This window comes from Fulvimarina thalattae (genome assembly GCF_040239565.1).
Lineage (GTDB): Bacteria > Pseudomonadota > Alphaproteobacteria > Rhizobiales > Rhizobiaceae > Fulvimarina.
On record NZ_JBEHWS010000014.1, the window covers coordinates 1 to 57,088 of the forward strand.

The 57,088-nt window shown below is 61.3% G+C and carries 51 protein-coding genes, 2 tRNA genes and 3 pseudogenes (1 of these 56 cut by a window edge); 22 read left to right on the forward strand and 34 right to left on the reverse strand.

Annotated elements, in window-relative coordinates; translation table 11 throughout:
• The 3 genes and pseudogenes from ABRA89_RS15855 to ABRA89_RS15865 all read left to right on the forward strand — a co-directional run.
• Positions 1-186: pseudogene (locus ABRA89_RS15855) on the forward strand (IS5/IS1182 family transposase); the annotation flags it as partial.
• 843 nt (positions 187-1,029) lie between these two features.
• A complete protein-coding gene (locus ABRA89_RS15860) occupies positions 1,030-1,434 on the forward strand; it encodes an endonuclease domain-containing protein (protein WP_349942471.1) in 405 nt (134 codons plus the stop codon).
• A gap of 1,162 nt (positions 1,435-2,596) precedes the next feature.
• Positions 2,597-2,673: transfer RNA gene (locus tag ABRA89_RS15865), tRNA-Pro, on the forward strand.
• A 31-nt stretch (positions 2,674-2,704) separates the two neighbouring features.
• Here the strand turns inward: ABRA89_RS15865 and ABRA89_RS15870 are convergent.
• On the reverse strand, positions 2,705-3,121 hold the full coding sequence (locus ABRA89_RS15870; RefSeq protein WP_349942472.1) for a GlcG/HbpS family heme-binding protein: 417 nt from the start codon (positions 3,119-3,121) through the stop codon (positions 2,705-2,707).
• A gap of 208 nt (positions 3,122-3,329) precedes the next feature.
• Positions 3,330-3,905 carry a hypothetical protein gene (locus tag ABRA89_RS15875; protein WP_349942473.1) on the reverse strand — a complete coding sequence of 192 codons (576 nt, stop codon included), beginning with the start codon at positions 3,903-3,905 and terminating at the stop codon, positions 3,330-3,332.
• Positions 3,906-4,145: 240 nt separating this feature from the next.
• On the opposite strand from ABRA89_RS15875, the gene ABRA89_RS15880 reads away from it, so the two are divergent.
• Genes ABRA89_RS15880 through ABRA89_RS15890 form a run of 3 tightly spaced genes read left to right on the forward strand, consistent with a single transcriptional unit; the run spans position 4,146 to position 8,031 of the window.
• Positions 4,146-5,090 (forward strand): ABC transporter permease, encoded by a 945-nt coding sequence (locus ABRA89_RS15880; RefSeq protein WP_349942474.1) that lies wholly within the window; start codon positions 4,146-4,148, stop codon positions 5,088-5,090.
• Positions 5,087-7,069, forward strand: coding sequence for a dipeptide/oligopeptide/nickel ABC transporter permease/ATP-binding protein (locus tag ABRA89_RS15885; protein ID WP_349942475.1), 1,983 nt, complete (start codon positions 5,087-5,089; stop codon positions 7,067-7,069). The genes ABRA89_RS15880 and ABRA89_RS15885 overlap by 4 nt, the downstream gene beginning before the upstream one ends.
• Positions 7,066-8,031, forward strand: a complete 966-nt coding sequence (locus tag ABRA89_RS15890) for an ABC transporter ATP-binding protein (RefSeq protein ID WP_349942476.1) — start codon at positions 7,066-7,068, stop codon at positions 8,029-8,031. Before ABRA89_RS15885 ends, ABRA89_RS15890 begins: the two co-directional genes overlap by 4 nt.
• Positions 8,032-8,184: 153 nt before the next feature.
• Here ABRA89_RS15890 and ABRA89_RS15895 read toward each other — a convergent pair whose 3' ends face one another.
• Together ABRA89_RS15895 and recJ are read right to left on the reverse strand one after the other, a co-directional pair.
• Positions 8,185-9,606 carry a methyl-accepting chemotaxis protein gene (locus ABRA89_RS15895; RefSeq protein ID WP_349942477.1) on the reverse strand — a complete coding sequence of 474 codons (1,422 nt, stop codon included), beginning with the start codon at positions 9,604-9,606 and terminating at the stop codon, positions 8,185-8,187.
• A gap of 225 nt (positions 9,607-9,831) precedes the next feature.
• Positions 9,832-11,616, reverse strand: a complete 1,785-nt coding sequence (gene recJ / locus ABRA89_RS15900) for a single-stranded-DNA-specific exonuclease RecJ (RefSeq protein WP_349942478.1) — start codon at positions 11,614-11,616, stop codon at positions 9,832-9,834.
• Positions 11,617-11,790: 174 nt separating this feature from the next.
• Between recJ and ABRA89_RS15905 the strand changes: the two genes are divergently transcribed.
• From ABRA89_RS15905 to ABRA89_RS15935, 7 genes are all read left to right on the forward strand, one after another.
• Entirely contained in the window at positions 11,791-12,207 is a 417-nt protein-coding gene (locus ABRA89_RS15905; protein WP_349942479.1) for a hypothetical protein, read from the forward strand.
• A 123-nt stretch (positions 12,208-12,330) separates the two neighbouring features.
• Complete coding sequence (gene purL / locus ABRA89_RS15910; protein ID WP_349942480.1) at positions 12,331-14,553, forward strand: phosphoribosylformylglycinamidine synthase subunit PurL; 2,223 nt, start codon at positions 12,331-12,333, stop codon at positions 14,551-14,553.
• Positions 14,554-14,638: 85 nt separating this feature from the next.
• Positions 14,639-14,872: a BolA family transcriptional regulator gene (locus tag ABRA89_RS15915; RefSeq protein WP_349942481.1), complete on the forward strand. Its 234-nt coding sequence runs from the start codon at positions 14,639-14,641 to the stop codon at positions 14,870-14,872.
• A 23-nt stretch (positions 14,873-14,895) separates the two neighbouring features.
• Positions 14,896-15,816 (forward strand): hypothetical protein, encoded by a 921-nt coding sequence (locus ABRA89_RS15920; protein WP_349942482.1) that lies wholly within the window; start codon positions 14,896-14,898, stop codon positions 15,814-15,816.
• Positions 15,817-15,901: 85 nt separating this feature from the next.
• Positions 15,902-16,249 (forward strand): Grx4 family monothiol glutaredoxin, encoded by a 348-nt coding sequence (gene grxD, locus ABRA89_RS15925; RefSeq protein ID WP_349942483.1) that lies wholly within the window; start codon positions 15,902-15,904, stop codon positions 16,247-16,249.
• 177 nt (positions 16,250-16,426) lie between these two features.
• Positions 16,427-17,689, forward strand: coding sequence for a multidrug effflux MFS transporter (locus ABRA89_RS15930; protein ID WP_349942484.1), 1,263 nt, complete (start codon positions 16,427-16,429; stop codon positions 17,687-17,689).
• 252 nt (positions 17,690-17,941) lie between these two features.
• Complete coding sequence (locus ABRA89_RS15935; protein ID WP_349942485.1) at positions 17,942-18,634, forward strand: L,D-transpeptidase; 693 nt, start codon at positions 17,942-17,944, stop codon at positions 18,632-18,634.
• An 81-nt stretch (positions 18,635-18,715) separates the two neighbouring features.
• On the opposite strand, the gene msrB is transcribed toward ABRA89_RS15935, so the two are convergent.
• A complete protein-coding gene (gene msrB / locus ABRA89_RS15940) occupies positions 18,716-19,132 on the reverse strand; it encodes a peptide-methionine (R)-S-oxide reductase MsrB (protein WP_349942486.1) in 417 nt (138 codons plus the stop codon).
• A gap of 218 nt (positions 19,133-19,350) precedes the next feature.
• On the opposite strand from msrB, the gene ABRA89_RS15945 reads away from it, so the two are divergent.
• Complete coding sequence (locus tag ABRA89_RS15945) at positions 19,351-19,593, forward strand: hypothetical protein (RefSeq protein WP_349942487.1); 243 nt, start codon at positions 19,351-19,353, stop codon at positions 19,591-19,593.
• Between the two features lie 80 nt (positions 19,594-19,673).
• Here the strand turns inward: ABRA89_RS15945 and pncA are convergent, their stop codons facing one another.
• Positions 19,674-20,306: a bifunctional nicotinamidase/pyrazinamidase gene (pncA, locus tag ABRA89_RS15950; protein ID WP_349942488.1), complete on the reverse strand. Its 633-nt coding sequence runs from the start codon at positions 20,304-20,306 to the stop codon at positions 19,674-19,676.
• 167 nt (positions 20,307-20,473) lie between these two features.
• Here pncA and ABRA89_RS15955 point away from each other — a divergent pair, with 167 nt between their 5' ends.
• Together ABRA89_RS15955 and ABRA89_RS15960 are read left to right on the forward strand one after the other, a co-directional pair.
• Complete coding sequence (locus ABRA89_RS15955; protein ID WP_349942489.1) at positions 20,474-21,049, forward strand: hypothetical protein; 576 nt, start codon at positions 20,474-20,476, stop codon at positions 21,047-21,049.
• A 301-nt stretch (positions 21,050-21,350) separates the two neighbouring features.
• On the forward strand, positions 21,351-21,872 hold the full coding sequence (locus ABRA89_RS15960) for a hypothetical protein (RefSeq protein WP_349942490.1): 522 nt from the start codon (positions 21,351-21,353) through the stop codon (positions 21,870-21,872).
• Positions 21,873-22,044: 172 nt separating this feature from the next.
• On the opposite strand, the gene ABRA89_RS15965 is transcribed toward ABRA89_RS15960, so the two are convergent.
• From ABRA89_RS15965 to ABRA89_RS15985, 5 genes are all read right to left on the reverse strand, one after another.
• On the reverse strand, positions 22,045-22,659 hold the full coding sequence (locus ABRA89_RS15965) for a hypothetical protein (RefSeq protein WP_349942491.1): 615 nt from the start codon (positions 22,657-22,659) through the stop codon (positions 22,045-22,047).
• A gap of 276 nt (positions 22,660-22,935) precedes the next feature.
• Positions 22,936-24,786, reverse strand: coding sequence for a succinate dehydrogenase flavoprotein subunit (gene sdhA / locus ABRA89_RS15970; RefSeq protein ID WP_349942492.1), 1,851 nt, complete (start codon positions 24,784-24,786; stop codon positions 22,936-22,938).
• A 3-nt stretch (positions 24,787-24,789) separates the two neighbouring features.
• On the reverse strand, positions 24,790-25,170 hold the full coding sequence (sdhD, locus tag ABRA89_RS15975; RefSeq protein WP_349942493.1) for a succinate dehydrogenase, hydrophobic membrane anchor protein: 381 nt from the start codon (positions 25,168-25,170) through the stop codon (positions 24,790-24,792).
• A 17-nt stretch (positions 25,171-25,187) separates the two neighbouring features.
• Positions 25,188-25,577, reverse strand: a complete 390-nt coding sequence (gene sdhC, locus ABRA89_RS15980; RefSeq protein ID WP_349942494.1) for a succinate dehydrogenase, cytochrome b556 subunit — start codon at positions 25,575-25,577, stop codon at positions 25,188-25,190.
• 240 nt (positions 25,578-25,817) lie between these two features.
• The gene (locus tag ABRA89_RS15985; RefSeq protein ID WP_349942495.1) at positions 25,818-26,312 is read right to left on the reverse strand and encodes a GNAT family N-acetyltransferase; all 495 of its coding nucleotides are present in this window, start codon (positions 26,310-26,312) and stop codon (positions 25,818-25,820) included.
• Positions 26,313-26,482: 170 nt separating this feature from the next.
• Between ABRA89_RS15985 and ABRA89_RS15990 the strand changes: the two genes are divergently transcribed.
• Positions 26,483-26,890 carry a DUF421 domain-containing protein gene (locus ABRA89_RS15990; RefSeq protein WP_349942496.1) on the forward strand — a complete coding sequence of 136 codons (408 nt, stop codon included), beginning with the start codon at positions 26,483-26,485 and terminating at the stop codon, positions 26,888-26,890.
• 218 nt (positions 26,891-27,108) lie between these two features.
• Here the strand turns inward: ABRA89_RS15990 and rplS are convergent, their stop codons facing one another.
• Together rplS and ABRA89_RS16000 are read right to left on the reverse strand one after the other, a co-directional pair.
• Positions 27,109-27,570, reverse strand: a complete 462-nt coding sequence (gene rplS, locus ABRA89_RS15995; RefSeq protein ID WP_349942497.1) for a 50S ribosomal protein L19 — start codon at positions 27,568-27,570, stop codon at positions 27,109-27,111.
• 240 nt (positions 27,571-27,810) lie between these two features.
• On the reverse strand, positions 27,811-29,307 hold the full coding sequence (locus ABRA89_RS16000; RefSeq protein ID WP_349942498.1) for a L,D-transpeptidase family protein: 1,497 nt from the start codon (positions 29,305-29,307) through the stop codon (positions 27,811-27,813).
• Between the two features lie 253 nt (positions 29,308-29,560).
• Here ABRA89_RS16000 and ABRA89_RS16005 point away from each other — a divergent pair, with 253 nt between their 5' ends.
• Positions 29,561-29,821 carry a DUF3297 family protein gene (locus tag ABRA89_RS16005; protein ID WP_349942499.1) on the forward strand — a complete coding sequence of 87 codons (261 nt, stop codon included), beginning with the start codon at positions 29,561-29,563 and terminating at the stop codon, positions 29,819-29,821.
• Positions 29,822-29,998: 177 nt separating this feature from the next.
• Here ABRA89_RS16005 and ABRA89_RS16010 read toward each other — a convergent pair whose 3' ends face one another.
• The 7 genes from ABRA89_RS16010 to ABRA89_RS16040 form a co-directional block, all read right to left on the reverse strand.
• Positions 29,999-30,274 carry an HU family DNA-binding protein gene (locus ABRA89_RS16010; protein ID WP_349942500.1) on the reverse strand — a complete coding sequence of 92 codons (276 nt, stop codon included), beginning with the start codon at positions 30,272-30,274 and terminating at the stop codon, positions 29,999-30,001.
• Positions 30,275-30,444: 170 nt separating this feature from the next.
• Positions 30,445-32,868, reverse strand: a complete 2,424-nt coding sequence (gene lon / locus ABRA89_RS16015) for an endopeptidase La (RefSeq protein ID WP_349942501.1) — start codon at positions 32,866-32,868, stop codon at positions 30,445-30,447.
• 459 nt (positions 32,869-33,327) lie between these two features.
• Positions 33,328-34,596: an ATP-dependent Clp protease ATP-binding subunit ClpX gene (clpX, locus tag ABRA89_RS16020; RefSeq protein ID WP_349942502.1), complete on the reverse strand. Its 1,269-nt coding sequence runs from the start codon at positions 34,594-34,596 to the stop codon at positions 33,328-33,330.
• 212 nt (positions 34,597-34,808) lie between these two features.
• Positions 34,809-35,444, reverse strand: a complete 636-nt coding sequence (locus ABRA89_RS16025) for an ATP-dependent Clp protease proteolytic subunit (protein ID WP_349942503.1) — start codon at positions 35,442-35,444, stop codon at positions 34,809-34,811.
• Between the two features lie 153 nt (positions 35,445-35,597).
• A complete protein-coding gene (locus ABRA89_RS16030) occupies positions 35,598-37,979 on the reverse strand; it encodes a mechanosensitive ion channel domain-containing protein (protein ID WP_349942504.1) in 2,382 nt (793 codons plus the stop codon).
• A gap of 198 nt (positions 37,980-38,177) precedes the next feature.
• Positions 38,178-39,542, reverse strand: a complete 1,365-nt coding sequence (gene tig / locus ABRA89_RS16035) for a trigger factor (RefSeq protein ID WP_349942505.1) — start codon at positions 39,540-39,542, stop codon at positions 38,178-38,180.
• Positions 39,543-39,613: 71 nt separating this feature from the next.
• Positions 39,614-39,698, reverse strand: a tRNA-Leu gene (locus ABRA89_RS16040).
• A gap of 473 nt (positions 39,699-40,171) precedes the next feature.
• Between ABRA89_RS16040 and ABRA89_RS16045 the strand changes: the two genes are divergently transcribed.
• The 3 genes from ABRA89_RS16045 to trmFO all read left to right on the forward strand — a co-directional run bounded on the left by ABRA89_RS16045 (position 40,172) and on the right by trmFO (position 43,384).
• Positions 40,172-40,315, forward strand: a complete 144-nt coding sequence (locus ABRA89_RS16045; protein ID WP_007066149.1) for a DUF1127 domain-containing protein — start codon at positions 40,172-40,174, stop codon at positions 40,313-40,315.
• 393 nt (positions 40,316-40,708) lie between these two features.
• Positions 40,709-41,911 carry a YbfB/YjiJ family MFS transporter gene (locus ABRA89_RS16050; RefSeq protein WP_349942506.1) on the forward strand — a complete coding sequence of 401 codons (1,203 nt, stop codon included), beginning with the start codon at positions 40,709-40,711 and terminating at the stop codon, positions 41,909-41,911.
• 51 nt (positions 41,912-41,962) lie between these two features.
• Complete coding sequence (gene trmFO, locus ABRA89_RS16055) at positions 41,963-43,384, forward strand: methylenetetrahydrofolate--tRNA-(uracil(54)-C(5))-methyltransferase (FADH(2)-oxidizing) TrmFO (protein ID WP_349942507.1); 1,422 nt, start codon at positions 41,963-41,965, stop codon at positions 43,382-43,384.
• A 93-nt stretch (positions 43,385-43,477) separates the two neighbouring features.
• On the opposite strand, the gene ABRA89_RS16060 is transcribed toward trmFO, so the two are convergent.
• The 5 genes from ABRA89_RS16060 to yajC form a co-directional block, all read right to left on the reverse strand.
• Entirely contained in the window at positions 43,478-45,079 is a 1,602-nt protein-coding gene (locus tag ABRA89_RS16060) for a DUF4153 domain-containing protein (RefSeq protein ID WP_349942508.1), read from the reverse strand.
• A 315-nt stretch (positions 45,080-45,394) separates the two neighbouring features.
• Complete coding sequence (locus tag ABRA89_RS16065) at positions 45,395-46,222, reverse strand: phytoene/squalene synthase family protein (protein ID WP_349942509.1); 828 nt, start codon at positions 46,220-46,222, stop codon at positions 45,395-45,397.
• Between the two features lie 37 nt (positions 46,223-46,259).
• Complete coding sequence (locus ABRA89_RS16070) at positions 46,260-46,649, reverse strand: Mth938-like domain-containing protein (protein ID WP_349942510.1); 390 nt, start codon at positions 46,647-46,649, stop codon at positions 46,260-46,262.
• 3 nt (positions 46,650-46,652) lie between these two features.
• Positions 46,653-49,223, reverse strand: a complete 2,571-nt coding sequence (secDF, locus tag ABRA89_RS16075; RefSeq protein WP_349942511.1) for a protein translocase subunit SecDF — start codon at positions 49,221-49,223, stop codon at positions 46,653-46,655.
• A 128-nt stretch (positions 49,224-49,351) separates the two neighbouring features.
• Positions 49,352-49,693: a preprotein translocase subunit YajC gene (yajC, locus tag ABRA89_RS16080; RefSeq protein ID WP_349942512.1), complete on the reverse strand. Its 342-nt coding sequence runs from the start codon at positions 49,691-49,693 to the stop codon at positions 49,352-49,354.
• Positions 49,694-49,832: 139 nt separating this feature from the next.
• Between yajC and ABRA89_RS16085 the strand changes: the two genes are divergently transcribed.
• Entirely contained in the window at positions 49,833-50,705 is an 873-nt protein-coding gene (locus tag ABRA89_RS16085; protein ID WP_349942513.1) for an ATP-binding protein, read from the forward strand.
• Between the two features lie 9 nt (positions 50,706-50,714).
• Here ABRA89_RS16085 and ABRA89_RS16090 read toward each other — a convergent pair whose 3' ends face one another.
• The 9 genes and pseudogenes from ABRA89_RS16090 to ABRA89_RS16130 form a co-directional block, all read right to left on the reverse strand.
• On the reverse strand, positions 50,715-52,028 hold the full coding sequence (locus ABRA89_RS16090; protein WP_349942514.1) for a peptidoglycan DD-metalloendopeptidase family protein: 1,314 nt from the start codon (positions 52,026-52,028) through the stop codon (positions 50,715-50,717).
• Positions 52,029-52,106: 78 nt separating this feature from the next.
• Entirely contained in the window at positions 52,107-52,751 is a 645-nt protein-coding gene (locus ABRA89_RS16095; RefSeq protein WP_349942515.1) for a protein-L-isoaspartate O-methyltransferase family protein, read from the reverse strand.
• Positions 52,748-53,509 carry a 5'/3'-nucleotidase SurE gene (surE, locus tag ABRA89_RS16100; protein WP_349942516.1) on the reverse strand — a complete coding sequence of 254 codons (762 nt, stop codon included), beginning with the start codon at positions 53,507-53,509 and terminating at the stop codon, positions 52,748-52,750. The genes ABRA89_RS16095 and surE overlap by 4 nt, the downstream gene beginning before the upstream one ends.
• Positions 53,506-54,117, reverse strand: a pseudogene (serS, locus tag ABRA89_RS16105) (serine--tRNA ligase); the annotation flags it as partial. The gene surE and the pseudogene serS, both read right to left, overlap by 4 nt.
• 150 nt (positions 54,118-54,267) lie before the next feature.
• Positions 54,268-54,927, reverse strand: a pseudogene (locus ABRA89_RS16110) (serine--tRNA ligase); the annotation flags it as partial.
• Positions 54,928-55,020: 93 nt separating this feature from the next.
• Entirely contained in the window at positions 55,021-55,824 is an 804-nt protein-coding gene (gene tatC, locus ABRA89_RS16115; RefSeq protein ID WP_349942517.1) for a twin-arginine translocase subunit TatC, read from the reverse strand.
• Positions 55,821-56,291 (reverse strand): Sec-independent protein translocase protein TatB, encoded by a 471-nt coding sequence (tatB, locus tag ABRA89_RS16120; protein ID WP_349942518.1) that lies wholly within the window; start codon positions 56,289-56,291, stop codon positions 55,821-55,823. The genes tatC and tatB overlap by 4 nt, the downstream gene beginning before the upstream one ends.
• Before the next feature lie 70 nt (positions 56,292-56,361).
• Positions 56,362-56,595 (reverse strand): twin-arginine translocase TatA/TatE family subunit, encoded by a 234-nt coding sequence (locus ABRA89_RS16125; RefSeq protein WP_349942519.1) that lies wholly within the window; start codon positions 56,593-56,595, stop codon positions 56,362-56,364.
• 60 nt (positions 56,596-56,655) lie between these two features.
• Positions 56,656-57,088, reverse strand: partial view of an ABC transporter ATP-binding protein gene (locus tag ABRA89_RS16130; protein ID WP_349942520.1) — the final stretch only. The gene runs 686 nt beyond the window's last position; 433 of the gene's 1,119 nt are visible here — the last part of the coding sequence; its start codon lies off the right edge, out of view — the gene reads right to left on this strand; its stop codon occupies positions 56,656-56,658.

A 57,088-nucleotide genomic window follows, 5' to 3' on the forward strand; every position in this document is an offset into this window, starting at 1 on the left:
GCCAATGGCCGGCGCTCGGCGATCCGCTCGAAGGTCGAGCACGTCTTCGCCCGCCAGAAGGGGCCGATGGGCGCGTTCATCCGAACCATCGGCATCGTGCGCGCCGAGGCGAAGATCGGCATGGTCAATCTTGCCTACAATCTCACGCGCTTCGTCTGGCATCAGGGGCGAGGTGCGCCCGCATGACAGCGAGAACGCCGGCCAGGCGGCTGAAAAGCGGTCCGTAAACGCGAGAACCATGGAAATGCGGCGCCTCAGACCACTCGCAATCCCGAAACGACATTCAAGCTGCCTTCGTCCGTCGGAAATCGCGGTTCTTCGAGGTGTCCAATTTGAAAGACGGATTTGACTTCTGTGAGCACATTATAACTATCAAAAGACGTGTAGGGTGCGCGGTCTCTCCTCCCCACGGAACCCGGCCGAGCCTCCACAAACCCCTCTCTTGCGATTTCTAACGTTTAGCGCCGTTGGCGCTAAGCCGAAGAAATCGCTTTCTCTCCCTCAAGGGGAGAGAGGGCGCGGGGCACCGTCTCGGCATCAACGTAAGTTCCCAGAGAAGAGCTGTGCAGGGCCAAAGGGGCGACATTCTATGCCCTGATCAGGTTTTCAAAAGTGGGTCTCACAGGCAGTGACAAATCGACGAATGGGATCCAATCGCTGAACCCATGATCTCAAACCGCCAGAGAGAGGATCGCGAAGAAACCGCCGCGCACCCCTCTCCCCCCTTGAGGGGGAGAAAGCCATTCCAAGGAGTTGGGCCGTGCGCAGCGCGGACCAAACCTTGAGAATGGCAAGAGGGGGGTATGCGGTCTCTCCTCCTCACCGAATCCAGCCGAACCTGCGCGAACCCCTCTCTTGCGATTTCTAACGTTTAGCGCCTGCGGCGCTAAGCCGAAGAAATCGCTTTCTCTCCCTCAAGGGGAGAGAGGGCGCGCGGGGCACCGTCTCGGCACCAGAACGCATCTTAGCGCTTCACGAGCCCCACACCATCATCTAAGATTGCAAGATCGACACTCAAAAGATTATGCCATGCCGTCCCATCGCGACGTCAAGCCGGAGCATCGCGGGTATGCGCGGCGGATGCGGAGAATGCCGACCGATGCGGAGCGAATTCTCTGGCATCGCGTCAGGGCCGACCGCCTGCCCGGCCTCAGATTTCGCCGGCAGGTCCCGATGCTCGGCTTCATCGCCGATCTCGTCTGCCACGAGGCCCGGCTGATCGTTGAACTCGACGACTGGCAGCACATCGGCCTTGCGGCAAACGCCGCCCGCGACCGCCACCGCGACACGGCATTCGCCAAAGCCGGCTATCTCACGCTGCGCATCGACAATGACGACGTAATCGAGGATGTCGACGCGGTAGCGACACGCATCGCCGCCATCGCCAGAGAGAGGATTGCGAAGAATGCGTCTGGCACCCCTCTCCCCCCTTGAGGGGGAGAACGTCTTTTCGAAGTTTAGGCCGTGCGCAGCACGGTCTAAACTTCAGAAAAGACAAGAGGGGGGTATGCGGTCTCTCCTCCCCACCGAATCCGGCCGAAACTCCGCGAACCCCTCTCTTGCGATTTCTAACGTTTAGCGCCTGCGGCGCTAAGCCGAAGATCGGCCCTCCGCTTACGCTCCGGGCGTTCGTCACTCGGAAAGCGTTGCTTTCCGTCCGCAAGGGGACCGCTCCTCACTCTCTTCCTCAAGGGGAGAGAGGGTGCGTGCCGTTAGCAACTCCGCAATGCGGCACCGCCTCGGCAAAGCGCTCAAGAGGGACAACCACCCTCTCCTCCTTCGTCATCCCGGCCTCCGAGCCGGGATCCATTCCAGAGGCCACTCCTCCCTGACGTGGGTGGCGATGGCACGATCATCTATGCCGAAAGCGAAGAGGAATGGATCCCGGGTCAAGCCCGGGATGACGACCGTCTCTAAGCCTTACGCCACAGCAAAGCCGTCCCCGCCCAACAAAAATCTTATCCCCGCCCCACAAACCACACGCATACTCACACTCGCCAATCGCTTCCGAGGGGCACGGGTGATCGCCGGGATCGCTCTCGAAGCGGTTGGTGCGGTGTCTGCGGCGCGGCTCCTTCCGGAGGGGCGTGCGACTCGGACGTCTCGCGGCCCCGTTGGCTCCTCGTCCACTACGGGACGGGCGTGGATCGGCCCACTTGAACCCCTGTCGGGGTGAAACGCCAACAGCCGCCGAACATCGGGACCCGTCACCGCGCGGGAGCCGCCCGTCCGCCTTCGCGCCGAACCATCGGCGCGGACCGCCGGCGGGTCGGGTCGGGCGGGCGCGAGGATCGATGGACAGCGCAGCGATGACGACAAACCCCGCGCGGAGCGCCGGAGGCGAGCCGTATATCAGGAAACACCTGGAGGGCCCGCCTCCGGCGCTTCGCCGCCCTTCACGAAAAGGGTCGGACAATCATGAGGCTTCACTCAAACCCCGGTTGCGAAAGCGGCGCGGCAATGCGCCCGTGCGTCTGCTGCCCCGCTCTTGCCGGCACATACATCACGCATGAAACCGGCCCGACAGACCGGAATGAACCCAACGCGCCAATCCGTGCTTGCGTCGCGGCCCGTGCCGGATTATCTGTCGCCACGGCGGAGCGTAGCGCAGTCTGGTAGCGCACTTGGATGGGGTCCAAGGGGTCGGAGGTTCGAATCCTCTCGCTCCGACCATTTTCCCAAAAATCGAAATTTATCGACCGCGTCAGATCGCGTCGGCACCGACAGCGGCGAGCCCCGCCCGGCCGACTTCGAGATCCTGATCGCCCGTTCCCGAGCCGACGCCGATGCCGCCGACGACCTCGCCGTCGAACGCGATCGGCAACCCGCCCGGAAGACCGGTCACGCTCAGCTGCGTCGCAAGCTCGAGATGCGGGCGCATATGATCCGGCACATTGCCCGAGGGCGCACGGTTGGAGGCGGCGGTCCGCGCCTTGGTGAGCGCACTCTTGCGGCTGAGGAACTTCGCGCCGGTCATCCGCACCTCGGCGATCGTCTCGCCCGACGCATCGACCACAACGATGCATTGCGGCTGGCCGATCTCGCTCGCCTTGTCGATCGCCGCCCTCAGCATGGCCAGCGCGCCCTCATGGGTCAGAACCTTGGTATCCTTGGTGTTCATCGGCTCGTTTCCTCCAACCGGTGTTCGTGGGTCTACAGGACAAACCTGTCGCTTCCGCCGCCAAGTCAATATTCCGCGCGTCCGAAAGACGAGATTTCGGACGCCGCCTTCGCGGAGGGCCAGCGCCATGCAGGGAATCAAGAAAGAACGCTTCGCACTGGTCAGCTTTGTGCCCCTGATCTCGCAATAGGCTAAACTGACCGGACCATCACTGGGCGGTCTGGTTCTCGGTGGGTATCTCGGTCGTCAGCCCACGCTCGACCCGGCTCTCCAGATCGATTGTCTTGCCGACATAGGGCACAATCCGCCCCTCGATCGTGCAGTCGTTGCCGATGAGCTCGCCGTTCTCGCCGAAGGCACCCGCGCAATAGGATTGGCCCGGCAAACGCAGCTTATCGGCCGTCAGGCCGAGAAATTCCAAGATCACGCCGTTGGAGGAGGGCTGGCAGCCGATCTTGATGGTCGCTTCGAACGAGCCCTCGTTAGCAATAAAGTTCTCGACCGTATGGGCGTTCTGGTCCCAGCGCAGATTCGGGTCGATCGGCAGATAGCTCGGGATCGCGACGCCGAAGAGGCTGGTGATGTCGTTGAGATTCAGGGTCAGCGGCGTGCAGATGTCGGAGGCGTTGAGCCGCTCTGTGAGGATTTCCGGCGTCAAAAGCGGCGCCTGGGTGGGAGCCGCGTCCGCCGGCGTCTCGCTCGTCGTCTGCGCCAACGCCTGCCCGCTGAAGGCCAAGCTGCAAGCAAGAACCGCCGGGATTGTCAGCTTCGGTTTCAAGGTCATCAAATCCTTCGTCGATAAAGGTTTCGGCCGATCAGGCTCGATGTGCTGGCTATTGAGATAGGCATTGGCGGGCATATCGGAACCGGCAAGATTCAAGAGAACGCATCGCAAGCGCCTTGGTCGCATCAAGCTGTCACCTTTCCGCGCACCGCTCGAAGCCGTGACTTGCATGCATACTGGGCCAAGTGTGATTGGCATGGCCATCGAGACCACGAACAACGAAGGCAATGAGATCGACCGTTGACTTCCATCATCGCCAAGCGGCTTCTCGCTGCTATCCCCGTGCTGTTCGGCCTGTCCATCATCGTCTTCCTGATGATCGCGCTCATCCCCGGTGATCCGGCGACCGCGATCCTCGGCTCATATGCGACGCCGGAGAATGTACGAGAGCTGAACGCGGATCTCGGCCTCGATAAGTCCCTGCCACAGCAGTATCTCGCTTGGCTCTCGGGCGTGCTGCAGGGTGATTTCGGCCGCTCCTACGCGCTCAACCGACCGGTGATCGACGAGGTTCTGGAGCGCTTTCAGGCGACGCTGATCCTCGCCGGCGCTTCACTCGTCCTCGCCTCGCTCTTCGGTCTTCTCGCCGGCATCATCTCGGCGGTTCGCCAGTTCGGTTTCGCCGACAAGGCGATCACTGTCGCAGTCCTGATCGGCATCTCAGTCCCGTCGTTTTGGCTCGGGCTCATCCTCATCCTGTTCTTCGCGGTGAAGATCAGGCTGTTTCCGGCAAGCGGCATGGAGGCGGTCTATGGCGGCGGCGGGCCGCTGGACGTGCTCTACCACCTCGTCCTACCCGCCGTGACGCTGGCGGTCGTCGCGACCGGCGTCATCGCGCGGCTGACGCGGACGGCCATGCTGGAAGTGCTGCGGCAGGATTATATCCGCACGGCTCGCGCCAAGGGGCTGTCGGAGAGGCGGGTGATCTATGTCCACGCCTTCAAGGCCGCGCTGGTTTCGGTGATCCCGGTGATCGGCATCCAGGCAGGCTTCGTGCTGGGCGGCGCGGTCTATATCGAGACCGTATTTCAGTGGCCGGGTATCGGCGCGATGCTGGTGAACGCTATTTCCCAACGCGATATTTTACTGGTGCAGGGCGGCGTGCTGGTGGTCGCGGCTTCCTACGTTCTCTTCAACCTCCTCGCGGACGTCCTCCAGGTCGCGCTTGATCCGAGGCTGAAATGAGCGCCGTCACAGCCAACGGAAGCGAAGCGAAGACGGGCGCCGGGCGGCCCTCCTCGATCGCGCTTCTTTTCAACAACAGGCTCGCGACCGTCGGGCTCGCGGTTCTGGTTCTGGTGGTCCTCACCGCCCTCCTCGCGCCGCTCCTACCTCTCGCCGATCCGAACGCCACCGATCCGGCAAACCGCCTCGTCGGACCGTTGACCGACGGCCATATCCTCGGCACGGATGCGCTCGGCCGCGACCTCCTCTCGCGTCTCATCTGGGGAACGCGGGTCTCCCTTGCGGTCGGCCTCTCGGCCTCCCTGATTGCGGCGCTTGCCGGCTCCACGATCGGGCTCGTCGCGGGCTATGCTGGCGGACGGACGGATCAGGCGCTCATGCGCTTTATCGATCTGATGATGGCGTTTCCGTATATCCTGCTGGCGCTGGCGATCGTGGCCATTCTCGGCCCGGGGCTCATCAACGCGCTCTATGCGATCGCGATCGTCAACGTGCCTTTCTTTGCGCGGAATATTCGGGGCCTGACCGTCGGCCTCGCCCGCCGCGAATTCGTCGATGCGGCCAGGCTTTCCGGCAAGTCAAACCTTTCGATCATTGCGACGGAAGTCCTGCCAAACGTGTTGCCGACCATCGTCATCACGCTTTCTACGACGATCGGCTGGATGATCCTCGAGACGGCCGGGCTTTCCTTTCTCGGACTTGGCGCGCAGCCGCCGCAGGCTGATCTCGGCTCGATGCTCGGCGAGGGCCGCAAGGTGCTCTTCACCTCGCCCTTCGTCTCGCTGGTGCCGGGTCTGATGATTTTCCTCATCGTCCTGTCGATCAATCTCCTCGGCGACGGCATCCGCGACGTCCTCGACCCGCGCCTGAGATCGGGCGCGCTGGCAAGACCCTCGGCCCGCACGGAATTGGCCACCGGCACCCCTCACTCCCCACCGGGAAGAGATGTCGCCGCAGGCGAAAGAGAGGGGTCTCCAAAGACTGGAAATCAGGTCCTTGATGTCGCCGATCTCAGGACCGAATTCCAAATCGGCAGCAGCGTCCACAAGGCAGTGGGCGGCGTCGATCTCACAATCTCGCCCGGCGAATGCCTGGGGCTTCTCGGCGAATCGGGCTCGGGAAAATCCGTCACCGCCATGAGCCTCACCGGGCTCGTCCCCTCGCCGCCCGGACGTATCGCCGGCGGCCGGATCGCTTTTCGAAACGAACACCTTCTCGAAGTCTCCGACAAGCGCCTGCGCGACCTTCGCGGCGGCGACATCGCCTATGTCTTCCAAGACCCGCTGGCCACGCTCCATCCGCTCTTTACCGCTGGCGAACAGCTGATCGAGGCGATCAGAGCCCATCAGGACATCGGCCAGACGAAGGCACGCGAAAAGGCGCTGACGCTCATGCGGCAGGTGCGCATTCCGAATGCCGCAGCGCGGATGGAGGCCTATCCGCACGAACTCTCCGGCGGGCTGCGCCAGCGCGTCTCGATCGCAATTGCGCTCGCCAACGATCCGAAGCTGATCATCGCCGACGAACCGACGACCGCGCTCGACGTCACGGTTCAGGCGCAGGTGCTCAAATTGCTCGACGAGCTGCGCCGGGAAAGCGGCACGGCAGTCCTCTTCATTACCCATGACTTCGGTGTCGTCTCGGAGATCGCGGATCGGGTCGCGGTTATGTATGCGGGCCGGATCGTCGAGACCGGGCCGACCGAGGACGTAATGGCTAACCCGGCGCATCCCTATACGCGCATGCTGGTCGACTGCGTGCCGGTGATGGGCGAACCAGACCGTCGCCTTGCGGCGATCCGAGGACGCCCGCCCGCGGTCGACAAGCTGCCTGAGGGCTGCGCCTTCGCGCCGCGCTGTCCGCGCGCCGAGCCGGACTGCCGGACCGGGAACATCCCGATGGAGGCTAAGCGCGGCCGGATCGAAGCTCGCTGCATCCATCCGCTAGCGCCCGGCGAGACGCTGGAGGCGAGCGCGTGAGCCCGCTTCTGGAAGTCACGAACCTCACGCGCCGCTTCGGCGGCGGGCGCTCGATTTTCGGGCAGAAGAAGCCGGAACTCACCGCAGTGCGTGGCGTCGATTTTGCAATCGAGCGGGGCGATACGCTCGGTATCGTCGGCGAATCCGGCTGCGGAAAGTCGACGCTTGCCCGCATGCTGGTGGGGCTCGACGCGCCGAGCGCAGGCACGATCCGGTTGAACGGCAAGGACCTGACGGCCGGCGGTGCGAAGGCGCTGGCACAAAAGGTGCAATACGTCTTTCAGGATCCGGTCTCGTCTCTCAATCCGCGGCACCGGATCAAAACGATCCTCGAAGCGCCGATGAAACATCTGCGGGGGCTGAATTCGTCGGAGCGCAGGAGCCGGCTGGAAGAGCTCTGCGAGGCCGTCAATCTCGATCCAGGCTTTCTCGAGCGCTATCCGCACGAATTTTCTGGCGGACAGGCCCAGCGCATCGGCATTGCGCGGGCGCTCGCTGCCGATCCGGAAATCATTGTTCTCGACGAGCCCGTCTCGGCGCTCGACGTATCGGTGCAGGCGCGGGTGCTGAACCTGCTGGGCCAGCTGAAGCGCGAGCGTGACCTGACCTACATCTTCATCAGTCACGATCTGGCCGTGGTCGAAAGCGTCGCAACGCGTCTGGCCGTCATGTATTTCGGACGGATCGTCGAAGAAGCGCCCGATCGCAGCGCCTTCGAGAAACCGCTCCATCCCTACACGGATCTGCTTCTGCGCTCAGCCCCTGTACCGGGCCAGAGACGCGTCGCCGCCGGCCGCGATACGGGCGAACTGCCCGATCCCTACGATCCGCCCAAGGGATGCGCCTTTGCGGAACGGTGTCCAAGAGTGGAGAGTGATTGCCGAGAGGTCGATCCGCCGTTGGAAGCGAAGCTGGCTAGCTCGGAGCAGCAGGCGGCTTGTCATCATCCGCTGTCGATATGAAAATGCCCTACTGCTATCGCCAGATGGCGACCATTGTGGAAATGCCTCCCTTCAAACGCAGAAAATCTCGGGCTCGACATTGTCGGACCCGAGATTTCGAAGGTTTCGGTCGCACCATCTTCGATGAGAGCAAAATTCCAGCCGGAGACCCCGTCAGGCAGCCATGCTACGATGCATGCGCCCGCTGCTGGCTGGTCGCTCATGTGAAACCGTACCGTCTCCATCGAACTGGAAGCGGTGGGCGATGCCATCGAGTTTCCGCGCTTCTTCGGCAAGCGACCTGGCGGCAGCCGTTGCCTCTTCGACGACCGCTGCGTTCTGCTGGGTCACCTTGTCCATGTTGTCGGCTGCGCCGCTCAGCTCGCGAAGGCCGGTTGCCTGAGATGTCGCAGAGCTTGCGATCTCGTTGATGACCTCGGTCATCGTCGCGACTTCCTGGACGATCTCGTCGAGGCTCTTGCCGGATGCCGTGACGAGCTCGACGCCGAGAGTCACCTGTTCCGAAGAAGTGGAGATCAGGCCCTTGATTTCCTTGGCAGCCTGCGCGGAGCGCTGGGCGAGCGCACGCACTTCCTGGGCGACCACGGCAAATCCTCTGCCGGCCTCGCCGGCTCGGGCCGCTTCGACACCGGCGTTGAGCGCCAGCAGATTCGTCTGGAAGGCGATTTCGTCGATCACGGAAATGATTTGGTTGATCTTGTGCGAGGATTCCTCGATCTGGGTCATCGCGCCGATCGCCTTGGACACGACCGCGCCGCCGCTTTCCGCCTTGGTGCGCGCGTTCTGCGCAACCTTCTGCGCTTCGCCGGTGTTCTTCGCGGTCTGATCGACAGCGCGCGAAATCTCGTTCAACGCGGCGACCGTCTCTTCGAGCGTCGCGGCCTGTTGTTCGGTTCGGCGAGACAGGTCGTCCGACGTGCTGGCGATCTCATCCGAAGTGGCTGAGACGGAGCGAACGGAGGTCGCGACCTCGGAAAGTGCACGCGAAAGCGCGACGACGGCAGCGTCGAAATCCTGACCGATCGCGTCGAAACCTTCGGGCATATCCCTGGACGCACGGACGCAGAGATTACCGGAGGCAATCTTTGAGAGACCGTTTGCGAGCACGTCGAAGGCTCGCTTCTGCTTCGCTGCGGCGGCCTCTTCGGCTTTTTTCTGCTCTTCCTGCTGATTCCTGAGATCGACCATGATGGTCATATCGACGAGGAAGCAGGCGATTGCCGGGCGGCCATCGACCTCGGTGGCGACGAGTGTCACGAAACCGGGAAATTCGGAGCCATCGAGGCGTTTGACGCGCCACTCAAAACGGGTGATGCCGTCACGCACCGCATTCTTGGCGTGGGCGGCCGCACCTTCCGCGCTCCTGCTGCCATCCGGCTGCAGTTCGGGAGAAATCTGATCAGACTTCAGCCCGATGATCTGCTCTTTCGATCCTCGAAGGAAGGTTTCGGTCGCACTATTGCAATCGGAAATGACGCCATCCTGAATGACGTACAAGGCGTCCGGGCACGTGCGAAAAAGCGCCTCCGCAACCTGCTCGCCATAACTGCGCTTCTGACGATTTTTACCAAACACGTCTGCGTTCCCCCGAGGCTGCTTTCGCTGCTTTCGCGCTATTGTGAATGAAATTTATCAACGAATTGTTATTTACATGACGTTCCGATCGCGGCGTCATGGTGCCTTGCGGCACTTGCGATCTCCGCAGAAGATCCAATCGACCTTTCGCATCGCTTCGAACATCTAAGATAGCATTGCGAATACCACGTATCGCTACACGCGGTGACTTGCGCAGGTCTTGTTTCAGATCGGCGCGTCGGCGACGTCTATGACGCGCAGGCGTACCTTTTCCTGGCCTCGAAAACGATCCAGCGAAAGAGAGCCGGCGATGTGGACCGGCCGGTCAGACCGCTTCAGCAGCCGCTCGCCGATCGGGGTCTCTGCCTGTTTGAAGGCGATGATGTCCGCCCGTCCGCCGGAAGGCCCTCCCACAGTGGCACGCACATGGGCGTGGCCGACGACAGAGGCGTTGAGCACGCGCAAGTTTCCGAGCGCGAAGACCGGCGTCACATGCCCCTGGCCGAACGGGCCGGCGGCCTCGACCGCGCGGTAAAGGTCGGGCGAGAGGCCGGATGCGCCGATCGCGCCATCGATGCCGAGGCTCTCGTTTGCTCGTGTGCGCGTAACAGCGTCCAGCGCGCGTTCTTCGATGAACGCGCGGAAATCGGACAATCGCTCGCGCTTTATGGTGATGCCCGCCGCCATGGCGTGGCCGCCGCCCTTTTCGATGATGCTTTCGGCCACAGCCTCGCGCACGAAACGGCCGAGATCGACGCCGGCGATCGAGCGGCCCGAGCCGCTGCCCTTTCCGTTGACGTCGAAGGCAATGGCGAAGGCCGGGCGGCGAAAGCGCTCCTTGAGCCGGGCGGCGAGGAGGCCGACAATGCCTGGATGCCAGTCGCCGGACGATGTGACGAGAACCGGCGGCCCCTCACCCGCACCGATCTCGCGCAGGACCGCCTCTTCGGCATCACGGAGCATGACCTGCTCCATCGCCTGGCGCTCCTGATTGAGCGCGTCGAGACGCGCGGCAAGCGCTTCGGCCTCTGTCGCATCGGTGAGGCAAAGGAGGCGGCTACCGAGTGCCGCATCGCCGATCCGCCCGCCGGCATTGATTCTCGGGCCGAGCAGGAAGCCGAGATGATGGGGCTCGATCGGGCCGGAGAGCCGCGCGATCCGCGTCAGGGCGGCAATCCCGACATTCTCCATCGTCCGCATCACCTTGAGGCCCTGGACCACGAAGGCGCGGTTGAGCCCTGTGAGCGGAACGACGTCGCAGACTGTCGCGAGGGCGACGATATCGAGCCAGGCGAGAATATCGGGCAGGTCCGAATAGCCGCGATTACGCAAGGCGCGGTTGATCGCGACGAGGGTCATGAAGACGACGCCGGCTGCGCAGAGATAGCCGAGGCCAGCAACATCGTCCTGGCGATTCGGATTGACGATGGCGGAGGCGGCAGGAATGTCCGGTCCGGTCTGGTGATGGTCGAGAACGACGACATCCGCGCCGGCACCCTTCGCAGCGTCGATCGGATCGAAACTCGCGGTGCCGCAATCTACCGTAACGATGAGGTTTGCCTCGGATGCGAGTTCGCGCATTGCGGGAACGCTCGGGCCGTAGCCTTCGGTCACGCGGTCGGGGATGTAGATGCGCGCGTCGATCCCGAAATGGTTCAGATATCGCCACATGAGAGCGGCGGAAGAGGCTCCGTCCACGTCGTAGTCGCCGAAAATCGAGACGCGTTCGCGCTTTTGGATCGCCGTTGCAATGCGGTCCGCCGCGGCGTCCATATCGGTGAGGACGGAAGGGTCGGGCATGAGTTCGCGGAGGCGGGGTGCGAGGAAGCTGTGGGCCTCTTCGCCCGGCACGCCGCGGGCGGCGAGCACGCGGGCGACGATCTCGTCGATCCCCTGCTTCTGGCTCATGGCGAGCGCCAGCCCCTCGCCGCGCTCATCCAGCGCCGCACGCCATTTGCGCCCGCTGAGCGACCGCTCGACTCCCAGAAATGCCTGTCCGTTCTGCGCCATTGGGCTGTCATAGACGATGCGACCGACGAGCGGGAGGGTGGTCCGACGCTGCGATCCACAGCTGATGAATGCAGCAAAACCGGACGCAGGCGTGCAGGTTGCCGCAGCGCCTTGATTCGCATTGCCGGAGCGATAGCCTTTCCAGATCAGAACGACGGGAAAGAAGCGCCAGCCTTGATCTATATTCTCCTGAACATCGTTCCCATTCTCGCTGCGACGCTCGCCAGCCTTGCCTTCGGTGCGGCCATGTCGAAGGTTTTGCCCTCATCCGGCGTCGGCGGTCGGCGATCCATTGGCTTCGTCGCGGTCGTCTTCCTCGCCGAATTCTGGCTCTGCTCGATTCTCGCCGGCGCGCTCATCCTCGCTCCGCCGGAGGCCGGCGAATGGACGATGGCGCTTGGGAGTGCCGTCGTGATCTGGATCGGCTTCGTGGTGCCGGCGCTCGTCGTCTCTCTCGGCTATCGCGGCGTTCCGGCGACACGGATCGCGTTTCACTGCGTGCACTGGTTCGCCGCGATGTTCATCATGGCTCTCGTCCTGAAGACGATCGGCCTCGTTCCGCCGCCCGGCGCACCCGGTTCGGGTGGCTGACGGCGGAACGGGTGGAAAGGTGCGCGGGAACTCTGCGGAACGCCCGATCGGCTCTTTGTGCGCGAAGCGGGATGCTGTAACAGCACACGCAGAAAAACCGATGCCTTTGCCACGAAAGACGCCATGTACACCGACATCGCCATCACGCCGGACCTCGTCGCAGCTCACGGCCTGAAGCCCGACGAATACGAGCGCGCCCGCGGGCTGATCGGCCGCGATCCGACGATCACCGAGCTCGGCATCTTCTCGGCCATGTGGAACGAGCATTGTTCCTACAAGTCGTCCAAGAAATGGCTGCGCACGCTGCCGACCAAGGGCGAGCGCGTGATTCAGGGGCCGGGCGAGAACGCCGGTGTCGTCGATATCGGCGACGGGCTCTGTGTCGTCTTCAAGATGGAGAGCCACAATCACCCTTCCTTCATCGAGCCCTATCAGGGCGCGGCGACGGGCGTCGGCGGGATTTTACGCGACGTCTTTACCATGGGCGCGCGGCCGATCGCGGCAATGAATGCGCTCCGCTTCGGCGAGCCGAACCACCCGAAGACGCGCCATCTGGTGGCGGGCGTCGTCGCGGGCGTCGGGGGCTACGGCAACTCATTCGGCGTCCCCACCGTCGGCGGCGAGGTGAATTTTCACGCCCGCTACAACGGCAACTGCCTCGTCAACGCCTTTGCGGCAGGGCTCGCGAAGACGGATGCGATCTTCTATTCGAAAGCTGAAGGCGTCGGGCTTCCGGTGGTCTATCTCGGCGCCAAGACCGGCCGTGACGGCGTCGGCGGCGCGACTATGGCTTCGGCGGAATTCGACGAAACGATCGAAGAGAAACGCCCGACCGTGCAGGTGGGAGACCCGTTCACCGAAAAATGCCTGCTCGAGGCCTGCCTCGAACTGATGCAGACAGGTGCCGTCATCGCGATCCAGGATATGGGCGCGGCTGGCCTCACCTGCTCAGCGGTGGAGATGGGCGCAAAGGGCGATCTCGGCATCGAGCTCGATCTCAACGCTGTGCCGGTGCGCGAAACCTCGATGAGCCCCTACGAGATGATGCTCTCGGAGAGCCAGGAGCGCATGCTCATGGTGCTGCGCCCCGAAAAGCGTGAGGTCGCCGAGGCGATCTTCAAGAAGTGGGATCTCGATTTCGCGATCGTCGGCAAGACGACCGACGACAAGCGCTTCCGCATCATGTTCGACGGCAAGGAAGTCGCCGATCTTCCGATCAAGGAATTGGGCGACGAAGCGCCTGAATATGATCGGCCCTGGGTGGAGCCTAAGCCGCGCGTGGAGATTGCCGCCTGCGATATCGCGGAGCCGGCCGATTACGGCGCGGTTCTCCTCAAGCTTCTCGGCTCGCCAGATCTCTGCTCCCGCCGCTGGGTCTACGAGCAGTACGATACGCTCATCCAGGGCAACACGCTGCAAAGGCCGGGCGGTGATGCCGGCGTCGTGCGCGTCGACGAGCATCCGACCAAGGCGCTCGCCTTCTCCTCCGACGTGACGCCGCGCTATTGCGATGCCGACCCCTATCGTGGCGGCGCGCAGGCTGTCGCTGAATGCTGGCGCAATCTGACGGCTGTTGGCGCGACGCCGCTGGCTGCGACCGACAATCTCAATTTCGGCAATCCGGAAAAGCCGGAGCTGATGGGGGTGTTCGTGAAGGCCGTCGAGGGCATCGGCGCGGGCTGCGAGGCCCTGGCCTTCCCGATCGTCTCGGGCAATGTCTCGCTTTACAATGAGACCTACGGACAGGCGATCCTGCCGACGCCCACGATCGGCGGCGTCGGCCTGATCGAGGACCGCACGAAGACGGCGACCATCGGCGCGATGGAGGACGACGACGTCCTCTTCCTCGTCGGCGGCGACGGCAGCCATCTCGGCGCATCGATCTATCTGCGGGAGATCGAGGGCCGCGAAGAAGGTGCCCCGCCCCCGGTCGATTTCGAGGCCGAACGCCGCCATGGCGATTTCGTGCGCAAGCTGATCACCGGCGCGATCGCCAAGGCCTGCCATGACCTTTCCGACGGCGGGCTCGCCATTGCGCTTGCCGAGATGTGCATCAAGTCATCGCGCGGCATGCGGATCGACGCCGGCCAGGGTTTTGGCCATGCGCTGCTCTTCGGCGAGGATCAGGCACGCTATGTGATCGCCGTGAAGCCCGAAGAGGCCGAGCGGATCGCCAAGGAAGCCGAGATCGCGGGCGTGCCGCTCCGCCGCCTTGGCGTTGCCGGCGGCACGCGGCTGAAGATCGAGGATCGGCTGGAACTCGATATTGGCGAGCTGGCAGTCGCCCACGAAAGCTGGTTCCCCGATTTCATGTCCGGCGAGATCGTCGAACCGGCAGCGGCCTGACGGATTACACCGTCAGGCAATTGCAGGGCGCGGTGTTCGGGCTTACCTTTCTGCCAGCACGACAAGAAACACGAGGAAACCGCCGATGCCGATGAATGCCGGTGACATCGAACGCATGATCAAGGACGCGATTCCCGACGCCTCCGTTACGATTCGCGATCTCGCGGGCGACGGTGATCACTATGCGGCCGAGATCGTCTCGGAGAGCTTTCGGGGCAAGTCCCGAGTTCAGCAGCACCAGCTCGTCAACCGGGCTCTCAAGGGCAAGCTCGGCGACGAACTACATGCGCTGGCGCTCCAGACGAGCGCGCCGAAATAAGAGACAATGTTCCGTGGCTGTCGATGTCGCATGAGAACGAAGCCCCCCGATATCGGACGCAGGTTCTCTTCGCCCGCAATGCACCGGTGGCAATTATCGCTCTGCGAAGGGGCCAGAACCAGCATCAACTGATCATATGGCACCTGCTGAACGACAATTTCACGCCGGGCCAGTGGATGCGCGGCGACGTTAGGCTTTATGACCTCAGTCCCAAGGGTGATTTACTTCTCTATTTTGCCGCTCAGAGGCACAAGGTTCCAGCGCGTGGCGATCCACAGGGCAAAGGAGCACAGGCACTTTATCGCGGCGGCACGACGAAAGAGATTTACTCCGAAGGCACAGCGTCCATCAGGCAACGCAGGTCGAAGAAGAAACTACCCAACTATATGCGTGGTCCGGGCGAGCACGCTATCTCGAAGCAGGGTGGGCTCAAGCATGCCGGCTTCCGACGCCGCCCTGTCATAGGCGACACCTGGACGGCGATCAGCAAGCCCCCGTTTTTCACGGCACTTGCGCTCTGGCCTGCATTTGGCACATGGACGGGTGGGGGCCATTTCGAAAGCGCAAGGCATGTGTCGATCTTCGAGCGAGCCGACGCGATGCTGCCTCACGAGAGAGCTCCCCTTCCGGATGAATTCCGCTTTGACAGCCTGCTCGATAAGGCCGAGTCTACGGATTCGCGCTGCGCGACCTCTCCGCAGGAGTTGATGACAAAAGCGCACATGGAATTCGCCACGATGGTGGTCCGGCAGGGACTGAGGCGATGCGACTGGGTGTTTCAACGGCAGAATGGCGAGCTGCTCTTTTCGGGCGACGGCCGGATATTCACTGTCGGCGGGGCCGTTTCACATTCCGATATCCTGCGCAGTGCGACTGTCATCGCCGACTTCACCGAACACCGCTTCGAACAGGTTCAGCCACCGGACTGGGCAACCCGCTGGTGAGCGCAGGGCTAGAATTTCACCAATACGGCGGCTATCTGGGACAGTATGGACCGCCCTCCAAAGGCACAATGAAAGGTTTCTCCAAATGTCTGGAATTCAGGACTGGATCGACAGCGAAGTCAAATCGAACGACGTCGTCGTCTTCATGAAGGGCACGCCGTCCTTCCCGCAGTGCGGGTTCTCGGGACAGGTGGTGCAGATCATGGATTACATGGGCGTTGAGTATAAAGGCGTGAACGTCCTGACCTCGGACGACCTGCGTCAGGGCATCAAGGAATACAGCGACTGGCCGACGATCCCGCAGCTTTACGTGAAGGGCGAGTTCGTGGGCGGCTGCGATATCATACGCGAGATGTTCCAGGCCGGAGAGCTGAAGCAGTTACTCGAAGACAACGGCATCTCGACGACGGCACCGCAGCCCGCAGCCGGCTAAGCCGGGCTTCCAGAGCTACACGCAATCTTGAGGGCTCGCCATCTGGCGGGCCTTTATCATTTGCGGGATACGCCGGAGCGATCCATTTCATTCGTGAAACAAACTGTTTCGCGGACTTGTCGGCGTTTTTGCGCCGCACAAATATCTCGTGTTACGAAAAATCTGAAAGCCGCATCCATGTCCGCCGCGTCGAACGCCGATACGCGAGGCCTCCCCTATTGGGAACTCGTACTCATGATCGCCTGCCTGATGGCCCTGAATTCGGCGGCGATCGACATCTTCATTCCGGCTCTCCAGGACATAGGTTCGGCGCTTGGCGTGGCGGACGAGAACCAGCGGCAGCTCGTGCTGACGGCCTACTTGCTCGGTTTCGGGGCGGCTCAGCTGGTGTTCGGCCCGCTTGCGGACCGGTTCGGGAGGCGGCCCATCCTGCTCGGCGGACTTGCACTCTATATCGGCGCGTCGCTCGTTGCGATCGCATCGCCGACCTTCGAAATTCTTCTCAGCCTGCGCGCTCTTCAGGGCGTCGGCGCAGCCGCGACGCGCGTTATCGCGATCTCAGTCGTGCGCGACTGTTTTGGCGGTCGAAAAATGGCGAGCGTCATGTCTCTCGTCATGATGGTCTTCATGGCGATTCCGGTCGTCGCGCCGAATATCGGCCAGGGAATCATGCTCTTCGGCTCGTGGCGCGAGATCTTCATCGCGATCGCGCTTTTTGCTGTCGGAATCAGCATCTGGTCCATCGCACGGCTGCCCGAAACCCTGGCTCCCGAGAACCGGCGTGAACTGACGGCAAAGCGCGTCTTCGAGGCGTTCCGGATCGTGCTGACGAACCGCACGGCGTTCGGCTACACGATGGCGACGTCGCTGATCTTCGGTGTCCTGTTCGGCTTCATCAACCAGGTGGAGCAGATCTTCACGCAGACCTACGGGCTCGGCCCCTATTTCACGCTGATCTTCTCGATCACCGCTGTCTTCATGTCGCTCGCGTCCTTCGTGAATTCGCGCCTGGTGGAGCGCTTCGGCATGAGGCGGCTCTCACATGCGGCGCTCTTCGGCTTCCTCGGGCTCGCCCTCTTCCATGGCTTCGTCGCCTACGAGCTGGGCGGGGCGACACCGATCTGGTTCTTCGTGCCCGTCATGACGCTGAATTTCTGTCTGTTCGGCTTCATAGGGACGAACTTCAATTCGCTCGCCATGGACCCGCTCGGCCATGTCGCCGGCACCGCCTCTTCGGTTCTCGGTTTCATGCAGACATTCGGCGGCGGCGTTTTCGGCGCGATCATCGGCTCTTATTACGACGGCAGCATCGTACCGCTTCTGGTGGGTTTCTGCGTTCTCGCCACGGGAGCACTTGTCTGCGCACTCGTTGCCGATGGCGGTCTCTTCAAGCGAAAGAACCGCCGTCCAAAGGCCTCTGAGGAACAGCCCGCGGAGTAATATCTCCGCAATCGCCACGCAGACCACACGTGTGTCGGGTCGAAATGTTGCCGTTCCGTGACATCCGTTGCGCGAATGCGATAATGCCGGAGCTTGCGTGGCGCTTTCGCTTGCGTAGTGCAATCCGCTTTCGCAGACTTGGGGCGAAGGGCCGTGGAATAATCCCGTCTTTTCGCGCGGTAAGGATTCATCAACCATGTTTCCTGCAGATTGGCGCGGAACTCGGCCGAAGAAATCCGTGTGGTGAGCCCCATGATCAAAACCCGTCGCGGCGTCCTCGTCGCAATCGCCCTTTCGTCAGGGCTCCTCGTCTCCGGATGTTCGAGCATGTCCGGCCCCTCAAGCCGCGTGCTCGGTTACGCCTTCGATGGCGGACTCTCGAGCATGTACGGCTCCATGGAAGACGGTGGACGCATCGTACCCGCGATCTCGCCTGCCGTCCTGAAGGACCGCAATGTGCGCCGCGAAGTCGTTTGGACCGGCAAGGAAAAGCCGGGCACGATCGTTGTCGATACTGAAAACCACTATCTCTTCCTGGTTCAGGAAGGCGGCACCGCGCGTCGCTATGCCATCGGCGTCGGCAAACAGGGCTTCGCCTTTTCCGGGACCACGACCATCAAGCGCAAGGCGGACTGGCCGGGCTGGACGCCGACGAACAACATGATCGACCGCGATCCGGGTCGCTACAAGCAGTATGCCGGCGGCGTACCGGGCGGCCTCAACAACCCGCTCGGCGCTCGTGCGATGTATCTCTATCGCGGCGGCCGCGACACGTATTTCCGCATCCACGGCACCAACGAGCCTCACACGATCGGCCGGTCGATGTCCTCGGGCTGCATTCGCATGATGAATCAGGACGTGATCGATCTGGAAGATCGGGTGCCGATCGGCACCAAGGTCATCGTGCGGCGCGGTGCCTATCAGGACGGCGCGGCTACCGTCTGACGGACGAGTTCAAGACAACATTTAAAAAGCCGGCCTGAGAAAATCGCGCCGGCTTTTTCGTGTTCGGATGCGGTTGGCAGCCTATGGGTCGGCAGGCTCGAAGTTGAGCGCAACACCGTTGATGCAATAGCGCAAACCTGACGGCGGGGGGCCGTCCGGGAAGACGTGGCCCAGGTGACTGCCGCACTGGCTGCAATGACACTCGGTCCGCACCATGCCGTGGCTGGTATCGTGGCTTTCCTCGACCGCGCCATCAACGGGCGTGTCGAAGCTCGGCCACCCGGTGCCACTTTCGAACTTCGTCTTCGAAACGAAGAGCGGCTGCCCGCAACCGGCGCAGGTGAAGGTGCCGGCACGCTTCTCCGATAGCAGCGCGCAACTGCCAGGCCTCTCAGTGCCGTGCCGACGCATGACCTGATACTGTTCGGGCGTAAGCAGCTGGCGCCACTCTTCGTCTGTGCGCGTGACGGGAAACTGCTGGTCGCTCTGTACATCCATGATCTGAACTCCTCGAAATCTCTTACGCTCAATGTGGTTACGGACGCCACGCGAGCAAGACGTCTGGGACCTTATGCGCAGATCGTCGCGCCTCAAGGCTTTCTCGCGCAGGCCGCGGAACGCGAATCGGCCGACCGGAATTACAACGCAAGAAGCGTCGTCCTGGTCGAGGACAGCGCAGAGAAGTGAAGACTGATCCGGCAAGGAGCGTATCGACAGTGACCAAAGGACCGACGAAATTCGACAATCAGCAAAACCAGCCGGACGTGCAGGACCGCGACCAGGACCTCGGCTTCCGCAAGCAGGCGCCGAAGGCCCGCCCCTCGCTGGACAACGACTTCGACCGTCCGGGCAGCCCCGATGAGCTCGGCGGCGAACTGGAGCGCCGCCCTTCGCGCGCAGTCGAAGTGGACGAGGATACGGACGATCTGAAAAAGGGTCCACGAGACCTCGAAGAATAAGCGTTTCTCAGCACTCGTGAGGGCCGGCATTGCTGCCGGCTCTCCGAAGCGCACCCTGGCGGAAAAACGCCGACCTGCTCTCACCCGATGGCTGATGATTGGATGAACTCGCAGCCTTTGTCGTCCATCTCCTCCCGCGCCGCCGCACGCGATCCATCCATGTCGATCGCCCGGCAAGCATCCTCGATAACGAAAACTTTGAAGCCCGCCTCGCGCCCGTCCTGAGCCGTCCAGCTGACGCAGAAATCGTAGGCAAGGCCGCAGACGAAGAGGCGTGTGACGCCGCGCTCGCGCAGATAGCCCGCAAGACCCGTATCGGTCGTCCTGTCCGCCTCCTGAAAGGCCGAATAGCTATCCACCGCCGGGTGAAAGCCCTTGCGCACGATCATTTGCACCTGAGCGACATCTAGCTTCGGGTGAAATTCAGCGCCGGTCGATCCCATGACGCAGTGGTCGGGCCACAGCACCTGCGAGCCATAAGAGAGCTCGGTGGTCTCGAAGGGCTGCTTGCCATGACTGCTCGCAAAGGAGGCATGACCCGGCGTGTGCCAATCCTGAGTCTGCACGACGATACCAAAGCGTTGAGCGAGATCATTGATCACCGGCACGACAGCATCGCCGTCCGGCACGGCGAGCGCCCCACCCTCGCAGAAATCGTTCTGCACATCGACGATAGCGAGAGCATCGGTCCTAGTCGGTTTGATCGCTGCCATTCCGCGCCGTCTCCTTTCTGTGATCCTCAACGGATATGTCGAGCAGGGGCGCAATCTGACAATATGGCCACCATTGCCCGCTTTTTGGCCGCCTTCCCTTGGCGAAACGCCGCATTGCGCCAACATGGTGCGTGAACGAAATCTAAAGTCTTGCGAAGGTCTCATCCATGAACCGTTCCCGGCTCATTCTCGCAGCCTCAATTCTCACCCTCGGGGTCTCCTGGCATCCCGCCCTCGCCCAGTCGGATGACGAATCGGCGACGCCGCTGGCTGATCAGGATCTGAGCGAGGCAGCTCAATCCATAACAAATGGCGAGGATCCGATCTCATCGGAAAAGGTGGACGTCTCGCTCGGCGACTGGGATGTTCGGACGAAGATCTCGGAAGAACTCTCCGTCGCGATCTCGGACCTGCCTCTGACGATCGCGATCGACCCGGATCTTGCCAGCGAAGTCTGTCCGGTGCGCGAGAGCGATCTCGACCAACAGGAAACGGTGAGCGCGGTGCGAACCTGCGCGGCGAAATCGGTCAACGAGGACCTCATCGCGGCCGTGAAGAGCGATCTGGAAAGTCCCTCCGCAAGCGGTTCGGAGATGGGCACTGCGGGTATGGAGGATGGCTCTTCCGATGAGAGCGGTTCCGGCGATCAAGGCGGTTCATCAGAGGCCAACGATAGCTCGGCAGAAGCATCCTCCTCCGATGCCGATTCCGATACCGATACCGATACCGTGCCGGAAAACTGATACTGGTCTATCGCAACCTGAATTCGGTTCCTGATTCTCGACAGGCTGGGTCCGCATCCGGCGGCATGAAGAATAGAAAAGTTTGATTCTCAGATTTGCCTTTTCGCAACAGCAGCTTCCTGCTCGCATGTCTGAGCGAACCTCTCCAAAACCTGTCATAGCTTTGCCGGATTTTAGGACTTTGCCTTCAGGAACGGCAGCGTGATGCTGCGGCGGTAAGGTGCCGCCGGACGGAGGCTTTCAATCGCCTCCGAAGAAGCGATTTCGCTCAATTCGAACATGTTTGGGAAGCGACAAGTCGATGCGTGTAATTCGAACGCTGGTCTCGGTTCTGTCGATCGGTCTCCTTGCCGGCTGCGTGAGCGACTCGGGAGAGGCAGTCGAAAATGTCTTCGATCCGGTGGCCTATCAGGAAGACGCTCATTGCAAGAGCCTCCTCCTGAAGCCGGGCGAACTGGTCTATGCGCAGTGCCGGCTTGCGATGTCCCAGACCTATCTCAAAAACTACAATGCGCGGAAGAACGTCATCGAAGCCGAGATGGGGACCTCGATCTCTGAAACCTTCGAGCAGGCCCTTCGCGCCGACGCATTCTGCAACTATGACGAATCGATGAAGGTCGCGCCAAACGCCTTCGACGAAGCGGTTGGCGCTAATCTCGCATACGCGAACTGCGATACGACCCGCGCCGCAATCGAGCAGGAAATTTCCGCTCTCGGCCGTGATCCAACGACCTTCACCATGGCCGAGCAGCCGACCGTTCTGAAGCACAATGTGCAGACGATCCGCGACACCAAGGCGGTGATCAACGGCCCCGGCGCCTGATTCAAAAATCGAATTCGGATTACACAGAGTGATAATGATCTGATCAGGCTGGCATGCCGATGAAGCCGGTCGGAAAATCGGACATCATAAGAAAGGCCGGACATTGGGTGTCCGGCCTTTTCGATTCTCATACTTCGAATTGTCTCGACCGGCAGCTTTTGCCGACCGCTCTTCAGTTCGCGGTCTCGCTGCCGCCCTCGGCCGCATTGCCAGAAGACGTCTCTGGCGTTTCCGTTGCCGCCGGCGCGGAGCTATCCGCATCAGCCGGTGCCGCAGCGTCCGCATCCGCGAATTCCGCCTTGCAAGACTCCGACGAAGATTGAAGGAAGGCAAAAATCTCTTTCTGATCCGCCTCGGTCACACGACCGTCGCCAATCATGCGGTCGGACACCGGTGGCGCGACAACGGAAGCGATCAGGTAGTCACGCTGCGGATCGGACAATTCGTCGAGCGAAGCTTCCGCGAGGCATCCGCAAGCCGGTTTGCTCATCTCTTTCATCTGGATGCCGCAAAGCCCGGTAATCAGCTCGACCTGATTATCTTCGGAATAGCGCGGCAGTTCGAACTTTTCGCCGACCTGATTGCTCGGCTGCTCGCCTTGAATCTGAGTCGAGCTGGAGCTGTCATCGCTCACCGAGGGTGCGGCGCTTTCCATGTTCGCGGCCGGCTCGGACGCGTCAGGCTGCGTCGAGGAGCCATCCTGCGCGAAGCTGCTCGCGGAAAGGCCAAGGACGACTGCGGCAGCAAGCGCGAAGACACTCGATTGTCTCTTGAGGACGTTGTGCATGTTTTCTCCCAGAATTCTTGTTGTGCCGCTTCGCAACGCGACGCGGCCCAGTTCTCCCTGCCCGCCCCCCGCTTGAACACCGATCGCAGTGTCCGATGAGAACATGGCGAATCGCGCGCGAAAGGCGGAAGCGACACCGGCAGCCCTCATAGCGGGCCGAAGCGACGGACGCGCGTTAAATCTTGGAAAGGGCGGTCGCGGGATCGGATAGAATGCTTCGCAAGGTATCCCTTGCCGACATGAACAGCCGGCAAGGGGTCGAAGGACTTCTAAAGATCAATAGACGCGTTTCTTCGGCGCCATCTTCTCTTCCGGCATGCCCTCGGCGATGAAGTCGACGTGGACGGGGCGATAGCTGAGATCGACCTTGCCGGCTTCGGAGACCGTCGCGAGCGTATGGTGACGCCAGTTCTGGTCGTCTCTCTCGGTGAAATCCTCGCGGGCATGGGCTCCGCGGCTCTCCTTGCGGGCTTCGGCGGAGTAGACAGTCGTGATGGCGTTCGCCATCAAGTTCTCCAGCTCCAGCGTCTCGACGAGATCGGAATTCCAGATCATCGAGCGGTCGTTGACCCGAAGGTCCGACAGCTCGTCCCAGATTTCAGAGACACGCTTACAGCCGCTCTCCAGCGTTTCCTGCGTGCGGAAGACGGCAGCATCGTCCTGCATTGCCTTCTGCATGCGCTCCCTAACGGCAGCGGTTGGGCTAGAGCCGGACGCATGACGCACCTTGTCGAAGCGAGCCATGATCTTGTCGCAGGCCGTCTCGTTGATCTGCGGCGCGGGCGAATTGCGGTCGACCACCTGTCCGGCCTTGATCGCAGCGGCACGACCGAAGACGACGAGATCGATCAGCGAGTTCGAGCCGAGGCGGTTCGCGCCGTGAACCGAAGCACAGCCGGCTTCACCGACGGCCATCAGTCCGGGCACGATCTGGTCCGGATTGTCTGCGGTCGGGTTGAGGACCTCACCGTGATAATTCGTCGGGATGCCGCCCATATTGTAATGGACCGTCGGCAGAACCGGGATCGGCTCGCGCGTCACATCGACGCCGGCGAAGATCTTGGCGCTCTCCGAAATGCCCGGCAGGCGCTCGTGCAGGATCTTCGGGTCGAGATGGTCGAGATGGAGGAAGATGTGGTCCTTCTCCTTGCCGACGCCCCTGCCCTCGCGGATCTCCATGGTCATGCAGCGAGAGACGACGTCGCGGGATGCAAGGTCCTTCGCCGACGGCGCGTAGCGCTCCATGAAGCGCTCGCCTTCCGAATTGACGAGATAACCGCCCTCACCGCGCACACCTTCGGTGATGAGGCAGCCTGCGCCGTAAATGCCGGTCGGGTGGAACTGGACAAATTCCATGTCCTGAAGCGGCAGGCCGGCGCGGGCCACCATGCCGCCGCCGTCACCGGTGCAGGTGTGGGCAGAGGTTGCCGAGAAATAGGCGCGGCCATAACCGCCCGTCGCGAGGACCACCATCTTTGCCGAGAAGCGGTGGATGGTACCGTCGTCGAGATCCCAGGCAACGACACCGGTGCAGCGGCCGTCGTCGGACATGATCAGGTCGATCGCGAAATACTCGATGAAGAACTGCGCATTGTTCTTCAGCGACTGACCATAGAGCGTGTGAAGGATCGCATGGCCCGTCCGGTCCGCAGCGGCGCATGTGCGCTGGACCGGGGGGCCTTCGCCGAAGTTCTGCATATGGCCACCGAAGGGCCGCTGGTAGATCAGGCCATCTTCAGTGCGCGAGAACGGCACGCCATAGTGCTCGAGCTCGTAGACCGCCTTGGGTGCTTCCATGGCGAGATACTGCATGGCGTCGACATCGCCGAGCCAATCCGAGCCCTTCAGCGTATCGTAGAGATGCCACTGCCATGAGTCCGGCGTCATGTTCTTCAGCGAAGCCGCGATACCGCCCTGGGCTGCAACGGTGTGCGAGCGCGTCGGGAAGACCTTGGTGATGCAAGCGGTGCGAAGCCCTTGCTCTGCCATGCCGAGTGTCGCCCGCAGGCCAGAGCCACCGGCGCCGACCACGACGACGTCGAACTCGTGGTCGACATAGGTGTAGGCCTTGCCGTTCTGCTTCGATGCTTGCCGATGCGGCTGGCCGTTCGTCTCGTTACCCGCCATGGTTCAGCCTCCGAAGCTCATTTTCACGATCGCATAGAGGCCGAGGGCCGCGATCAGACAGGCGAAGAAGGTGTTGGCAATCGCCAGCGGCCACTTCATCGGCCCATGTACGTAATCTTCCAGGATCGTCTGCATGCCAAGCCGCATATGGACGCAGGCCGAGACGATCATCAGCGCTGCAAGCGTGCCGATAATCGGATTGCCGAAGGTTTCTCGCACCTCGGTGATGTCGTCGCCGATCGAGGCGAGGACGATGATGAGGAAGGTGGTGAAGAGCACGAGATTGGCGATCGCCGTCAGGCGCTGCTGCCAGAAATGCTCGGTACCGCCGCTGGAGGCGCCCATGCCGCGCACGCGGTTGAGGGGTGTCCGCATATCAGCCATTGAAACGTCCTTCCTGCTCAAAAAATCCAGATGCCGAGCCAAAGGATCACGGTGAGGCCCAGCGATCCGATCAGCGTCATCTGTGCAAATTTCGTGGAGGTCTCCTTCGAGAGGCCATGACCGGTATCCCAGATGAAATGCCGGATGCCGCCGAGCGCGTGGTGGAAGAGCGCCCAGCTATAGCCCATCAGGATGAGGATGCCGATGAACGAGCCGAAGAACCAGGACGCGGTCTCGAAGGCCTCCTCACCGCTCGCGGCGGCGGCCAGCCACCAGACGATCAGGATGGTTCCGAAATAGAGGGCGCCGCCGGTGATGCGGTGGACAATCGACATCGCCATCGTGGGGCGAAATTTGTAGATCGTCAGATGCGGCGAAAGTGGTCGGTTCGACTTCACGTCGGACATCTCGGTCCTTTCCGTCTTCGAATGCGAGCGGCTCGGCAGCTCATGATGCGGCGCACCATAGACCCATGCCCCCACTTCGTTCTAGATCGTCTTTAAAAGAAGCAACATAGGCACGAAAGCAAGATTTCCGCACGGTTGGCGCGTTGCGCAATGGCCCACGTCCGCTTTCAATCGATTGGCATGCCCGCTTTGCGGGGCCTCGACTGCCGGCATGAGTGAATTCGTCGCTCCGCGTCAGAATCATCGCGGCGGCAGGCTTCGGTCGGAAAAACGGATGACGAAGCTTTTCCAGTCGGCGGGAGCAGCAACCCGCTCGTAGAGCTGGCGTCCGGCTTCCGGATTGCGCGGCGAATGGAGAACGAGCTTTGACCAGCCGCGCGGGTCGGCTTCCTCGGCCAGAAGGTCGATCATAGCCTTGGCAATACCTTTTCGGCGGTGGTCTTGATCGACATAAATGTGGTCGGCAAGCCCGGAGCGCATACCGGTCCACAAATCAGGAATGTCGTAGAAGACGACGAAACCGACGAGCTCACCGTCGAGCCTTGCTCCCAGCACTTCCGCCGTGCGGTCCTGCAGCAGCTTTTCGGCATATGAAACGTCAGGCATTCCCGGAGCTTCGGAGAAGAGCGAACGGTTATAGGCCGCGATGAGCGGCGCCAGTTCCGCAGCTTCGCCCAATCGCAGGACGCGAATTTCGAAATCAGGCGCTGGCGTCTTTTCTCGGACATCATTCATGTCTGCGAAAATTCGGCGAAGAAGGGCGCGCGTCAAGCAGGTAGCTGGCGAATTCATCACGACGGAGTGTTCCCGATCGGGGGTGCGACGTCGAACCGACGGCTGGTCGCGGACCGACGGGAAGCCAAGTGGCGGTTCCTCATCAGGAAACGTCGCAGGAGGAGTCACCCATGTTTTTCGACAGCTGGTTCGGCACGCTGCGTGTCATCGTCGTCGCGCCGCTCGCCTATGCGGCCCTGATCGCGCTCATCCGCCTTTCGGGCAAACGTTCGCTCGCCAAGCTCAACGCCTTCGACATGATCGTCACCGTTGCGCTCGGTTCGACACTGGCTTCAGTCGTTCTGTCGTCGAGTGTCGCGCTTGCCGAGGGAATTCTTGCCTTTGCGGTTCTGCTGGGACTTCAGTTCGTGGTCGCCTGGAGTTCGGTTCGATCGGAGCGGTTCGAACGGCTGGTAAAGGCCGAACCGACGCTCCTCTTCTTCGACGGCCAGTTCCTCGAGCGGGTCATGCGTCGTGAGCGGATCGCACGCGACGAGATTCTCGCTCTCCTGAGGGCTGAGGGGGGTGAGCGAGCCTGAAAGGGTCAAAGCCGTCCTATTGAAGACCGACGGATCGTTCTCGATCATTGGAAAGCCGGACGGCGCAGATTTCGGGACGATAATACCGGTGCAGAATTTCGACACGGCCTTGGGGCAGCCGGTATGAACGTCGAAAATTGAGCCGATGTGCCGGATACAAAAAAGGCGGCTCACATGAACCGCCTTTCGTCATTCTGAGAGCATGAGGCTCTTAAGTCTTATTCAGCTGCGCCGGACTTGGCAGCTTCCTTTTCCGCCTTCGCCTTCTCGCGCTGTTCGGCTGCGATCTGGCGGGAGTCTTCGTTCAGACGACGGGCGCGCACATTGGTCGCCTCGACGATACGGGCCGACTTACCGCGGCGATTGCGCAGGTAATAGAGCTTGGCACGACGGACCTTGCCGCGACGCACGACTTCGACCGAATCGAGCTGTGGCGAGAAAACGGGAAACACGCGCTCGACGCCTTCGCCGTAGGAGATTTTGCGAACCGTGAAGTTCTCCTGCAGACCCTTGCCCGAGCGCGCGATGCAGACGCCCTCATAGGCCTGGACACGGGTGCGGGTACCTTCCGTAACGCGCACATTGACGCGGACGGTATCGCCGGCGGAGAATTCCGGGATTTTGCGGATGGCCGAAATGCGTTCGGCTTCGCTGGCTTCGAGTTCCTGGATGATATTCATGGCATAGCCTCAATTCGTTGCATTCCGGAGCGGATAAAACCCCGACATGGCCGATCAAACGGCTCTGTTATTCTGAGGAAATCGTGCGCGTCGTTACACCAAGCCCGGCGCTTTGTCACGGGGTGCATAACGACAAATCGGCAAAATCGTTCGTTCAATCGGCCTCAGCGATGGCTGAACCGCGAAAAGACGCTACCGATGAGGGCGGAAGCCTCTGCTCCGCCCTCAAGCTGTGTTCTCTTATTCTATAAACTCGACCGTGGCGCCCGGGCGGACCATCTTGGCAAGTTCGTAGGCATCCCAGTTCGTCAGCCGCACACAGCCATGGCTGTTGGTCTTGCCGATCTTGGAGGGCTCCGGCGTGCCATGAATGCCATAGGTGGGCTTTGACAGCGCGATCCAGATCGAGCCGACCGGGCCGTTCGGACCGGGCGGAATGGTCAGGATCTTGTCGTTTTCGCCCTGCTTGAAGTTGATCTTCGGGTTGTAGGTGTAGTTCGGATCGAACGCGATGCGATTGACCTGGACCGTTCCGGACGGTGACGGTGTCGAGCTCGAACCGATGGTGGAGGGATAGGCGGCGATCAGCTCGTCGAGGGCGTTGTAGACGCGCACCTGCTCGCGGCCCTTGTCGGCGACGATGCGCGCGACCTTGCCATCGACGTTCTTGCCGACACTCATGACCTTGATGCGAGTACCCGCCCGGGAGAAATCGGCTCCCGGATTGATCTCTTTCAGATAATCCTCGTCCATGTGGAATTTCTCGGCGAGCTTTTCGACCGGACGCTCGAAGCTCATCGCCGGGAGCTTGGCCTTCTCGGCGTAGTCGGTCGGTATCTGCGCCACATAGGGACCGCTGACATCCTCGGCCGTCAGCTCATAGCTGATGACGGCAGGACCGCCGGTTTCGTCCAGCATGTCCGCCAGAGCGCGGCTATCACCCGTGGAAAGCTTGCGTCCGAACTTCTCTTCATAAGCCGCGACCGCCTTGTTGACGTTGGAGCCCATACGTCCGTCGATAACGCCGGGGCTCATGCCCGCCCTGTCGAGAATCACCTGAAGCGCTGCCACAGCGGCCTTCTTGTCTTCACCCTGCGGGGTGGCGACCTGCGGAGCCGGATCGGTCTCCTCGATCGTCTGCTCCTGGAACGTCGGTTCGAGAGGATTGGCGCTTTCGGTGGGGCCGTTGGTCACGATGGGTGCATCGGGAGGCGGCAGATCAGCCTCAGGTCCCATCGGCTGGTTCGATTGCGGGAGCTCCGCTGCCTGGGTTTCGGGCTGCAAGTCTGGCTGCGGCTGATCGGACGGCGCCGGCAGCGGTGCGGCCTCGACCGGGCCGCCGTCGAATTGCGGGTCTTCGTCATAGGGATCGATCGTATTGGGACGTTCGTCCTCGAACCCACCAGGATTCTGGTTCGCCAAGGAATCACCCGGAAACTCGAAAGCCGGACCTTCGAGCGTTACCCCGGGCGGAGGAGGCCTGTCGAACACCTGACCGCGACGTTCCTCGAAGCGGTCACGGCGCTGCTGGAACCGATCCGGCTGAATGACCGCGACGACACGTCCATCGATATCGAGGAAGACTTCACGTCCGTACTGATCAACGTAGGAGTCGACGGCGTCGGGCGGGATATAGCCTTGCGCCTCGGCGCTCGGCACACTCATGGCGAGGCAGGCCAGCGCCGTGCTCATGGCGAGCAGACCGCGCAATGTCGTTCCCCGACCGTCCAATTTCATCCGTCCATCCCCTAAATCGAAATCGAAGCATTCCCGATCGGCCGAAGACGCAAGCGCCGGTCGGGTTTGAGATCGGGTTCATATGCGCCCTAAGTGTTTCTGATGCCCCATGAACGAGACATGAAAATGGCCGAAGGGGCGCTTGGCTGGAGCCGAGCTTGAATGCGAAGGCTTGTGCCGCCCTGCATGGTGCGGGATATCGCTGACAAATCGTCCGGAGCGACCGGATACAAACTGCAAGGAGACCTGCTCTATGGCCGAGACGCCCCCAGACCGCCTTTCGATCGATCCCTCCAGCCCGCACTACGATGGTGATGCCCTCGCACGAGGCGTCGGCATCCTTTTCAATGGTACGAAGAAGACCAATGTCGAGGAATACAGCGTTTCGGAAGGCTGGATAAAGGTTCAGGCCGGCAAGGCCCGCGACCGCAAGGGCAATCCGCTTCAGATCAAGCTGAAGGGCAAGGTCGAGCCCTATTTCGAGGACGAAACCGGCACATCCGAAGCCGAATAGCTCTCCGGCATCCACGCCGTACTTTCAACCGGCACCCTGCGTCTTGATGTTTCGAAAGGCGCACGCCCGGCCCATGCTCACCAAAAGAAAAGGGCAACCTCGCACCAATCGGCGAGGATGCCCTTTCAATTCCATAGACCGAAGCTGTGGCTATGCCGCGCTTCGCCTACGAGACAGTCACTTGTTGACCGAGTCCTTCAGGCCTTTGCCCGGAGTGAACTTCGGAACGTTGCGAGCGGGAATATCGACTTCCGCGCCGGTCGACGGATTGCGGCCCTTGGACGCGTTCCGGTGGGTGACGGCGAATGTGCCGAAACCGACGAGACGGATATCGCCACCGTCAGCGAGCGCTTCCTCGATCGTGCCGAATACAGCGTCGACGGCAGCGCTTGCCTGCTGCTTGGAAAGGTCGGCTTTCTCGGAAACCGCGCTGACCAGCTCGTTCTTGTTCATGGATTAATAACCTCCAGGCTTTCGAATCTCTGCGCATCCCAGCGCGGATTGGTGACAGAATGTGGCGCAGAATAGGCCTGACGGCAACGGTTTAGCGCCCTTCCTTCGCCCGATTCATAACAAAATCCGGCAACGAAGGAAGGTATTTGTTTAAAATTGGTTCGGTGAGCTTAGTGCGCAACAGCCGTTGCGCCCTCTTCCTCGAGGGGCGAACGTCCCTGAAGCGGTTCCTCGCTCTCCGACCATTCGACCGGTTCCGGCTGGCGCAACAGCGCATGCTCAAGAACCTCCCCCATACGTGATACGGGCACAATCTCAAGGTTGTTCTTCACGTTATCCGGGATTTCCGCCAGATCCTTGGCATTTTCCTCCGGGATCAGAACCTTCTTGATACCACCCCGCAGCGCAGCGAGAAGCTTTTCCTTCAAGCCGCCGATCGGAAGCACGCGGCCCCGCAGCGTGATCTCGCCGGTCATCGCGATATCCCGGCGAACCGGAATGCCCGTCAGAACCGAGATTATCGCCGTCGCCATGGCGGTGCCGGCGGACGGACCGTCCTTAGGCGTTGCACCTTCGGGAACGTGGACGTGAATGTCCCGCTTCTCGAAGAGCGGCGGCTTGACGCCATAGTCGAGGGCACGCGCGCGAACGTAGGATGCCGCAGCCGAGATCGACTCCTTCATCACATCCTTGAGGTTGCCGGTGACGGTCATCTTGCCCTTGCCGGGCATCATGATGCCTTCGATCGTTAGCAGTTCGCCGCCGACCTCAGTCCAGGCGAGACCTGTGACAACACCGACCTGATCCTCAGTCTCGGCTTCGCCAAACCGATACTTCTGCACTCCGAGATAATCGGAGATGTTCTCGGCCGTGACGTGAACCGTCTCGGTCTCGCCCTTGAGAATCGTAGTGACGGCCTTCCGGGCAAGCGTCATCAGCTCACGCTCGAAGTTACGAACGCCTGCTTCGCGTGTGTATCGCCGCGCGATCTCGTAAAGCGCACTGTCGTCGATCGAGAACTCGCTCTCCTTCAGCGCATGATCGCGAATTGCCTTCTGCAGGAGATGGCGTTTTGCGATCTCGACCTTCTCGTCTTCGGTGTAACCGGCAATCCGAATCACTTCCATACGGTCCATCAAAGGACCGGGGATGTTCAGCGTATTGGCGGTCGTCACGAACATGACCGGAGAGAGATCGTACTCGACCTCGAGATAGTGGTCCATGAAGGTGGAGTTCTGCTCCGGATCGAGCACTTCGAGCAGGGCCGAAGACGGATCGCCGCGGAAGTCCTGTCCCATCTTGTCGATCTCGTCGAGCAGGAAGAGCGGATTGGACTTCTTGGCCTTCTTCATCGACTGGATGACCTTACCGGGCATCGAGCCGATGTAAGTACGCCGGTGACCGCGAATCTCGGCCTCGTCGCGCACGCCGCCGAGTGCCATGCGAACATATTCGCGGCTCGTCGCCTTCGCGATCGACTTGGCAAGCGAGGTCTTACCGACGCCCGGAGGCCCGACGAGACACAGGATGGGTCCCTTCAGCTTGCTCTGCCGGCTCTGAACCGCGAGATATTCGACGATACGTTCCTTGACCTTTTCGAGGCCATAGTGATCGCCGTCGAGAATGCCCTCGGCCTTCTTGAGATCGATCTTGGCGCGTGAGGTCTTGCCCCAGGGCAAGCCCAGAAGCCAATCGAGATAGTTGCGTACGACCGTCGACTCGGCAGACATCGGAGACATCTGCTTGAGCTTTTTCATCTCCGCGTTGGCCTTTTCGAGGGCCTCCTTGGAGAGCTTGGTCTTCTTGATGCGCTCTTCCAGCTCGGCCATCTCGTCACGGCCGTCCTCGCCGTCGCCAAGTTCCTTCTGGATCGCCTTCATCTGCTCGTTGAGATAGTACTCGCGCTGCGTCTTCTCCATCTGGCGCTTGACGCGCGAGCGGATGCGCTTCTCGACCTGAAGGACCGAAATCTCGGATTCCATGAAGCCGAGCGCCTTTTCGAGCCGGTCCTTGACCGAGACGAGGCTGAGCATTTCCTGCTTCTCGGGAAGCTTGATCGCCAGATGCGAAGCGATCGTGTCCGCGAGCTTGGAGTAGTCGTCGATCTGGTTCGCCGCACCGACGACCTCGGGCGAAATCTTCTTGTTCAGCTTGACGTAGTTTTCGAACTCGGAAACCACCGAACGCGCGAGCGCTTCGAGCTCGACCGGATCGTCCTCGGCGCCTTCGATGAGACCAGCCGACGCCTCATACCACTCGGTGCGATCGGAAAAGCCTTCGATCTTGGCGCGCGACATACCCTCGACGAGCACCTTCACCGTGCCGTCGGGCAGCTTCAGAAGCTGAAGAACGTTGGCGACCGTTCCGATGTCGTAAATCGCATCGGCGGTCGGATCTTCGTCACTCGCGTTTTTCTGGGTCGCGAGCAAAATTTGCTTGTCCGCTCCCATGACCTCTTCGAGAGCCTTGATCGACTTCTCGCGGCCGACAAACAGCGGCACGATCATATGCGGAAAGACCACGATGTCGCGAAGCGGGAGGACCGGGTAGAGCACAGCCTCGTTCCGGTCTCGGCTTTCCGGCAAATTGGACATGATAATTCCTTTCTACGGCGAAGCGCCGTCTATCGAGCCCTCCGGACCGATCCTCGTCGGGAGCGATCATGCCGGAGCCTCTCACGCCCGCGAATGTGGGTCGCGAAGGCCCGTATTGCAAGCTTATGCAGCGTCACCAAACTGTCGCGCAGGAGGCTTGCGAGAAACCGGATCATCCACTTCCGTCGAACGCCGAAACCGGTTTCCCGCGTCAAGCTCGTCAGTCCGCTCAAAGCGCCAATTTCCGCTCTGGCCGGCGAGCTCCCACGCGAACCCTAGACCAAAGCGTCAAACGGTTGAAGCGATCGGAGCATGTATCCACGACCCTATTGTGGCGAGGCGTTTCGGGTTTCCACCGATCGCACCAACCAATTCCCGGCTCTAGAAACGCAAGAACCCGCCAGCTCGGGCGAGCGCGGCGGGTTCTCGTTCAGTTTTCGAAGCGTTCGTCGGCACGGATCAGGCGCTGACGTTTTCCTTTTCCTCGGTCCGCTCCGAATAGATGTACAGCGGACGCGCATTGCCCGCGATGACATCGTCCGAAACAACGACCTCCTGAACGCCTTCGAGGGTAGGCAGGTCGAACATGGTGTCGAGCAGCATGGCCTCCATGATGGAGCGCAGGCCACGAGCACCAGTCTTACGCTCGATCGCCTTGCGGGCGATCGCACCAAGCGCGTCGTCCTGGAAGGTCAGCTGAACGCTCTCCATGTCGAATAGCCGCTGGTACTGCTTGACCAAGGCGTTCTTTGGCTCCCTTAGAATCGAGATGAGGGCCTCCTCATCAAGGTCCTCAAGGGTCGCCAGAACCGGAAGACGGCCGACAAATTCGGGAATCAGCCCGAACTTCAGAAGGTCTTCCGGTTCAACCTGACGGAAGAGTTCGCCAGACCTGCGCTCATCCGGCGACTCGACATTCGCGGCAAATCCGATCGACGTCTTGCGACCGCGATCCGAGATGATCCGATCCAGCCCGGCGAACGCGCCGCCGCAGATGAAGAGGATGTTCGCCGTATCCACCTGCAGGAATTCCTGCTGCGGATGCTTTCGCCCACCCTGTGGCGGCACGGAAGCGACGGTGCCTTCCATGATCTTCAGGAGCGCCTGCTGCACACCCTCGCCCGAAACATCCCGCGTTATGGACGGATTGTCGGACTTGCGGCTGATCTTGTCGATCTCGTCGATATAGACGATGCCGCGCTGCGCACGCTCGACGTTGTAGTCGGCCGACTGAAGAAGCTTGAGGATGATGTTTTCGACATCCTCGCCGACATAACCAGCCTCGGTCAGCGTCGTCGCATCCGCCATCGTGAACGGCACGTCGATGATGCGGGCGAGCGTCTGGGCGAGCAGCGTCTTGCCGCAACCGGTCGGACCGATCAGCAGAATATTCGACTTCGCCAACTCGACGTCGTTGTTCTTCGACGCATGTGCCAGGCGCTTGTAGTGGTTGTGGACCGCGACGGACAGCACCTTCTTGGCGTGGGACTGACCGATCACGTAGTCGTCGAGAACCGCGATGATCTCCTGAGGAGAAGGCACCCCGTCCCGCGACTTCACCATCGAGGATTTGTTCTCCTCGCGGATGATGTCCATGCAAAGTTCGACACACTCGTCGCAAATGAAGACCGTTGGCCCGGCGATTAGCTTACGGACTTCGTGCTGGCTCTTTCCGCAGAAAGAGCAATAGAGCGTGTTCTTTGAGTCGCCGCCGCTCGTTTTGCTCATTCGTTCTTCCTTCCGGTTCGGGCGGTCCGCGAGGAGAGCCCGTCTCACGTTCGGCCCAACTTAGTCGCTGTCTTACACCTTAGCAAAGCCGGTGGCGATTTTGCGACGTAATCTGCCCAATTCTCCAACAGAGAATCATGATCTCCTATTGATCTTGAGCAGCGCTTAACGCCCGGCTTTGTTTTGTCGAGGCCCGTTTCGTCCTGATGACCTTACGAAGCGCTATTTGCGCCTTCCTGCTCGACCCGCGACGAATAGACCTTGTCGATCAAGCCGAATTCCTTGGATTCATCGGCGGTCATGAAGTGATCGCGGTCGAGCGTGCGCTCGATCGTCTCGTAATCCTGACCGGTATGCTTCACGTAAGTCTCGTTCAGCCGGCGCTTCAGCTTGATGATGTCCTGGGCGTGACGCTCGATGTCCGAGGCCTGACCCTGGAAGCCGCCGCTTGGCTGATGGACCATGATGCGGGCGTTCGGCGTTGCGAAGCGCATGTCCTTTTCGCCGGCGCAGAGCAGAAGCGAACCCATCGAAGCAGCCTGGCCGATGCAGAGTGTCGTCACGGCCGGGCGGATGAACTGCATCGTGTCGTAGATCGCCATACCGCTCGTCACGACGCCGCCGGGCGAGTTGATGTAAAGCGCGATTTCCTTCTTCGGGTTTTCCGCCTCCAGAAACAGAAGCTGCGCGCAGACGAGCGTCGCCATGGAATCTTCGATCGGGCCGGTGATGAAGATCACGCGTTCCTTCAGAAGGCGCGAGAAGATGTCGTATGCGCGCTCGCCACGGTTGGTCTGCTCAACCACCATCGGCACGAGATTCATGGCGGTTTCGATCGGATGCTTCATCGTAATGGGGTCTCGCTGGTCGCTTTTCGCCCCGATCGTGAAGGATCGAGGCGAATCAAATCAGATATTGAACTCTCGCGTAGATAGGACCGAGCCTAGGCGTGATGCAAGGCGGGACCATAACGGAAACCGTGCCCGATCATCCCATCTCCACTAGCCGCGACCCGGCCCGGCGGCATCGACGTCGCCACCTCCGGGCGGGATCGGTTTCCCGCCCGCATCCGATGTACCGTAATCGGTCGACGACGATGGCGCTGGCGACGGTTTCTCTTGGCTGTCGGCACGCTCGCCTTCGATCTGCCGCGAAGTGGACGAGGTCGTCTCGCCGCTCTCGGTAACGCGTATCGGCGGCGCGTTACCCTTGCGATCCTCGCCGAACCAGACGGTCATGTGCGGGAACGGAATCTCGATGCCGCGCTCGTCGGCCATCCGCTTGATGATGCCGCGATATGCGCGCCCGATGCCCCACTGCGTACCCGGCTTCGTCATAACGCGCCCGCGCATAACGACGGCCGAATCGGCAAGCTCCTGCACACCCCACATCTCCATTTCGCCGATCAGGTTTTCGGCGACAGCGGTCGTCTTCAGTTCGCCGAAGGCGTCGACCATCATCTGTTCGACCTTTGCGGTGTCCTCGCGATAGGCGACTCCGATATCCGCGACGTAGTAGGCAAAATCCTTCGAATAGTTGGACACCTGATCGACCGACGAGAATGGGATCAGGCACCAGGTGCCGTCGATCGTGCGCAGACCCACCGAGCGGACGGTGAGCTGCTCGACCTCGCCGGTCACGCCGTTCACCTCGACGATATCGCCCTCGTTCATCGCATTCTGAATTTGGATGAACGCGCCCGTAATGATGTCCTGCACGAATTTCTGGGCGCCGAAACCGATGGCGAGACCGACGACACCGGCACCGGCAAGGAGTGGCGCTATGTCGATACCGATCTGGCTGAGCACGAGCATCGTCACGACGACCACCATCGTGATGGTGAAGGCGTTGCGGAACAGCGAAAGCAGCGTCCGCTCACGGGCTGTCGGGATCGTACCGTAGTTGGGATTGAGCCGATACTCGATCCATGAAGAAACGGCGATGTAGATGGCCACTCCGATCACGAGGATGATGCCACCGCCTATCAAGCCGCCGACAAAGGACTGACCCGGCTCGGAGGCGAGCCAGTTGGAGTAACTCACGATCGACCACGCCTCCAGGACGTAGGCAAGGACCGCGATGACGACGAAGACACGGACGACCGTCAGTGCGTTGGGGATAAAGCTGTTCACGCGCTTTTCGAGCAGCGGGAGCTTATCCTTCACCGTTTCCGGGATCGGAATGCCGCTCGCGATCCAGCGGCTCAGAACCGACACGATCAGTCCGCCGACGGCCATTGCGGCGATGGTCTTCAGCGTCCCGAGCGTCAGGAAGCGCAGTCCCTCCTCCGGACTTCTGAGCCAGACGATGAAGGCAGCGAGAATGAAGCCGATCGCGACGATCCACCAGATCTGGCCGATGAACGCATTGATCTGTGCGCCGACGCTGTTGTCGCCGTCCTTCTTGGCGCGCTTGAGCCGCTCACGCACGGTCCCGCGGTTCTTCAGGACGAGAAAGATACCCATGACAACACAAGCGATCACGACGATGAAGCGCGTCGCATCGGCCGCCTGAATGGTGGTCGCCGAGCGAATGACGGGCGCGACGAACAGGAATGTGTAGCCGAGCACCGAAATGAAACGTGAGAGCCAGAAATACCAATAGCTGGCCTGACGGTTGGAGAACGGTGTCAGCCGCAGGCCCGGATAGTTCGGCGAGACGAATAGGGCGAGCACCACCTTGATCATCTCGATGACGAGGAAGGCGTTGAGGAAGAGCTGCTGGTTGAAGCCGGGCTGCCCGTCGGCGAAGACCGAGGCGGCAACGATACCGCCTGCCCAGCTGAGGACGATCGAGAGCGCATCGATGAGACCCGAGAGGACAAGCAGGAGCAGCTTGTTGAGCGGGCTCGCATGAGCGCTCGTTTCGGCAAGGCTGCGGAATATCGGCGCCTTGGCAAGGCGACCGAGACCCAAAACCAGGAACACCACGATCGCGACAAGGCCTACGGGCAGCACGGCCTTGAGGATTGCCGGTATGTCGAGCGAGCCGGCGCCTGAAAGGACAGCTCCTGACGAGCGCACGCTTTCCAGGATATCCGAGCCTGCTTCGGCGGCGCTGCCGACGAACATGCGCACGCCATCGGCGATACGCGCAGGCAGAGTCTGGTCCGGATCGGGTGCGTCGATCAGTCCGCCTTCCTCACCCTCTCCGTTCGGCGCCTGGTAGGCTGCCGCCTTCAGCGAGTCGAGCAGCTTTGCGCGCGTCTCCTCGTTTTCGAGGATCGAGATGAGGTCGTCGAGACTGGGTTCGCTGCCCTCTCCGGACGAGGATGCCTCGGTCGAACTCGGAGCAGCGGCCGGCGATTGCGCATGGCTGGGCGTGATTTGGGCGAAGAAGATGGCAGCCACGATCGTCAATATGGCTGTCGAGATGCGACGCATGCGAAGTCCTGTCCCTGATTTTGCGATGTCCTGGCATTCGTTCGGCGCGGCCGAACCACAACGAGTGGCCCGGAGGAAGCGGTTTATTCGTCAGCCGACACCGGCGTGGATAGCGCAGATCGTGACGACGGTTTGGCTGAGAACGAAAAAGGCCGGCGCTTGGCCGGCCTTCGGACTCACTAATGCGTGAAGTTTTCCTCAGGAGGCGACGCTGAGCGCCTCGTCTTCCTCGTCTTCCGCGAGGAGTTCGTCCTTGCTGACCACCTTGTCCGTCACATCCGCTTCGGCGAGGAGCTTGTCGATGACCTTGTCCTCGTAGATCGGCGCACGAAGGCTGGCGAGAGCGTCCGGGTTCTTCTGATAGAACTCGTAGACCTGCTGTTCCTGGCCCGGATAGCGCCGCAGCTGGTCGAACATTGCCCTCTGCAATTCTTCCTCACTCACCTGAATGCCGGCCTTCTCACCGATTTCAGAGAGGACGAGACCGAGACGCACGCGGCGTTCCGCAAGCTTGCGGTACTCTTCCTTGGCCTTTTCCTCGGTGGTGTCCTCGTCCTCGAAGGTCTTGCCGGATCGCGAGAGTTCGGCCTGCACCTGATTCCAGATGTTGTTGAACTCGGCCTCGACCAGCTTCTCGGGAAGCTCGAACGAATAGGTCTCGTCCAGAGAATCGAGAATCTGGCGCTTCACCTTCTGGCGGGTCGCCTGACCGTACTGGCTCTCGATCTGCTCACGGACGACCGTGCGGAGACGCTCCTCTGATTCAAGACCAAGCTTCTTGGCGAGCTCGTCGTTGATCTCGACCTCCGCGGGCGACGCCACGGACTTGATCGTGGTGTCGAAGGTCGCTTCCTTGCCCGCGAGATCCGGTGCGCCGTAATCCTCAGGGAAAGTCACGACGACCTGTTTTTCGTCACCCGCCGAGACGCCGATGAGCTGTTCTTCGAAGCCCGGAATGAACTGGTTCGAACCAAGCACGAGGTTCGAGTCGGTCGCCGAACCGCCCTGGAAGGCTTCGCCATCGATCTTGCCCACGAAATCGAGGGTCACCCGGTCGCCGTCCTCGGCCGCGCCGTCCTTCGGCGTGTATTCGCGGGCATTCTCGGCCACGCGCTTGACCTGTTCCTCGACTTCCTCATCCGGAACCTCGACGATCGGCCGCTCGATCTTCATGCCTTCCGTGCTAGCCAGCTCGAAGTTCGGAAGCTTTTCGTAGGAAAGCGTGAACTTGAAGTCGGACTTGCCGTCCAGCACCTTCTGGGCTTCCGCCTCGTCCTCGGTCATGTCGATTTCAGGCTGCATGGCCGAACGCTCGTTGCGCTCGGCGATGATGTTGCGCGGCGTGTCCTTCAGGATCTCGTTGACGATCTCCGCCATGAACGACTTGCCGTACATCTTGCGCAAATGAGACACGGGCACCTTGCCGGGCCGGAAGCCCTTCAATTGCACCTTGTCTTTTGCCTCGTGCAGCCGGGTCTGAAGCCGTGCCTCCAGGTCCGAGGCCGGTACGACCACCTCGATCTCCCGCTTGAGGCCCTCGGCCTTCGTTTCCGTCACCTGCATTCTTTATACCTTCTTTGTCCTGACGGCCTCGAGCCATCGTAACAGCCGTCGATCCCGTTCTTGTCGTGAACTGGTGCGGGTGGAGGGACTTGAACCCCCATGCCTCTCGGCGCTTGGACCTAAACCAAGTGCGTCTGCCAATTCCGCCACACCCGCGAATGGGCACGCCGGGCTCGGAGAAACCAGCGTGAATCGAGGCCTCTATATCACCGCCATATAGGCGGCGAAAGGGCAGAAACCGTCCCTTTTCGACCCGAAACCCATGCTTTTTTCCATAAAGCTCTACGGCTTTGTCGCTGCGCCCTCGTCGAACCCGCATTCTCAAGCCACAGCAAACCGGGCAATCCTTGTCTCGTTGCCGAGTAGCAACACCCCACGAGCCACAAGTCGCTAACGAAGCCTGATCAATCTTCGAATTTCCGAATATCGCTCAAGAACGAGGCATTAAGCATCGCTATCGGGCAGGATTTATTGCGCTGCACAAAATGCATGGCTCCTATGCGGCAGAGCGCCTAGCGAAGCATGACCAACCTAATTAGCTTCCAGATCAACGGACGGCGGAAAGCAAAAATGTAACGCCGACCCACAAAGACGAGACCAAGCATCTGGTCAGGACAGGACAAGTTAAGATGGATATCGTAAGATCGTATAAGAACTGGCGCCGTTACCGCGACACCGTCAAGGAACTGGACCGTCTTTCGCAGCGTGAGCTGAACGATCTCGGTATTTCGCGCTACGATATTCCGTCCATTGCGCGGCGCACAGTCGGCTAAGAATAAAATTGCAGTTTGCGGCGGCCCACCTCCTCCCAAAGGGTCTCCGCGAAAGACGGGTTCACCTTACTCCTCCCTTGGTGAACCTCTGTAAGACGTCCGCCGGGTCCTCCCCCCGGCGGACGCCTACAACAAAGTTCATAGGGTTTCGCTTCGGGCTCACCTCCTCCCGAGTTTCGAAGCGGATCAAGGGGTCTACACTCCTCCTCCCAAAGTAGACTCCGTTCATACGACACCCGCCGGTCCTCCCCCGGCGGGTGTTGTTGTTTGTGCCCTGCAAAGTTTTCGCGGAATTCAGGTCAGATCTTGTTCGGCAGTGGTTCGACACATGGAAGCTTGTCGGGGGCCCCGCGGCGCTGATAAATCGCGCTGCACAAAGGGGAATGTTTGCAAATGCAGCACGGGCCCACGACTTCGCAACGCGGAAGCGTAGCGCCCTGGGTTCAGGTCATCGGACTTGCGGCCGCAGCCGCCGTCGGACTCGGCCTTTCACGGTTTGCCTATGCATTGATTCTGCCCGACATGCGCGCCGATCTCGGCTGGTCCTACTCGACCGCTGGCTGGCTCAACACCACCAATGCGCTCGGTTATCTCGTCGGTGCCCTCTTCGCGGCGCGGGTGAACCGCATGGTGGGAGCGTTCAATGCCATGCAGATCGGTTTGTGGATGTGCGTCGCGTCGCTCGCACTCTGCGTCGTCCTCCGCGATCCGATTTCGCTGAATATTGCGCGCGTGCTCGCCGGCATCGGCGCCGGTTTCGCCTTTGTAGGCGGCGGTTTCCTCTCTGCGCGCCTCGCGTCCGAAAACGAGGGGAACGCCGTCCTGCTCGGCCTCTTCTACGCCGGACCGGGCTTCGGCATCGCTCTGTCCGGCGTAACCGTTCCGATCGTCTTGAGCCAAGGTGGTGCCGGAAGCTGGCCGATGGCCTGGGGCCTGTTGGCGATCCTTTCCACTATCCTGGGCGTGGTGCTCCTTCTTGGACGTCCCGCCAAAACAGGTATAGCCGCGGCCGCTGCGAGTTCGGATGCGGGCATCCGCCGGATGTCCGGCATGCTCGTCGCCTATGCCGTTTTCGGTGCCGGCTATATCGGCTATCTCACTTTCGTTATCGCATGGGTACGCGGAAATGGCGCGAGCGTGCCGGTTCAGGCTGGATTGTGGACGGTCATCGGCCTCGCAGCGATGGCGTCTCCATGGATTTGGGGCCGGTTCATGAAACGCCGTGTCAACGGGACGGCCTTTGCGATCCTCTCCCTCATTCTTGCGGTCGCCTCCTCGCTCGTGGCGCTCTCGCAGTCGCCGATCGTACTCTTCGTGTCGGCCGCCATGGTCGGGGGCACTTTCCTTGCAGTCGTCGCATCGACCACGGCCTTCGTGCGCCGAAACTATACCGAAGATCACTGGTCCGCCGGCATATCGGCGATGACGATCGCCTTTGGGATCGGCCAGATCCTCGGTCCCGTCGGAGTCGGATTCTTGAGCGACATCACCGGCGGCGTCTCGGCGGGCCAGTGGATTTCGACGGCGCTGCTTGTCGCTGGTGCTGGTTTCGCCGCCATGCAACGCGATTTCGGCGCGAGCGCAAAACGCGCCTAATCGGACAGGGCCCATCTTTCGATTAGCCTTCGCCATTGCTAGATTTCGTTGATGACCCAGACACCCATTCACATCGTCGGCGGCGGCCTCGCCGGTTCGGAAGCTGCCTGGCAGATCGCATCGCGCGGCGTGCCGGTGATCCTGCACGAGATGCGCCCCGTGCGCGGCACCGAGGCGCACAAGACGGATGGCCTCGCCGAGCTGGTCTGCTCCAACTCGTTCCGCTCCGATGATGCGGAAAATAACGCGGTCGGCGTAATCCATGCGGAGATGCGACTCGCAGGCTCTCTCATCATGCGCTCTGCGGATTCCCATCAGGTGCCTGCCGGCGGTGCGCTCGCGGTGGATCGGGAGGGCTTCTCCGCTGCCGTGACGAAATCGCTCGAGGATCATCCGATGATTACGATCGAGCGCAGCGAAATCGCAGGCCTGCCGCCGGAGGACTGGGGCGATACCATTGTCGCGACTGGCCCGCTGACGGCGCCAGCGCTGGCCGAGGGCATCCGCGAAGCGACCGGCCAGGACGCCCTCGCCTTCTTCGACGCCATCGCGCCGATCGTCCACTTCGACACGGTGGACATGGACAAGGCGTGGTTCCAGTCCCGTTACGACAAGGTCGGGCCCGGCGGCACGGGGAAAGACTACATCAACTGCCCGCTCGACAAGGAGACCTATGAGCGCTTCGTCGCTGCACTCGTCGAAGGCGACCGCACGCAGTTCAAGGATTGGGAGGGCACGCCCTATTTCGACGGCTGCCTGCCGATCGAGGTGATGGCGGAACGGGGACCCGAGACGCTGCGGCATGGCCCAATGAAGCCGATGGGCCTGACGAACGCGCATAACCCCGAAGTGAAGCCCTATGCCGTCGTCCAGCTCAGGCAGGACAACGCGCTTGGCACACTCTACAATATGGTCGGCTTTCAGACGAAGCTGAAATACGGCGAGCAGGCCGCGATCTTCCGCATGATTCCAGGGCTGGAAAACGCGGAATTTGCCCGGCTCGGCGGCCTCCACCGCAACACCTATCTCGATTCCCCTCGCCTGCTCGATGACACGCTAAAGCTGAAAAGCCTGCCGAGGCTGCGTTTCGCTGGCCAGATCACAGGCTGCGAGGGATATGTGGAGTCGGCGGCGGTTGGGCTGATGGCCGGACGTTTCGCTGCTTCGGAACGGCTGGGCGAGCTGGTCTCCGTTCCGCCGGAGACGACTGCGATGGGCGCTCTTCTCGGCCACATCACCGGCGGCCATCTCGCCCATGAGGAAGACGGCGGCAAACGCTCCTTCCAGCCGATGAACGTCAATTTCGGCCTCTTTCCGCCGCTTGAACCCGGCGCGATCGTGAAGCCGGAGGGCGTGAAGCGGTTCAGGGGCAAGGACAAGGCGATCGCCAAGAAGAAAGCCCTGTCCGCACGGGCCCTGAGCGACTTCAAGCGCTGGCTCGGGATCGAGACGATCGCGGCCGCGGCGGAATAGCGGGCCGATAAAGCTACCATCGGAGGCGGCCAGAGCACCGAGACATCTGCAGGGAGAAAATCTTGTGAGAGCGGCGCGGCGCAAACCGTCGCCTCAGCGCCACTCTTCGGCTGTGTAAAGCAGATGCCCCGTAATAGAGACGATGGTCCCGTCGGTTTTACGCGCAGCCCTAATGGGAAGCAGCGCGATCGTGCGCCCGCTTTCGCTTCGCAATGTCAGGCGCGCATCGGTTTCTGGCAATTCCTGGTTCTGCAGCTCGCTTACATCGGCGATTGAAACCGCGAAGCGATCGGCTACGCCCTCCACTTCGACAACGAGATCTCCACCATCGAGCCAAATGGAAGGCCCGTCGCCCTCGCCACGCACGTCCCCTTCGCCCAGCGTGCCATCGGTATCGGCGCTCAGAGATAGAGCGAGCCGGTCGAACCCTGCTGTATCGATGAGACGGGGCTGTCTCACATCCTCCGTGATGAGAGCCTGACTGTCCGCGGAGGCCTGAAGACCAAGAAGGCTTATAACGGCGTAAGGGCCAGCGGGCGAATCGCCTGAAAAAGCCTGTCCACAGCCGGGAAGCGAGGCAAGCCGGTCCAACTGATCGACGTCGTCGAGGGCGTAAATACGCGAGCGTGCCTCCTGCCGATCCGCATCGCTAAGCAAAGCACTGTTTTCGGCACTCAGGTCTCTTTCGAACAACGTTTGGATTCGCTCGGCCTGACTGCGCCCCACGGATTGCACGACGCCCTGCGGGCCAAAGCTCGAAACCAGCAACACTGCGGCGGGAATTCCCACAAGCCAGCGGATATCGAGTCGTCTTCCAAAAATGAGGCCGACGATTGCAATCAGAGCCGCGCAGATACCGCCGAGTGCCAAATAGTAGCGCCAGACCGTAAGCCCTTCGGCATCGATCCGCAGCCACACGGCGTAGGCGAGAAGGCCAAGCGGCAAGATCAGTGTCCAGGGCCAGATGCGGCAGAACAGGCGCAATGCCGCGCCGCCACTCGCCTGGATCGGTTCGGCTACGATGCGCAGAGAGACGGTGAGGAGCGCGAAGACCGAGACGATCCAGCCGATCTCGCCCTTCGGCACTTCACCACTCACGAGGATCTTCGCGCCGTAGAAATAGAGAACGACCGCCGCGACGAGAGCGAGTGGGGCCGAGATCCAGCCGGCCAGAAGGGCAACGCCGCGAACGGAATGATCGTGTTCAGCAATGACGATCCGCTCATCGAAATCGTTCGGCACCTGGCCAAGTGCGAATAACGGCCCGATGAGCGTGAGAGCCGTCACGAAGATATGGGTGTCGATCGACCCCTCGATTTCGAATTCGAACAGGAATCCGATCATGTAGATGATGGCGAGGACACCGACGACGAAGATGATCACTGCGGCAAAGGCGAGTGCGCCGCCGACCGCCATCTTCGCCGTGAACGTCCAGAACGCGAGGCCTCCGCCGCGCCCCAGATATGGCGCAAGCGGAATGGCGAGAACGATGGCGCCGATCAGCGCCGGCGTGAAGATGCCCCATTCGAGACCGTACCAGACGCCAGCCGCGACTATCGTGGCAGCAAGAGATTGAACGAGAAGGTCTACGACACGCCTCGCCTGATTTTCTTCCGAGACGAGCGTCACCGCGATCGCCACAGCAGCAGCGGAAAAGAGAGCCGCCTCCAGCCGAAGCAGCTCGTCCGATGTCATTTGCAGGGAGTTGGCGACCTCCGCATTCGCGGCGAGAGAAGCGCAGAAAATCGCGAAGACAGCGACGGGAAAGCGTGCTGCCGCAGTCTCTGTGCGCGAACGCAGCGACCGAGCAAGCTGACCAACACAGTCTCGCCACCCTTGTGCGCGCTGATCCTGCTGTGCCGAGATCGGTTCACTCCTTATCGTGGATTCAGCTCAGAACGCTGCTTCCTGCACTATAAAGGCGGGGCATATCCGATCGGAAGTTTCAGAAGTTGCTTGCGACCGAATCGCGGCTTCGGTTCAACACCTGCCGGCACGCATCTTCATCGGCTACCCGCGCATCGTACGCCAGTACCGCCAGCTTTTCGTCAACGGACTGTTTTCCGCTGCGCCGGAATTCATCCGGTCTGGCGACTTTTCCGCGGCATCGAAGGTAAGGCCGGTCAATGCTGCTGGCAGCAGAGCCACCCGAACCGGCTTGGGGACGGTTTTGAGGAGGCCACGCCACCGCGTGTCGTGATCGCGTCCATAAGCGCAGAATGCCGTGATCGCCTGACGCCTCGCCTCCGGTTTACCGGACAGGAACTCGTCCGTCGTGCAGCCGGCAGCCGTCAGGATATCCACCGGAATGCGAACCTGTCCGCGCGACCGGCTTTGGGGTAGCAATCGCAGGACGGACGCGGCGCAAAGCGCGACGCCTGCATGTCCCGCGACATCACCGATCCGCTCCGCACTTCCTTTCGAAAGCACCATCGCGGCAAGCATGATGAGGGTCGATCGGGTTTCGCCGGCATAGGTCTCGAAGTCTTCGGTCGTCGGAAATGGATCGTCGTAGAGATCAAAAATCCGGGCTTCGAGAAACCGCTCGAAGGCCGAACGCGGCAGCTCGTACCGATCGATCACTTCCAGGAGTTCGTCGGCGATCGGATGTCCGGACCCGGTCTTTGCTCCAGACGCGATCAGATCACGCCACCATTGCAGGCGAATCTCGCCCGGCAAAGGCTGACTGACCATGTCGCGAACACGCGACGTCTCGATATCGAAGGCGTAGAGAGCTGACAGCGCGCCGCGCTTTTCGGGCGGCGCGAACAGCATCGAGAGGGTGCGGTCGCGATCCTGATCCTCGACCAGCGCAAAGCTCGTCCGTGCTTCGATCACGGCGCCATTCTGTCGAGCGTCAACCACCTGAAGCCGCCTATTCGACTGCGACGAGAGCGGCCGCGACCGGACGGTTCTCGGCCAGCATCACATTATAGGTTCTGACGGCTGCGCCGGTCGACATCGGATCGCATGACAATCCCAACCGCCGGAATCGCTCCTTGAGGGCCGGCGGCAGGAACTGGATGTTGGGTCCTGTTCCGAAGAGGAGGAACTTATAGGTCTCCGCCTCCTTGAACACGAGGTCCAGCCGCTCGCCGGAAAACGGCTGATCGGAGCTGCCGCTCCAGCCGTATATGCCCGACGGCAAGCACAGGATCGAGCCGCGATGGGACATGTCCGCAAAGCGGAAGCCGCCATTGCCATAGGCTTCGATCGGCGCCCTGCCGGGGAAATGCGCTTCCCGGATTTCAATTCCCTTCGGCAAGCCTCAGGCCCTGTTCGCGCCGGAGGCCTGGATGCTGGCTTCGTCAGTCTTGTCCGCCTCGAATTCCGACGGACGCAGATTGAAGAAGTAAAGAACCGGCGCGGCGACGAAGATCGAGGAGAAGGTACCGATCATCACACCGAAGATCATCGGCGCGACGAAGTTCTGGATGACCTCACCGCCGAACACATAGAGCGCGACGAGCGCCAGGAGCGTGGTGAGTGATGTGGTCAGCGTTCTCGACAGCATCTCGTTGTCGGAGAGATCGAGCAGATCGCCCAGCTTCTTCGTCTTGAAGCGTCTCAGGTTTTCACGAACGCGGTCGTAGATGACCACGGTATCGTTCAGCGAATAGCCGACGATCGTGAGGATCGCGGCCACTGTCGCGAGATTGAACTCGATCTGCGTCAGCACCATAAAGCCGAGCGTCAGGAAGACGTCGTTGACGGTCGCGACAATGGCGCCGATGGCGAACTGCCACTCGAACCGAACCCAGATATAGACGAGGATACCCAGCAGCGAGGCGAGCACGCCGAGTATCGCGGCCCAGGCGAGTTCACCCGAAACCGTCGGTCCGACGACTTCCGTACGACGGATGTCGTACGTCTCTTCCAGTGAATCCTGGGCGGTCTGGATCGTTTCCTGCTGTGCACCGTCCGGCGCGTCAGGTGCGTTGCCGATGCGGATAAGCGCTTCGTTGTTCGCACCGAACGACTGGACTTGAACGTCCGGAATGCCAGCCTCGTCGAGAGTGGTACGGATGCCGCCAATATCGGCCGGGCCTTCCTTGGCGCGGACCTCGATTACGGAGCCTCCCGTGAAGTCGATGCCGAAGTTCAGCCCCACGAGCGGCAACGCGACCATCGATGCAACCACCAGCGCGATCGACAGATAGAACGCCTTCAGCCGGAACAGCATGAACTTGATGAAGGTCGATTCCGGAACGAGCCTGATGAAACCACGCGGCAGTTCCTTGGGCCGCCGGCTCTTGACCCAATAGGCAACAAGCCAACGGGTGAGCGTGTACGCGGTGAAGACGGTGGTCAGGATGCCGACGGCAAGAGTCACGGCAAAGCCGCGAACCGGGCCGCTTCCGAGCCAGAACAGGATGCCGGCGGCGATCAGCGTCGTGATGTTCGCGTCGAGAATGGTCGCGAGCGCTTTCTGGAAGCCGACATCGATGGATTGAACGAGAGATCGGCCATTCTTGTACCGTTCCTCTCGAATGCGCTCATAGATGAGGACGTTCGAGTCGACGGCCATACCGATCGTTAGCACGATACCGGCGATGCCTGGCAGAGTCAGCGTCGCACCGATAATCGTAAGAATAGCAAACAGAATGACGACGTTGATCGCCAGCGCCACATTGGCGATGACGCCAAGAAAGCCGTAGGCCGCGATCATGAAGACGACAACGAGAACCGCGCCGATGACGCCGGCAATCTCGCCGGCTGCGATCGAATCGGCGCCGAGACCCGGACCGACAGTGCGTTCTTCGAGGATGTCGAGATTGGCGGGCAGTGCGCCGGCACGCAAAAGGACGGCGAGATCGTTCGCAGACTGAACCGTGAAATTACCGCTAATCTGGGCCTGGCCGCCAAGAATCGGCTCTCGGATATTCGGAGCCGACAGCACCTGGTTATCCAGAACCATAGCGAAAGGTTTGCCGACATTGGCCTGAGTGACCCTCGCGAACTGGGTTCCGCCGCGATTGTCGAAGCGGATGTTGACCACCGGTTCGTTGGTCTGCTGGTCGAAGCCCGGCTGAGCGTCAACGAGATTTTCACCAGACACCATGATCTGCCGCTGAACCAGCAAGGGTTCCGCCGGCTCGTCGGTGGTATAAAGCAGTTCCGATCCCGCCGGCGGACGGGCGCCGCCGTTCGCGACCGCATCCGGGGACGCTGTCTGATCGACCATCCGGAAATTTAGCTGCGCGGTCTGGTTGAGAAGGTTTTTCAACCGCTCCGGATCGCCGAGCCCCGGCACCTGGACGATGATGCGGTTCGTACCCTGACGCTGGATGACCGGCTCGGTCGTACCAAGTTCGTCGACGCGGCGGCGTACGACCTCGATCGACTGCTCGACGGCGTTGGACGTGCGGTAGTCGACGCCCTCCGGCGTGAGTGCGATCTCGATGACGCCCGCTTGCGGACTGGTCAAAGCAGCCTCGCTGATCGTGCCGCCGCTCAACATGCCGGACGAAACCGGCGCGGTCAGCTCGGAGAGCGCCTCACGCGCGGCATCCGCCTGATCGGGATCGCGAAGCCGGATCGTGACCGACCGATCGTTTTCGGAGATTGCCGAATAGCCGATTCGAGCCGAACGCAACGACGAGCGTGCGGAGTCGCTCAAGGACTGGACGCGTTTGGCGATGAGGTCGTCTTCATCGACCTGCAAGAGGATGTACGATCCGCCCTGAAGATCGAGGCCGAGCGTTATCTGATCACTGGGGACGAAGTCCGGAAAGCTGTCGAGTACCGAGCGCGGGAAGACGTTGGGCAATGCATAGACGATGCCGAGGGCGACCACGAGCCAAATGAGAATTGACTTCCAGCGCGAGAAATACAGCATTCAATAATCCGGTCGGGTTTCAAGCGGCGCGCATGCGAGGCGTCGGCCGTGTTCTGTAATGTCTATGCCACCATAATACGGAAAAAGCGGCGAGCCGATGGGCTGCGCCGCTTAAACTTTGGCAAGACTTATTTCTGATTGGCCGCAGTCGGCTCGCCCTTGACGCGAACGTCGCTGATCATGGCGCGAACCATTCGCACGCGGGTCTGCTCGGAAATCTGGACTTCGAGCTCGCCGTTGTCGAGCACCTTCGTCACCTTGCCGAGGATACCGCCGCCGGTCACCACCTGATCGCCGCGCCGAATGTTTTCCAGCATCTGATTGCGCTTCTTCATCTGCTGGCGCTGCGGCCGGATGATGAGGAAGTACATGATCGCGAACACCGCGACGAAGGGGAGAATGCTCAGAAGCAGCTCGCTTCCCCCGCCCGCGGCAACACCTGTTTGGGCGAAGGCTTGCGTGACGAACATAGAGTTGACCTTTCATACGAAAAAGCGCGGGAGTTTCCGCCGCGCCTTGAAATAATTGCGCCGAATATACGATTGGACCTGTCGATTGCAACACAAGCAGGGGCAAGGACAAGCACCCTGCCATCACGAAAGACCAAGGATGTCGGAGACCGATCTCAGCGACCTGAAAATAACGCTCGAAAGAATTGCCGGAGCGCTCGAAAGAATTGCGCCCGAACGATCGAAATCGGCCGATCTGACAGCTGCGGACTGTTTCGTCTTCGACCCGCCGCTGACGTTGCGGCCCGTTCAAGCCGTCAATCGTGTACCGATCGACCTCTTGCAGGGTATCGACCATTCGCGCGACATGCTTGTCGACAACACGATGCGTTTTGCGAAGGAGCTTCCCGCCAACAACGCGCTCCTCTGGGGCGCACGGGGTATGGGAAAGTCCTCGCTGGTGAAAGCGGCGCATGCCAGCGTCAACCAGCAATTGTCAGGAGCCCGAGCCCCCCTGAAGCTCGTCGAGATCGCGCGCGAGGACATCGATCACCTGCCTGACCTTATGACGCTTCTCAAACAGCAGCCTTATCAGATCCTGCTTTTCTGCGACGACTTGTCTTTCGATATCGGCGATTCGAGCTACAAGTCGCTGAAGGCGGTGCTGGAAGGCGGCGTCGAGGGTCGTCCGAAGAACGTGCTCTTTTACGCCACGTCGAACCGCCGGCATCTGTTGCCGCGCGACATGATCGAAAACGAGCGATCGACAGCAATCAATCCGGGTGAAGCGGTGGAGGAGAAGGTATCGCTGTCCGACCGCTTCGGGCTGTGGATCGGTTTCCACAATTGCAGCCAGGACGACTATCTCGCCATGGTGAACGGCTATGCCGAGCGGTACGATCTCTCGATCGATCCCGAAGAGCTTCGCCGCGATGCGCTTGAATGGCAGGTGACGCGCGGCAGCCGATCTGGGCGCGTCGCCTTTCAGTTCATTCAGGACCTCGCCGGGCGGCTTGGCCAGCACCTCGCCTGACGGCAAGGCTTACTGGAGATAGCCGGACGGATCGATCGGCGCGGAGTTCTTGCGAACCTCGAAGTGGAGCTGCGGCACGGTCGCATCTCCACTCATACCGGAGCTGGCGATCTGCTGGCCACGTTTGACCGTCTCGCCGCGTTTGACACTGAGCGAGTCGGCATTGCCGTAGACCGTGACGAGGCCGTCATCGTGCTTCACGAGAACGGTGTTGCCGAACTCCTTGAGCCCGTCGCCGGCATAAATCACAACGCCATTTTCGGCAGCCTTCACCGGCGTTCCACGCGGGACCGAAATGTTGAGCCCGTCATTGCGCTTGGAGCCGACCTTTTCGCCGAAGCGCTGCATGACGCGACCCTGCACCGGCCAGCGATAGCGACCGATGCCGCTCGACTCGGGCGCCGTTTCGTCACTCGCACTCGCCTGCTCGGAGACGGAGGTTGTCGGTTCCGCCGTCGCGACACGGGACTCTTTCGGCGCCGTGTTGGACTGTTCAGCCTGTGCCTTCGGCGCTTCCGGCTTCGGAGACGCCTCAGCTTTCGGCTGGCTTTCCTGCGGCTTCTCGTAGGGCTTCGGCGCCGTCTGAACGGCAGCGACCTGCGTGGGCTGGCTGCCGCTGCTCGGCCGCGCTGTCGGGACAACGAGTCGCTGGCCGACCCGCACCATGTCGCCGGTCATATTGTTCGCATCGCGGATGGCATCGGCAGAGATGCCAGAACGACGGGCGATGGCCGAAAGCGTATCGCCGCTCTGGACAGTCACGGTCTGACCCGATCCGTTCGACGTATTCGAGCTGCCCGACGAATCGCCTGGACGTGAGCTCGGGCTGCCAATTTGCTGGGCCTGCTCGTTGAGGGTCGTCGGCGGGGCACCACGCGCCGGGCTAACGCTTTGCTGAGGAGCGACAGCGGCGGTCTGCATGTTGCCTGAGGAGGAACCATCGCTCTGACCGAACACGCTGCTTGCCTGCGCCTGCCCGTAATTCGGCTGCGGCGGGGGCGCCAGCTGTCCGCGCTGCACCCCGTCGGAAGCATATTGCTGCTGAGGCGGCATGGGCTGCGCAGCGCCGGCGAAGCCACCGCCGTTCTGCCCTGCTGCCGGAGAGACCGACCCGGTCATGGTTTGGTCGATATTCTGGGAATAGGCTCCGGACTGGCCGGATGCCATCTGGGTGTTTGCCGTCTGCGGCACCGCACCCGTGTAGAAGCCGTCATTTAAGCGAACGGCATCGGCCGAACACCCCGCGCTCAGGGCGGTTGCGAGAAGTAGCGCGGTCGTCAGTGCGCGGCGGGAATGAGGTTTGGCGGATACTCGGTAACGCATCGCTGTCCCTTACACGACAGGAAATTTGTCACCATTAGAACGCGTTAATCTTACTTTGCTGTTAAAGCCCGACTGTAATTACAGGACTTTGGCAACACCCGAGCCGAGGGGTTGAAAATAGACCGGCCACAAGTCCTCGCGTTCGAACCGCGAACCGACCTTCGTAAGACACACCAGCATCTGGGCTTCGCCCTCCGATCCGACGGCGCATATCAGTCGTGACTGCTGACTCATCTGATCGAGGAAGATGCGCGGCGGCGAAGGAAACGCCGCGTGTACGATGATCCGGTCGTAGGGCGCGCCTTCAGCATATCCTTCCGAGCCGTCGGCATGGACCAGCGTCACATTGGTGATTTCTGTTCGCTTGAGCGAAGCCTCCGCGCCGGAGAGCAAACGGCGATAGCGTTCGAGCGACGTGACGTGTAGCGCCAGCTTGGCGATCAGCGCGGTGATGTAGCCGCTGCCAGTGCCGACTTCGAGCACTCGATGCTCGGGCGACAATTGCATAATTTCAACGAGCCGGATCGCCGTCGCGGCATCCGGCATCGTCTCGCCGCAGTCGATCGGGACAGGACTTGGCGCATACGGGCGTGCGCCGGAAACCGGAAGAAACGCCTCTCGGGGGATATCTGCGGCGACCTTCAGGACGGAGGGCGAAATCGCGGGCTGGCCGGCTTCAAGACCGGCAAAGAACCGCTCTTTCTCGCTCGCCCCGTCGCTCATCGCCGAAAATGATCTCCCAACCGGTCGAGCATCTGATTGGCAGTCAGATCGAGATGAAGCGGCGTCACCGAAATGAACCCGTCCCTCAATGCGCCAAGATCAGAGTGCTCGACATCGGGCCCGGTCTGACGACCAAATTTCAGCCAGAAATATGGAAAGCCGCGGCCATCTTCGCGCTCCTCGATGCCGAGGGCATATTCGAGCTTGCCCTGGCGCGTGATGCGAACGCCTTCCACCGCATCCGGCTCGCGCACGGGAAAATTGACGTTGAAGAGGTGCCCTTCTGGAAAATCGAAGGTCATCAGCTTGCTGATGACCTCCGGGCCGTGCCGTTCCGCCGTAGCCCATGGATCGCTCAGCCGGTTGTTCCGGTCGAAAGCCTGACTGACGGCGATGGAGCGCACACCCAGCATCGTGCCTTCCATGGCGCCGGCGACCGTCCCAGAATAGGTGACGTCGTCGGCGACGTTCTGGCCGATATTGATGCCGGACAAGACGAGATCGGGCGGCGAATCCATTAGTTTCCGAGTCGCCATGATCACGCAATCGGTCGGCGTGCCCGTCAACGCAAAGCGCTTGTCGCCGAGCTCACGCAACCTCAAGGGATGCGACAGCGTCAGCGAATGGGCCAGCCCACTCTGATCCGTTTCCGGCGCGACCGTCCAGACATCGTCGGAAATCTTGGAAGCAATCCGCTCAAGCGCGGCGAGCCCGTCCGAGTTGATGCCGTCGTCATTGGTGATGAGAATGCGGGTCAAGCCGGCCCACCGATCCGTTCGATGCCGCCCATATATGGCTTCAGGACCTCCGGAACGAGGATCGAGCCGTCTTCCTGCTGGTAGTTCTCCATCACGGCGATCAGGGCACGGCCGACCGCAACGCCAGAACCGTTCAGCGTGTGAACGAAACGGGGCTGCTTTTCGCCTTCAGCCTTGTAGCGCGCATTCATGCGCCGGGCCTGGAAATCGCCGCACACCGAGCAGGACGAGATCTCGCGGTAGGTGTCCTGACCCGGCAGCCAGACCTCGATGTCGTATGTCTTGCGAGCGGCAAAGCCCATGTCGCCTGTGCAGAGCGTGACGACCCGATACGGCAGGCCGAGGCGCTTCAGGACTTCTTCCGCGCAGGCAGTCATCCGCTCGAGTTCGTCGAGCGAGGACTGATCGTCGGTGATCGAGACCATTTCGACCTTGTTGAACTGGTGCTGGCGCAGCATGCCCCGCGTGTCGCGGCCCGCCGAGCCGGCCTCGGAGCGGAAGCAGGGCGTGAGTGCGGTCATGCGGCGTGGCAGTTCGCCGGAACCGAGCGTTTCCTCGCGCACGAGATTGGTGAGGGGAACCTCGGCCGTCGGGATGAGCCAGAACTGCTCCTCGGTCGGAGCGTCCTCGAAGGCGTTCGCGACGAGTTCTCTCAGTTCGATCTCACCCTTCTTCAGGCGTTCGATATCCTCGGCGCGCGTATAGTATTCGAGTACCTCGTCGGTCTGCTGGGCGCGTCCCGTCATCGAGGCACCGATGAAAAGGTCCTCGCCGAATTTCGGTAGCTGGGACGTGCCGTACATGGCGTCGTTGCGGACCAGAACGGGCGGCTGCACCTCCTCATAGCCATGCTCGCCGATATGAAGATTCAGCATGAACTGGCCGAGAGCGCGTTCGAGCCGCGCCAGCTCGCCGCGCAAAACATTGAAGCGTGAACCGGAAATCTTGCCGGCCAGCTCGAAATCCATGAGGCCAAGGGCTTCTCCGAGCTCGTAATGCTCCTTCGGCTTAAAGGCGAAGCTCGGCTTCTCGCCGACCTTGCGGAGCTCGACATTGTCATCTTCGTCCGCGCCGACAGGCACATCCTCAAGGGGAACGTTCGGCAAACGCGAGAGCGCATCGCGAAGAGCGGCGTCGATCCGGCGCTCTTCGGCCTCACCGGCCTGGAGTTCGGCCTTGATCTTCGCGACCTCGTCGATCAGCTCCTGCGCCTTGGCATCGTCGCCGGATCCCTTGGCCTTTCCGATCGCCTTGGAGGCATCGTTGCGGCGGGCCTGCAGCTCCTGCAGAACCTTGAGATGATCGCGGCGCTTCTCGTCGAGCTTTATCAGATCGATGGAAGCGGGCTTTGCCCCACGCGCTTTAAGCGCTTCATCCAGTTTATTAGGATTGTCGCGTATCCACCTGATATCGATCATTTTCTCTCGTTCCGCTTTATCGCTGACGAGGACCGATCGCTCAAAGCCTGATGCTCTTCGCGTTTCACCTTCGGACGCAGAGAAAGGAAGTTTCTAGGCTCCGGCCTCGCCGACTTCCCGCGCGCGCTTTCTCTCGATGTAGCGTGCTGCGAGAATGGAGAACTCGTAGAGAAGGATCGTCGGAACGGCAAGACCGATCTGGGAGAGCGGATCGGGAGGCGTGATCACAGCCGCGACGATAAAGGCAATCACGATCGCATATTTGCGCTTACCTGCAAGGCCGTTCGCAGTCGTCAGCCCGGCGCGAACAAGAAGCGTCGCGACGACCGGCAGCTGGAAGACCAGGCCGAATGCGAAGATCAGCGTCATGATCAGCGAAAGATATTCCGACACGCTCGGCAGAAGCTCGATGATCGCCTGCCCATCCCCACCGGACTGCTGCATGGAGAGGAAGAACCACATCACCATTGGCGTGAAGAAGAAATAGACCAGCGATGCGCCAAGCAGGAAGAGGATCGGAGTCGCGATCAAAAAGGGCAGAAACGCCCCGCGCTCGTTCTTGTAAAGGCCGGGTGCGACAAACTTGTAGACCTGCGCCGCGATGAGCGGGAATGCCAGGAAGAAGCCGCCGAAAGCGGCTATCTTCACCTGCGTGAAGAAGAATTCCTGGGGCGCGGTGTAGATGAAACGGGCCTGCTCCGTCGGGATGCCCGACCAGTCGAACGCCGTCTGATACGGGACGACGAGCAGATTGAAGAGCTCCTTGGCGAAGAAGAAGCAGACGATGAAAGCGAGAAAGAATCCGATGATGGAGCGCACGAGGCGCTGCCTCAGCTCGATCAGGTGCTCGATGAGAGGCGCCGAGGAGGCGTCGATATCGTCGTTGGAAGCGCTCACGATGTCCGCTCCATCGAATTGTCCTCAGAGGCACCGCCACTCTTGGCGCCATCTTCCGCAGCAGGCGCAGGCTCGGCCAACTCAGATTTCGTCGCGGACGTTTTGGCTGGGCTGTCGGCGCTTGGCTTCTTGCCCGCCGTCTCGACGCGGTTATCCGGCATCTGGGTGGCAGAGCGAACCGAGGAGCGGATGTCGTCGCCGATGTCTTTCATCGGCTTCATCGCTTCGCGAACCTGCCGACGCGGATCCAGCCCGCGAACATCATCGACGGACTTCCTGACCTCGTCGAGTTCGGCTTCCTTCAGAGCCTCGTCGAACTGCTTGCGGAAGTCGCCAGCCATCGAACGCATCTGTTTCATGGCGCGGCCGAATGTGCGCAACATGCCCGGCAGATCCTTCGGACCGACGACGACGATCAGAACGACCGCCACGACCATCATCTCGGTCCAGCCGATATCGGGAAACATGGTCAGTCCTCGACGCGGCTAGAGCGGCGGAAACCTTCCGCCGCCGTGCGCGCCCTCAAAGCGGGATGGATCAGACGGTCGTCTTGTCGGTCTTCGTCTCGTGCTGGACGGTCTGACCCGACTGGTCGTCCAGACCACGACGCTCCTGAGCCTGCGTGGACTCGTCGTCGTCGTTCATGCCCTTCTTGAAGTTCTTGATGCCCTTGGCGACATCACCCATCAGCTCGGGAATCTTGCCGCGCCCGAAGAGCAGAAGCACGACCGCCAGAACGATCAGCCAGTGCCAGATGCTGAAGCTACCCATGAAGAACTCTCCGTACGCCCGAGCACTTATGCTCAGCTGCCAAAACCTTGTCTGTCCTAACTAACGATCGCCGACGTCTTTTTCAAACACGATCACGTCCTGCGCGTCGACCGATACAACTACATCACGGCACTTTTCGGGAACGATGCCGGCCCGCATGCGCGAACGCAAGGGCTCGTCGATGCCTTCGACGGCAACCGTGAAAAGATCGACGCCGCCAAGGAACCGGCGTGAGACGATACGTCCGAAGACACCCGCATCGCCTTCGCCGAGCCGCAATCCGGTGAGTCGCAGTGCAACCGTCAGCTTGGTTCCGTTGGATTTGTCGGTATCCGCGACAGGTCCAAGCGCGGTCACGACGCGCCCGCTCTGCGCTTCGGCATCGATGACGTTGAGTTCGGAAAAGAACCCTGCGGCAAAGAGATCGGCCGGATGGCGATAGAGGTCGCCACCCGTTCCAGTCTGGACGAGACGCCCATCGCGAAGAAGGGCA

Bases quoted from the DNA above. Each gene is read 5' to 3' on its own strand.
- ABRA89_RS15860 (WP_349942471.1), top strand. From the start codon at position 1,030: ATGCCGTCCCATCGCGACGTCAAGCCGGAGCATCGCGGGTATGCGCGG.
- ABRA89_RS15870 (WP_349942472.1), bottom strand. From the start codon at position 3,121: ATGAACACCAAGGATACCAAGGTTCTGACCCATGAGGGCGCGCTGGCC.
- ABRA89_RS15875 (WP_349942473.1), bottom strand. From the start codon at position 3,905: ATGACCTTGAAACCGAAGCTGACAATCCCGGCGGTTCTTGCTTGCAGC.
- ABRA89_RS15885 (WP_349942475.1), top strand. From the start codon at position 5,087: ATGAGCGCCGTCACAGCCAACGGAAGCGAAGCGAAGACGGGCGCCGGG.
- recJ (WP_349942478.1), bottom strand. From the start codon at position 11,616: ATGGCGCAGAACGGACAGGCATTTCTGGGAGTCGAGCGGTCGCTCAGC.
- purL (WP_349942480.1), top strand. From the start codon at position 12,331: ATGTACACCGACATCGCCATCACGCCGGACCTCGTCGCAGCTCACGGC.
- ABRA89_RS15915 (WP_349942481.1), top strand. From the start codon at position 14,639: ATGCCGATGAATGCCGGTGACATCGAACGCATGATCAAGGACGCGATT.
- ABRA89_RS15920 (WP_349942482.1), top strand. From the start codon at position 14,896: ATGTCGCATGAGAACGAAGCCCCCCGATATCGGACGCAGGTTCTCTTC.
- grxD (WP_349942483.1), top strand. From the start codon at position 15,902: ATGTCTGGAATTCAGGACTGGATCGACAGCGAAGTCAAATCGAACGAC.
- ABRA89_RS15930 (WP_349942484.1), top strand. From the start codon at position 16,427: ATGTCCGCCGCGTCGAACGCCGATACGCGAGGCCTCCCCTATTGGGAA.
- ABRA89_RS15935 (WP_349942485.1), top strand. From the start codon at position 17,942: ATGATCAAAACCCGTCGCGGCGTCCTCGTCGCAATCGCCCTTTCGTCA.
- msrB (WP_349942486.1), bottom strand. From the start codon at position 19,132: ATGGATGTACAGAGCGACCAGCAGTTTCCCGTCACGCGCACAGACGAA.
- pncA (WP_349942488.1), bottom strand. From the start codon at position 20,306: ATGGCAGCGATCAAACCGACTAGGACCGATGCTCTCGCTATCGTCGAT.
- ABRA89_RS15955 (WP_349942489.1), top strand. From the start codon at position 20,474: ATGAACCGTTCCCGGCTCATTCTCGCAGCCTCAATTCTCACCCTCGGG.
- ABRA89_RS15960 (WP_349942490.1), top strand. From the start codon at position 21,351: ATGCGTGTAATTCGAACGCTGGTCTCGGTTCTGTCGATCGGTCTCCTT.
- ABRA89_RS15965 (WP_349942491.1), bottom strand. From the start codon at position 22,659: ATGCACAACGTCCTCAAGAGACAATCGAGTGTCTTCGCGCTTGCTGCC.
- sdhA (WP_349942492.1), bottom strand. From the start codon at position 24,786: ATGGCGGGTAACGAGACGAACGGCCAGCCGCATCGGCAAGCATCGAAG.
- sdhD (WP_349942493.1), bottom strand. From the start codon at position 25,170: ATGGCTGATATGCGGACACCCCTCAACCGCGTGCGCGGCATGGGCGCC.
- sdhC (WP_349942494.1), bottom strand. From the start codon at position 25,577: ATGTCCGACGTGAAGTCGAACCGACCACTTTCGCCGCATCTGACGATC.
- ABRA89_RS15985 (WP_349942495.1), bottom strand. From the start codon at position 26,312: ATGAATGATGTCCGAGAAAAGACGCCAGCGCCTGATTTCGAAATTCGC.
- ABRA89_RS15990 (WP_349942496.1), top strand. From the start codon at position 26,483: ATGTTTTTCGACAGCTGGTTCGGCACGCTGCGTGTCATCGTCGTCGCG.
- rplS (WP_349942497.1), bottom strand. From the start codon at position 27,570: ATGAATATCATCCAGGAACTCGAAGCCAGCGAAGCCGAACGCATTTCG.
- ABRA89_RS16000 (WP_349942498.1), bottom strand. From the start codon at position 29,307: ATGAAATTGGACGGTCGGGGAACGACATTGCGCGGTCTGCTCGCCATG.
- ABRA89_RS16005 (WP_349942499.1), top strand. From the start codon at position 29,561: ATGGCCGAGACGCCCCCAGACCGCCTTTCGATCGATCCCTCCAGCCCG.
- ABRA89_RS16010 (WP_349942500.1), bottom strand. From the start codon at position 30,274: ATGAACAAGAACGAGCTGGTCAGCGCGGTTTCCGAGAAAGCCGACCTT.
- lon (WP_349942501.1), bottom strand. From the start codon at position 32,868: ATGTCCAATTTGCCGGAAAGCCGAGACCGGAACGAGGCTGTGCTCTAC.
- clpX (WP_349942502.1), bottom strand. From the start codon at position 34,596: ATGAGCAAAACGAGCGGCGGCGACTCAAAGAACACGCTCTATTGCTCT.
- ABRA89_RS16025 (WP_349942503.1), bottom strand. From the start codon at position 35,444: ATGAAGCATCCGATCGAAACCGCCATGAATCTCGTGCCGATGGTGGTT.
- ABRA89_RS16030 (WP_349942504.1), bottom strand. From the start codon at position 37,979: ATGCGTCGCATCTCGACAGCCATATTGACGATCGTGGCTGCCATCTTC.
- tig (WP_349942505.1), bottom strand. From the start codon at position 39,542: ATGCAGGTGACGGAAACGAAGGCCGAGGGCCTCAAGCGGGAGATCGAG.
- ABRA89_RS16045 (WP_007066149.1), top strand. From the start codon at position 40,172: ATGGATATCGTAAGATCGTATAAGAACTGGCGCCGTTACCGCGACACC.
- ABRA89_RS16050 (WP_349942506.1), top strand. From the start codon at position 40,709: ATGCAGCACGGGCCCACGACTTCGCAACGCGGAAGCGTAGCGCCCTGG.
- trmFO (WP_349942507.1), top strand. From the start codon at position 41,963: ATGACCCAGACACCCATTCACATCGTCGGCGGCGGCCTCGCCGGTTCG.
- ABRA89_RS16060 (WP_349942508.1), bottom strand. From the start codon at position 45,079: ATGACATCGGACGAGCTGCTTCGGCTGGAGGCGGCTCTCTTTTCCGCT.
- secDF (WP_349942511.1), bottom strand. From the start codon at position 49,223: ATGCTGTATTTCTCGCGCTGGAAGTCAATTCTCATTTGGCTCGTGGTC.
- yajC (WP_349942512.1), bottom strand. From the start codon at position 49,693: ATGTTCGTCACGCAAGCCTTCGCCCAAACAGGTGTTGCCGCGGGCGGG.
- ABRA89_RS16085 (WP_349942513.1), top strand. From the start codon at position 49,833: ATGTCGGAGACCGATCTCAGCGACCTGAAAATAACGCTCGAAAGAATT.
- ABRA89_RS16090 (WP_349942514.1), bottom strand. From the start codon at position 52,028: ATGCGTTACCGAGTATCCGCCAAACCTCATTCCCGCCGCGCACTGACG.
- ABRA89_RS16095 (WP_349942515.1), bottom strand. From the start codon at position 52,751: ATGAGCGACGGGGCGAGCGAGAAAGAGCGGTTCTTTGCCGGTCTTGAA.
- tatB (WP_349942518.1), bottom strand. From the start codon at position 56,291: ATGTTTCCCGATATCGGCTGGACCGAGATGATGGTCGTGGCGGTCGTT.
- ABRA89_RS16125 (WP_349942519.1), bottom strand. From the start codon at position 56,595: ATGGGTAGCTTCAGCATCTGGCACTGGCTGATCGTTCTGGCGGTCGTG.